This window comes from Tsukamurella sp. M9C (genome assembly GCF_020169415.1).
GTDB lineage: Bacteria > Actinomycetota > Actinomycetes > Mycobacteriales > Mycobacteriaceae > Tsukamurella.
On the sequence record NZ_JAIULG010000032.1, the window covers coordinates 1 to 54,145 of the forward strand.

At 71.9% G+C, this 54,145-nt stretch carries 49 protein-coding genes, 1 tRNA gene and 1 pseudogene; 27 read left to right on the forward strand and 24 right to left on the reverse strand.

All coding sequences use genetic code 11. From position 1 onward, the window contains the following. From LB823_RS15335 to LB823_RS15345, 3 genes are all read left to right on the forward strand, one after another. A partial coding sequence (locus LB823_RS15335) for a non-ribosomal peptide synthetase (protein WP_224648148.1) occupies window positions 1-10,753 on the forward strand: 10,753 nt, incomplete at its 5' end. Beyond that, complete coding sequence (locus LB823_RS15340; protein ID WP_224648150.1) at window positions 10,750-11,589, forward strand: ABC transporter permease; 840 nt, start codon at window positions 10,750-10,752, stop codon at window positions 11,587-11,589. The genes LB823_RS15335 and LB823_RS15340, both read left to right, overlap by 4 nt. A gap of 50 nt (window positions 11,590-11,639) precedes the next feature. Further along, window positions 11,640-11,843 carry an MbtH family protein gene (locus LB823_RS15345; protein ID WP_224648152.1) on the forward strand — a complete coding sequence of 68 codons (204 nt, stop codon included), beginning with the start codon at window positions 11,640-11,642 and terminating at the stop codon, window positions 11,841-11,843. 109 nt (window positions 11,844-11,952) lie between these two features. Here LB823_RS15345 and LB823_RS15350 read toward each other — a convergent pair whose 3' ends face one another. Together LB823_RS15350 and LB823_RS15355 are read right to left on the reverse strand one after the other, a co-directional pair. Next, on the reverse strand, window positions 11,953-13,173 hold the full coding sequence (locus LB823_RS15350; RefSeq protein WP_224648155.1) for a mannosyltransferase family protein: 1,221 nt from the start codon (window positions 13,171-13,173) through the stop codon (window positions 11,953-11,955). Window positions 13,174-13,220: 47 nt separating this feature from the next. Beyond that, complete coding sequence (locus tag LB823_RS15355; protein ID WP_224648157.1) at window positions 13,221-14,033, reverse strand: hypothetical protein; 813 nt, start codon at window positions 14,031-14,033, stop codon at window positions 13,221-13,223. A gap of 150 nt (window positions 14,034-14,183) precedes the next feature. Between LB823_RS15355 and LB823_RS15360 the strand changes: the two genes are divergently transcribed. Beyond that, window positions 14,184-15,449, forward strand: coding sequence for an aspartate kinase (locus LB823_RS15360; RefSeq protein ID WP_224648159.1), 1,266 nt, complete (start codon window positions 14,184-14,186; stop codon window positions 15,447-15,449). Window positions 15,450-15,451: 2 nt separating this feature from the next. Beyond that, a complete protein-coding gene (locus tag LB823_RS15365; RefSeq protein ID WP_224648183.1) occupies window positions 15,452-16,477 on the forward strand; it encodes an aspartate-semialdehyde dehydrogenase in 1,026 nt (341 codons plus the stop codon). A gap of 70 nt (window positions 16,478-16,547) precedes the next feature. Here the strand turns inward: LB823_RS15365 and fahA are convergent, their stop codons facing one another. Genes fahA through hppD form a run of 4 tightly spaced genes read right to left on the reverse strand, consistent with a single transcriptional unit; the run spans window position 16,548 to window position 21,043 of the window. Beyond that, entirely contained in the window at window positions 16,548-17,744 is a 1,197-nt protein-coding gene (gene fahA, locus LB823_RS15370; protein ID WP_224648185.1) for a fumarylacetoacetase, read from the reverse strand. Next, window positions 17,741-18,586: a hypothetical protein gene (locus tag LB823_RS15375; RefSeq protein ID WP_224648188.1), complete on the reverse strand. Its 846-nt coding sequence runs from the start codon at window positions 18,584-18,586 to the stop codon at window positions 17,741-17,743. The genes fahA and LB823_RS15375 overlap by 4 nt, the downstream gene beginning before the upstream one ends. Continuing rightward, on the reverse strand, window positions 18,583-19,773 hold the full coding sequence (locus tag LB823_RS15380) for a homogentisate 1,2-dioxygenase (protein WP_224648190.1): 1,191 nt from the start codon (window positions 19,771-19,773) through the stop codon (window positions 18,583-18,585). The genes LB823_RS15375 and LB823_RS15380 overlap by 4 nt, the downstream gene beginning before the upstream one ends. Window positions 19,774-19,798: 25 nt before the next feature. After that, the gene (gene hppD, locus LB823_RS15385) at window positions 19,799-21,043 is read right to left on the reverse strand and encodes a 4-hydroxyphenylpyruvate dioxygenase (protein WP_224648192.1); all 1,245 of its coding nucleotides are present in this window, start codon (window positions 21,041-21,043) and stop codon (window positions 19,799-19,801) included. A gap of 155 nt (window positions 21,044-21,198) precedes the next feature. Between hppD and LB823_RS15390 the strand changes: the two genes are divergently transcribed. Together LB823_RS15390 and LB823_RS15395 are read left to right on the forward strand one after the other, a co-directional pair. Continuing rightward, on the forward strand, window positions 21,199-21,708 hold the full coding sequence (locus LB823_RS15390; protein WP_224648194.1) for an Lrp/AsnC family transcriptional regulator: 510 nt from the start codon (window positions 21,199-21,201) through the stop codon (window positions 21,706-21,708). Between the two features lie 142 nt (window positions 21,709-21,850). Continuing rightward, window positions 21,851-23,075 (forward strand): annotated as a pseudogene (locus LB823_RS15395) (Glu/Leu/Phe/Val dehydrogenase dimerization domain-containing protein). A 36-nt stretch (window positions 23,076-23,111) separates the two neighbouring features. Here the strand turns inward: LB823_RS15395 and LB823_RS15400 are convergent. The 10 genes from LB823_RS15400 to LB823_RS15445 form a co-directional block, all read right to left on the reverse strand. Further along, window positions 23,112-24,620, reverse strand: coding sequence for a glycosyltransferase family 39 protein (locus LB823_RS15400; protein ID WP_224648196.1), 1,509 nt, complete (start codon window positions 24,618-24,620; stop codon window positions 23,112-23,114). Then, entirely contained in the window at window positions 24,613-25,281 is a 669-nt protein-coding gene (locus tag LB823_RS15405; RefSeq protein WP_224648198.1) for a TetR/AcrR family transcriptional regulator, read from the reverse strand. Before LB823_RS15405 ends, LB823_RS15400 begins: the two co-directional genes overlap by 8 nt. A 107-nt stretch (window positions 25,282-25,388) precedes the next feature. Then, a complete protein-coding gene (locus LB823_RS15410) occupies window positions 25,389-25,892 on the reverse strand; it encodes a ferritin (protein WP_224648201.1) in 504 nt (167 codons plus the stop codon). Window positions 25,893-25,955: 63 nt separating this feature from the next. Continuing rightward, the gene (locus tag LB823_RS15415) at window positions 25,956-27,425 is read right to left on the reverse strand and encodes a PepSY domain-containing protein (protein ID WP_224648203.1); all 1,470 of its coding nucleotides are present in this window, start codon (window positions 27,423-27,425) and stop codon (window positions 25,956-25,958) included. 89 nt (window positions 27,426-27,514) lie between these two features. Continuing rightward, window positions 27,515-28,159 carry a hypothetical protein gene (locus LB823_RS15420; protein WP_224648205.1) on the reverse strand — a complete coding sequence of 215 codons (645 nt, stop codon included), beginning with the start codon at window positions 28,157-28,159 and terminating at the stop codon, window positions 27,515-27,517. A gap of 51 nt (window positions 28,160-28,210) precedes the next feature. Beyond that, window positions 28,211-28,801: a phosphoribosylanthranilate isomerase gene (locus LB823_RS15425; protein ID WP_224648207.1), complete on the reverse strand. Its 591-nt coding sequence runs from the start codon at window positions 28,799-28,801 to the stop codon at window positions 28,211-28,213. A 14-nt stretch (window positions 28,802-28,815) separates the two neighbouring features. Then, window positions 28,816-29,106, reverse strand: a complete 291-nt coding sequence (locus LB823_RS15430) for a hypothetical protein (protein WP_224648210.1) — start codon at window positions 29,104-29,106, stop codon at window positions 28,816-28,818. Window positions 29,107-29,171: 65 nt separating this feature from the next. Then, window positions 29,172-30,947: a penicillin-binding transpeptidase domain-containing protein gene (locus tag LB823_RS15435; protein WP_224648212.1), complete on the reverse strand. Its 1,776-nt coding sequence runs from the start codon at window positions 30,945-30,947 to the stop codon at window positions 29,172-29,174. 72 nt (window positions 30,948-31,019) lie between these two features. Further along, the gene (locus LB823_RS15440) at window positions 31,020-31,922 is read right to left on the reverse strand and encodes a serine hydrolase (protein ID WP_224648282.1); all 903 of its coding nucleotides are present in this window, start codon (window positions 31,920-31,922) and stop codon (window positions 31,020-31,022) included. Then, window positions 31,919-32,764, reverse strand: a complete 846-nt coding sequence (locus tag LB823_RS15445; RefSeq protein WP_224648215.1) for a LysR family transcriptional regulator — start codon at window positions 32,762-32,764, stop codon at window positions 31,919-31,921. Before LB823_RS15445 ends, LB823_RS15440 begins: the two co-directional genes overlap by 4 nt. 64 nt (window positions 32,765-32,828) lie before the next feature. On the opposite strand from LB823_RS15445, the gene LB823_RS15450 reads away from it, so the two are divergent. The 7 genes from LB823_RS15450 (at window position 32,829) to LB823_RS15480 (ending at window position 40,707) form a co-directional block, all read left to right on the forward strand. Further along, window positions 32,829-34,034, forward strand: a complete 1,206-nt coding sequence (locus tag LB823_RS15450; RefSeq protein WP_224648218.1) for a CdaR family transcriptional regulator — start codon at window positions 32,829-32,831, stop codon at window positions 34,032-34,034. A 45-nt stretch (window positions 34,035-34,079) separates the two neighbouring features. Further along, entirely contained in the window at window positions 34,080-35,501 is a 1,422-nt protein-coding gene (locus LB823_RS15455) for an amidase (RefSeq protein ID WP_224648220.1), read from the forward strand. Between the two features lie 167 nt (window positions 35,502-35,668). Then, a complete protein-coding gene (locus LB823_RS15460) occupies window positions 35,669-37,171 on the forward strand; it encodes a long-chain fatty acid--CoA ligase (protein ID WP_224648222.1) in 1,503 nt (500 codons plus the stop codon). A gap of 31 nt (window positions 37,172-37,202) precedes the next feature. After that, window positions 37,203-38,906 (forward strand): alpha/beta hydrolase, encoded by a 1,704-nt coding sequence (locus LB823_RS15465; protein WP_224648224.1) that lies wholly within the window; start codon window positions 37,203-37,205, stop codon window positions 38,904-38,906. Between the two features lie 8 nt (window positions 38,907-38,914). Further along, on the forward strand, window positions 38,915-39,367 hold the full coding sequence (locus LB823_RS15470; protein WP_224648227.1) for a MaoC family dehydratase: 453 nt from the start codon (window positions 38,915-38,917) through the stop codon (window positions 39,365-39,367). Continuing rightward, on the forward strand, window positions 39,364-40,248 hold the full coding sequence (gene phaZ, locus LB823_RS15475) for a poly(3-hydroxyalkanoate) depolymerase (protein WP_224648239.1): 885 nt from the start codon (window positions 39,364-39,366) through the stop codon (window positions 40,246-40,248). Before LB823_RS15470 ends, phaZ begins: the two co-directional genes overlap by 4 nt. Before the next feature lie 39 nt (window positions 40,249-40,287). Then, window positions 40,288-40,707, forward strand: a complete 420-nt coding sequence (locus LB823_RS15480; RefSeq protein ID WP_224648241.1) for a Fur family transcriptional regulator — start codon at window positions 40,288-40,290, stop codon at window positions 40,705-40,707. Here LB823_RS15480 and LB823_RS15485 read toward each other — a convergent pair. Continuing rightward, window positions 40,683-41,171, reverse strand: coding sequence for a hypothetical protein (locus tag LB823_RS15485; protein WP_224648243.1), 489 nt, complete (start codon window positions 41,169-41,171; stop codon window positions 40,683-40,685). The two genes, LB823_RS15480 and LB823_RS15485, sit on opposite strands and share 25 nt — an antisense overlap. Before the next feature lie 99 nt (window positions 41,172-41,270). On the opposite strand from LB823_RS15485, the gene LB823_RS15490 reads away from it, so the two are divergent. The 3 genes from LB823_RS15490 to LB823_RS15500 all read left to right on the forward strand — a co-directional run bounded on the left by LB823_RS15490 (window position 41,271) and on the right by LB823_RS15500 (window position 42,431). Further along, window positions 41,271-41,696, forward strand: coding sequence for an organic hydroperoxide resistance protein (locus LB823_RS15490; RefSeq protein WP_068525953.1), 426 nt, complete (start codon window positions 41,271-41,273; stop codon window positions 41,694-41,696). Window positions 41,697-41,781: 85 nt separating this feature from the next. Continuing rightward, on the forward strand, window positions 41,782-42,078 hold the full coding sequence (locus tag LB823_RS15495; protein WP_374201336.1) for a CrcB family protein: 297 nt from the start codon (window positions 41,782-41,784) through the stop codon (window positions 42,076-42,078). After that, on the forward strand, window positions 42,075-42,431 hold the full coding sequence (locus LB823_RS15500; protein ID WP_224648245.1) for a CrcB family protein: 357 nt from the start codon (window positions 42,075-42,077) through the stop codon (window positions 42,429-42,431). Before LB823_RS15495 ends, LB823_RS15500 begins: the two co-directional genes overlap by 4 nt. Before the next feature lie 61 nt (window positions 42,432-42,492). Here LB823_RS15500 and LB823_RS15505 read toward each other — a convergent pair whose 3' ends face one another. Then, window positions 42,493-42,984 (reverse strand): hypothetical protein, encoded by a 492-nt coding sequence (locus LB823_RS15505; RefSeq protein ID WP_224648247.1) that lies wholly within the window; start codon window positions 42,982-42,984, stop codon window positions 42,493-42,495. Window positions 42,985-42,995: 11 nt separating this feature from the next. Continuing rightward, window positions 42,996-43,460, reverse strand: coding sequence for a GatB/YqeY domain-containing protein (locus tag LB823_RS15510; RefSeq protein ID WP_224648249.1), 465 nt, complete (start codon window positions 43,458-43,460; stop codon window positions 42,996-42,998). A gap of 53 nt (window positions 43,461-43,513) precedes the next feature. Here LB823_RS15510 and LB823_RS15515 point away from each other — a divergent pair, with 53 nt between their 5' ends. The 3 genes from LB823_RS15515 to LB823_RS15525 all read left to right on the forward strand — a co-directional run bounded on the left by LB823_RS15515 (window position 43,514) and on the right by LB823_RS15525 (window position 44,956). Then, on the forward strand, window positions 43,514-44,464 hold the full coding sequence (locus tag LB823_RS15515) for a metallophosphoesterase (RefSeq protein WP_224648251.1): 951 nt from the start codon (window positions 43,514-43,516) through the stop codon (window positions 44,462-44,464). A 55-nt stretch (window positions 44,465-44,519) separates the two neighbouring features. Further along, a tRNA-Pro gene (locus LB823_RS15520) sits at window positions 44,520-44,593 on the forward strand. Between the two features lie 111 nt (window positions 44,594-44,704). Further along, window positions 44,705-44,956 (forward strand): hypothetical protein, encoded by a 252-nt coding sequence (locus LB823_RS15525; RefSeq protein ID WP_224648253.1) that lies wholly within the window; start codon window positions 44,705-44,707, stop codon window positions 44,954-44,956. A gap of 77 nt (window positions 44,957-45,033) precedes the next feature. Here LB823_RS15525 and LB823_RS15530 read toward each other — a convergent pair whose 3' ends face one another. Further along, window positions 45,034-45,420 (reverse strand): hypothetical protein, encoded by a 387-nt coding sequence (locus LB823_RS15530; protein ID WP_224648255.1) that lies wholly within the window; start codon window positions 45,418-45,420, stop codon window positions 45,034-45,036. Between the two features lie 85 nt (window positions 45,421-45,505). Between LB823_RS15530 and LB823_RS15535 the strand changes: the two genes are divergently transcribed. Next, complete coding sequence (locus LB823_RS15535) at window positions 45,506-46,243, forward strand: class I SAM-dependent methyltransferase (protein ID WP_224648258.1); 738 nt, start codon at window positions 45,506-45,508, stop codon at window positions 46,241-46,243. 151 nt (window positions 46,244-46,394) lie between these two features. Here LB823_RS15535 and LB823_RS15540 read toward each other — a convergent pair whose 3' ends face one another. Beyond that, window positions 46,395-46,931, reverse strand: a complete 537-nt coding sequence (locus tag LB823_RS15540) for a hypothetical protein (protein ID WP_224648260.1) — start codon at window positions 46,929-46,931, stop codon at window positions 46,395-46,397. A gap of 121 nt (window positions 46,932-47,052) precedes the next feature. Here LB823_RS15540 and LB823_RS15545 point away from each other — a divergent pair, with 121 nt between their 5' ends. The 3 genes from LB823_RS15545 to LB823_RS15555 all read left to right on the forward strand — a co-directional run bounded on the left by LB823_RS15545 (window position 47,053) and on the right by LB823_RS15555 (window position 49,675). Then, the gene (locus tag LB823_RS15545) at window positions 47,053-47,283 is read left to right on the forward strand and encodes a hypothetical protein (protein ID WP_224648262.1); all 231 of its coding nucleotides are present in this window, start codon (window positions 47,053-47,055) and stop codon (window positions 47,281-47,283) included. Window positions 47,284-47,441: 158 nt separating this feature from the next. Further along, window positions 47,442-48,278: a hypothetical protein gene (locus tag LB823_RS15550; RefSeq protein WP_224648264.1), complete on the forward strand. Its 837-nt coding sequence runs from the start codon at window positions 47,442-47,444 to the stop codon at window positions 48,276-48,278. Between the two features lie 41 nt (window positions 48,279-48,319). Beyond that, a complete protein-coding gene (locus tag LB823_RS15555; protein ID WP_224648266.1) occupies window positions 48,320-49,675 on the forward strand; it encodes an MFS transporter in 1,356 nt (451 codons plus the stop codon). 21 nt (window positions 49,676-49,696) lie between these two features. Here LB823_RS15555 and LB823_RS15560 read toward each other — a convergent pair whose 3' ends face one another. Next, window positions 49,697-50,131, reverse strand: coding sequence for a hypothetical protein (locus tag LB823_RS15560; protein ID WP_224648268.1), 435 nt, complete (start codon window positions 50,129-50,131; stop codon window positions 49,697-49,699). After that, the gene (locus LB823_RS15565; RefSeq protein ID WP_224648270.1) at window positions 50,128-50,736 is read right to left on the reverse strand and encodes a bifunctional 2-polyprenyl-6-hydroxyphenol methylase/3-demethylubiquinol 3-O-methyltransferase UbiG; all 609 of its coding nucleotides are present in this window, start codon (window positions 50,734-50,736) and stop codon (window positions 50,128-50,130) included. The genes LB823_RS15560 and LB823_RS15565 overlap by 4 nt, the downstream gene beginning before the upstream one ends. 90 nt (window positions 50,737-50,826) lie before the next feature. Between LB823_RS15565 and LB823_RS15570 the strand changes: the two genes are divergently transcribed. From LB823_RS15570 to LB823_RS15580, 3 genes are all read left to right on the forward strand, one after another. Beyond that, on the forward strand, window positions 50,827-51,618 hold the full coding sequence (locus tag LB823_RS15570) for an acyl-CoA thioesterase domain-containing protein (RefSeq protein ID WP_224648272.1): 792 nt from the start codon (window positions 50,827-50,829) through the stop codon (window positions 51,616-51,618). Next, complete coding sequence (locus LB823_RS15575) at window positions 51,615-52,394, forward strand: crotonase/enoyl-CoA hydratase family protein (protein ID WP_224648274.1); 780 nt, start codon at window positions 51,615-51,617, stop codon at window positions 52,392-52,394. The genes LB823_RS15570 and LB823_RS15575 overlap by 4 nt, the downstream gene beginning before the upstream one ends. 117 nt (window positions 52,395-52,511) lie before the next feature. After that, on the forward strand, window positions 52,512-52,742 hold the full coding sequence (locus LB823_RS15580; protein WP_224648277.1) for a hypothetical protein: 231 nt from the start codon (window positions 52,512-52,514) through the stop codon (window positions 52,740-52,742). Here LB823_RS15580 and LB823_RS15585 read toward each other — a convergent pair whose 3' ends face one another. Further along, complete coding sequence (locus LB823_RS15585) at window positions 52,743-53,462, reverse strand: PaaX family transcriptional regulator (protein WP_224648279.1); 720 nt, start codon at window positions 53,460-53,462, stop codon at window positions 52,743-52,745. Between the last annotated feature and the right edge of the window lie 683 nt (window positions 53,463-54,145).

Sequence of the window (54,145 nt, forward strand, 5' to 3'; positions counted from 1 at the left end):
CCTCAAGCCCGCCCCGCTCGCCCCCGAGGGCTTCGTCACCGCGGAGGAGAAGTACTTCGCCTCCGCGCGCGCGGACGGCGACGCGGAGTACTGGGCGGGGGTCGTCACGACCCTTCCGGAGGCGGCGGGCCTGAGCCGCGTCGTCGCGGCACCGTCGAGCCTGAACCGACGCCGCAACGGCGTCCCCAGCGCCGAGGCGGGCGCCCGCCTCGAGGCCGCGGCGGAGCGGCTGGGCACCAACCGCACCGGCCTGGTGATCGCCGCCTTCGGCGCCTACGTGGCCGCCGTCTCGGGTCGCGAGGAGATCTCGGTCTCGGTGCCCGTGGCCGCCCGCACCACCGCCGCACTCCGGGGCTCGACCGGCATGACGGCCAACGTGCTGCCCGTGCCGGTCCGCGCGGGCGTCGGCGCCACCGTCTCCGACATCATCGACGGCACCGGCCTGGACCTGCGCAACGGCCTGCGGCACCAGCTCTACCCAGCGGCCCGGATGGAGGCGCCCACGCTGCGCGAGGGCGTGGTCGGCTCCACGTTCGGCGACACGATCAACATCATGATGTTCTCCTCGGCGATCACGCTGGGCGAGGCCGCCGGCACCCTGAACCTGCTCACCTCCGGCCCGGCCGAGGACGTGGCCGTCACCGTCTACGAGTCCGAGCAGGGCGCCCTGCGGATCGACATGGAGGCCAACCCGGCCGCCCACACCGTGGCGGACCTGGACGCGCACTTCGAGCGCTTCATGGAGTACCTCGAGCGCTTCGCCGCCGCGCCGGGCGGGACGCCCCTCTCCGCGCTCGACGTCGTCACCGATGCCGAGGCCGCCGAGTGGACCCGCTTCGCCGGCGCCGCCGCGGGCGCACCCGCTGCCGCCGGGCCGTCCGTCCCGATGCCCGCGCTGCTACGCCGCTCCGCCGCCGCGCACCCCGACCGGATCGCCGTGGTCGACGGTGACCGCAGCATCACCTACGGCGAGTTGGACCAGTACAGCGACCGCCTCGCGCGCTACCTGATGACCGTCGGCGCCGCCCCCGAAGAGCGCGTGGCGCTGCGCATCCCGCGCTCGCTCGAGTCCGTGATCGCCGTCTGGGCCGTCGCCAAGACCGGCGCCGCCTTCGTGCCGATCGACCCCAAGCTGCCCGCCGAGCGCGCCGAGCACATCGCCTCCGCCGCTGCCCCCGTCGCGACCCTCACGCCCGCGGACCTCGCGCGCGTGTGGGGACCGGGAGCGAACGCCGGTGCCAGCGAGGCCGATTGGCCCGCGATCGACCTCGCGAACCCCGCCTACCTGATCTTCACCTCCGGCTCCACGGGGCGGCCGAAGGGCGTCAGCGTGACCCACGCCGGCCTGTCGAGCCTCGCCGCCGAGCTGGTCCGCTCGCACGGCCTCGCCGACGGCTCGCGCGTGATGCACTTCGTCTCTCCCGGCTTCGACGCCTCGGTCCTCGAGCTGCTCATGGCCGTGGAGAGCGCCTCGGCGCTCGTCGTGGTGCCGCCGGACGTCTACGGCGGCGAGGAGCTGGAAGACGTTCTCGCGCAGGGCGAGGTGAACGGCGGCTTCATCACCCCCGCAGCCGTCGCCACGCTCGACCCGGCGAAGCTGCCCGCGCTGTCCTCGCTCGGCGTGGGCGGCGACACCGTGCCGCAGGCCCTCGTCGAGAAGTGGGCCGCCAAGGGGCGCACCCTGGTCAACGTCTACGGACCGACCGAGACCACCATCGCCGTCACCCTGGGCGCGCTCCAGGGCGACGAGCCCGTCCGCCTGGGCGGCCCCATCCCGGGCACCCGGCTGTACGTCCTCGACCCGTACCTCCGCCCGGCGCCCGCGGGAATCCCCGGCGAGCTGTACATCTCCGGTCCGGGCATCGCCCGGGGCTACCACGGCAACCCGCTCCTGACCGCGGAGCGGTTCGTGGCCAACCCCTTCGAGGCCGACGGTGCGCGCATGTACCGCTCCGGCGACCTCGTCCGGTGGGACTCCGACGGTGAGCTCGAGTTCCTCGGCCGAGTCGACTCGCAGGTGAAGCTGCGCGGCTTCCGCATCGAACTCGGCGAGATCGACGCCGCCGTCATGCGGGTACCGGGCGCCGAGCGCGCCGTCACCGTCGTCCACGGCGACGACACCGCCACCGCGGAGCTGGTCACCTACGTCACCGGCACCGCCGACGTGGACGCGATCACCGCGAGCATCTCCGCGGAGCTGCCGGCCTACATGGTCCCGGCGCACATCATCGCCCTCGGTGAGTTCCCGCTCACCGTCAACGGCAAGGTCGACCACAAGCAGCTGCCGCAGCCCGAGCGAGCCGCCGTGGACGCGTCCGCCGGCCGCGGACCGCAGACGGACGCCGAGAAGCTCGTCGCGGCGGCCTTCGCCGAGGTGATCCCTGGTGTGGGCGTCGACCTCAACGTCGCCACCACGCTCTTCGACCTGGGCGGCAACTCCCTCTCCGCCACCCGCATCGCGGCGCGCCTCGGCTCCGCCACCGGCACCCGCGTCAGCGTGGCGACGGTCTTCGCCAACCCCACGGTCGAGGGACTCGCCGCCGCCATCGGCGGCGCCCCCGTGCCCGCCGCGGCGATCGCCGCCGCAGCGGAGAGCGCGGCCGCCGCCACCGTCGAGCCGGAGCCCGAGTTCGCGGCACCGTCGGACCCCGAGGAGGCGGCCGAGCTGCTCCCCGCGCAGCACCAGATGTGGGTCCGCAACCGCGTGAGTCCCGATGGCTCGTACCACATCCCGGTCGCGCTGCACCTGCGCGGCGACGTGGACGTCTCGGCCATGCGCGTCGCCCTCGGCGACGTCGTGGCGCGCCACACCCCGCTGCGCACCGTGTACCGCAACGGCCCCACCGCCGGCGAGCCCGAGGTCCAGGTGCTGCCCGCCGGCCCGAACCTCGTGCCCTTCACCGAGCGCTCCGTGGCGCTCGACGAGCTGATGACGGCCGCGTCGGACTACGCCGGCGAGCCCTTCGACCTGGCCGCCGACGTGCCGATCCGCGCGCGGCTCTACCGCATCGACGGCCGGCACCAGGTGCTGGTGCTGGTGATCCACCACATCGCCGCCGACGGCTGGTCGATGATGCCGCTGGCCGGCGATCTCGCCACCGCCTACGCGTCGCGGACCAGCGGTAAGGCGCCGAAGTTCCCGCCGCTGCCGCGCACGTACACCGAGCACGCCCGCTCCTACAAGCACCGCCTCACCGGGGCGCCGCGCCAGGCGCTCGACCGGTTCTGGTCCGACGTGCTGGCGGACCCGCCGGCCGAGTCGGTGCCGCCCGCCGCGGTGCCGCGCTCCGGCGGCGTCGTCTCCGCGGCCCGCTCGATCGACACCCGCGTCGCGCCCGAGGTGTGGGCCGGTGTGGCCGGCCTCGCCCGGGCCCACACCACCACGCCGTTCATCGTGGTGCACGCGGCCCTGGCGGCGGCGATCTCGCGCCTGTCAGGGCAGAGCGACCTGGTGGTCGGTACCGCAGTCGCCGGACGCGGCGAGGCCGAACTCGACGGCCTCGTCGGCATGTTCGTGAACTCGATCGCCCTGCGCACCCGGACCACGAACGACCGCACCTTCGCGCAGCACCTGGCCGCCGTCAGCCACGGCGACCTCGACGCGCTGGACCACTCGGACCTGCCCTTCGAGTCGGTGCTCGAGCTCGTCGATCCGCCGCGCGCCGCCGGCCGGCACCCGATCTTCCAGGTGATGCTCAACCAGCGGCCCTTCGACACCCAGCACTTCCCGATGGCCGGCGTCGACGTCGAGGTCGTCCCCGTCGACGTGCCGATCGCCCGCTTCGACCTCGAGTTCACCCTCGGCGCCGACGGCACCATCGAACTGCGCTACGCCTCGGAGCTGTACCGCGCCGAGCAGGCCGAGTCGATCCTCGACGCGCTCGTCGCTGTGCTCACCGCGGTGGGCCCGAACCCGCAGACCACCATCGGCGAGCTCCCCATCATGTCGGCGGACCGGCTCGCCGAGCTCACCCCGGTGCGCGGCGTGGAGGCCGACTTCCACACCCCGCTCGGCCAGCTCATGCGCGAGGCCGCCCGCACGTACGCGAACCGTCCCGCCGTGGTCGACGGGCCGCGCACTCTCACCTACCGCGAGCTCTACGCCGACGCCCGCAAGGTGGCCGCGGCCGTGCTCGCCGCGGGCTCGCGGCCGGGCGAGGCCGTGCTCACCGACCTGCCGCGCTCGGCGGAGTCCATCACCGCCTTCTGGGGCATCACCCTGGCCGGCGCCGCGGTCGCACCCGTGGACCCGAAGTATCCGCAGGACCGCCGCGACTACATCGCGAACGACGTGCGCGCCCGCGTGGGCGTGACCGCCTCCGGATCCGGTGTGGAGGGCGTCAACTGGGTCGCGATGGACAACCTGGACGGCGACGGGTACGACCCGCAGATCGTCCCGAACCTGGACGACGCGGCGTACGTCATCTACACCTCCGGTTCCACCGGCCAGCCCAAGGGCACCGTGGTCACCCACCGCGGCCTCGGCAACTTCGCCGAGGAGCTGCACGTGCGCCTGCAGACCGGTGCCGACACCCGCGTGCTGGCCTTCGCCTCCACCGCCTTCGACGCGACGGTGCTCGAGCACCTCATGGCGATCCGCGTGGGCGCGCCGCTCGTCGTGGTGCCCCCGGGCACCACCGGCGGCCGCGAGCTGGAGAAGATTGTGGCCGATCACGGCGTGACGCACGGCTTCCTGACGCCGTCCACGCTCGCCACCGTCAACCAGGACGCAGTGCCGTCGTGGACGCACGTCCTCGCCGGCGGCGAGGCGCTGGGTCCCGGCCTGGCGAAGAAGTGGAGCGTCGGCCGCCGCCTGCACAACGGCTACGGCCCCACCGAGACCACCATCATGACCGCGATCTCCGACGCGCTGTCCGGCGACGGCCGCGTGCCGATCGGCCCGCCCGTCCGCGGCCAGGGGCTCATGGTGCTCGACGACGAGCTGCGTCCCGTGCCCGTCGGCATGCCCGGTGAGCTCTACGTGGCCGGTCCGCAGCTGGCCCGCGGGTACCACCGGCGCCCGCAGCTCACCGCGTCCCGGTTCGTCGCGAACCCGTACGGCGAGCCCGGCGCCCGCATGTACCGCACCGGCGACGTGGTGCGCTGGACCCGCAGCGACAACGGCCAGTTGATCGTCGACTTCGTGGGCCGCAACGACTTCCAGGTGAAGATCCGCGGCATCCGCATCGAGCTCGGCGAGATCGACGCGACCATCGACACGATGCCCGGCGTCGACTTCGTCTCCACCCAGGTGCGCCCCGGCCCCGACGGCGCGTCGGCCCTCGTCGCCTACGTCAAGGGCGACGTGGACCCGTCGGCGGTCCGCGCCCACGTCCGGACCCGTCTGCCCGGCTTCATGGTCCCCGCCGCGGTGATGATCATCGCCTCGGTGCCGATGGGCAGCACCGGCAAGCTCGACAACGCCGCCCTCCCGGAGCCCTACTTCGGCGGCACCGGCAACGCCGCGGCCAAGCCCACCACGCCGGGCGAGAGCCGCGTCGTCGAGGCCTTCCGCAAGGTGCTCGGCAGCGATGCCATCGGCGTCGAGGACGACTTCTTCGACCTCGGCGGCAACTCGCTGTCCGCGAACGAGCTGGTGGGCCTGCTGGGCAACGGGATCGAGGCGCGCACCGTCTTCGACCTGCGCACCCCCGCCGCCATCGCGACCGCCCTCACCGGCGATCCGGATCGGATCGCCAACGAGTCCGCGCTCGAGGACCAGGGCCTGCGTCGTGTGCAGCGCGGCGACCGCATGCCGCTGTCGTCCGCGCAGGAGCGGATGTGGCTGCAGAACAAGATCGATCCGGGCCCGACCTACAACATCGGCGCGGCCTTCCTCGCGAGCCGTCCCGTCGACAAGGCCGTCCTCGACGCCGCCCTGCGCGATCTGCTCGCGCGGCACGAGAGCCTGCGCACCCGGTACCCGTCCTCCGGTGAGGGCCCGTACCAGGAGATCCTGCCCGCCGATGCGCGCGAGGTCCGCGACTTCGCCGCCGAGTTCGGCACCGCCACCTCCAACGTCGCCGGCCAGGAATCGGCGATCGCCGAGTTCGTGGCGCGGCCCTTCGCGCTCAACCGCGACGTGCCGCTGCGCGTCATGACGGCGCCCACCGGCAAGGGCTCGATCCTCGCGATCGCGGTGCACCACATCGCCGCCGACGGCGCCTCCGTGGTGCCGCTGACCCGCGACCTCATGGCCGCGTACCTGGCCCGCAGCACCGGCGCCGAGCCGCAGTGGACCGAGCTGCCGCTGCAGTACGCGGACTACGCGGTGTGGCAGCGCGGCCAGGCGGAGAAGGACGCCGGCGCGGTGGACTACTTCGCGGAGCGCCTGGCGGGCGTGCCCGAGGAGAGCTCCTTCCCGGCCGACGGCCCGCGCCCGACGATCGGCTCGACCGACGCCGGCGAGGTCGCCATCGTGCTGCCGAAGGCCGAGCGGGACGCCCTGGCGGACTTCGCCGGCAAGCGCGGCGTCTCCATGTTCATGGTGCTGCACGCGGGCCTCGCGGCCCTCCTACACCGCGTCAATGGCGCCGACGACGTGGTCGTGGGCACGCCGGTGATCGGCCGCACCGACCGCCGTCTGCGCGACGTGGTCGGCATGTTCGTCAACACCGTGGCGCTGCGCACCACCGTGACCGGCACCGAGAGCTTCAACGCCCTCGTGGACCGGATCCGCAGCGGCGACCTCGACGACCTGGTCCACGCGACCGCGCCGTTCGAGCGGGTCATCGAGGCGCTGCAGCCCCCGCGCAGTCGGGACCGCCACCCCGTCTTCCAGGTGGTGCTGAGCCACCAGAACCTGGGCGATCCGCTCAGCGTCATCACCTCCGACGGCGGCGGCATGTTCGAGCTGGAGCCGCTGCCGCTCGCCGCGGCCACCACGACCTTCGACGCCACCTTCGAGGTGCGCGAGGTCGAGGAGGGCCTCCGGTTCAACCTGCGCTACCGCACCGACCTGTACCGGCCCGGGACGGCCGAGGGCATCGTCGGCCGCCTCGCCCGGCTGGTGACCGCCGGCGTCGCGTCGCCGGACACCCCGGTGGCCGACCTCCCGGTGCTGCTGCCGGAGGAGCAGGAGCTGTTCCAGCGCGCTTCCACCACGATCGAGCCGCACACGATGGCGGAGATCCTGGCGCGGGCCGTGCGGCAGCGGCCGGGCGCCCCCGCGCTGCGCGACGGCGACCTCCACTACACCTACTCGGAGCTGGACTCGGCCGTGTCGGCGCTCGCCAACCGGCTCGCCGGGCTCGGCGTGGGCACCGCGACCCGGGTGGCGGTGTCGATCCCGCGGTCCGCCGCCTCGGTCGTCGCCTTCTGGGCCGTCGCCCGCCTCGGCGCCGTGTACCTGCCCGTCGACCCGAACTACCCGACGGAGCGGATCGGCTACATCCTCGAGGACGCCGAACCCGCTGTGGGCCTGGCGGTCCGTGACGTCCTGGACGGTCTGCCGAAGACCGTCGACTGGGTCACGGTCGACCTCGCGTCCTCGCGGGTCCAGCACCCGCCGGCCGAGGTCGCGCCGGTGGGCGTCGACGACCCCGCGTACGTCATCTACACGTCCGGCTCCACGGGGAGGCCCAAGGGCGTCGTCGTGCCGCACCGCGGCCTCGCCGCCATGGCGGACACCCTGGTCCGCCAGCACGCCGTCGGCGCCGGCGCCCGGGTGCTCCACTTCGCCTCGCCCAGCTTCGACGCGTCGATCCTCGAACTGCTGCTCGCGACCTGGTCGCGCGCGGAGCTCGTGATCGCGCCGGTCACGCTGTACGGCGGCTCGCCGCTCGGCGACTTCCTCGCCGAGAACGAGGTCACGCACGCCTTCATCACCCCGGCGGCGCTCGCCACGATCCCCGATCGTGACCTGCCGCTGCTGGAGGCGCTCAGCGTGGGCGGCGACGTGCTGCAGACCGAGCTGGCGCGCCGCTGGTCCAACGGCCGCATCCTGATCAACGCCTACGGCCCGACCGAGGTGACGATCGCCGCGACCATGGGCGCCGTCGACCCCGACAACGTGGGCATCGGCAGCGCCGTCACCGACGCCCAGCTGATGATCTGCGACGAGCGCCTCAACCTGGTGGCGCCCGGCACCGTCGGCGAGCTCTACGTCGCGGGACCCGGTGTGGCGCTCGGCTACCTGGACCGACCGGAGCTCACCGCGTCGCGGTTCGTCGCGAACCCGTACAACGACGCGCAGGGCTACAAGCGCATGTACCGCACGGGCGATCTGGTGCGTTGGCGCGCCTCGGACTCCGGGGAGCCGGTGCTCGAGTTCGTCGGCCGCAGCGACGATCAGCTCAAGGTCCGCGGCTTCCGCGTGGAGCCGGGCGAGGTGGCCACGGCCATCGAGAGCCACCCGGACGTGCGGCAGGCCGTCGTGGTCGTCGACCGCGGCGACGGCTCGCTCGAGGCGCAGGCCGCGGCCCGCCTGGTCGCGTACTACGTGACCGAGCGTGCCGTCACCGTCGGCGACCTCCGGTCGTGGGTCGGGGATCGCCTTCCGCGGCACATGGTCCCGGCGGTCTTCCAGGAGATCGACAGCGTGCCGGTCACTGCGCACGGGAAGACCGACGTCAAGGCCCTGCCGCCCGTCGGCGCCCCGGCGTCCGGCGGGAAGGCCGACGAGGCCCCGGTCTCGCCGCTCGCGGCCGTCGTGCGGCCCGCGTCGGCCAAGCAGCGCGCGGTCTCGGCGGCCAGCCTCGAGGGCGCCGTCGCGGAGATCCTCTCCGACGTCCTCGGCGTCGCCTCCCTCGGCATGGACGACGACTTCTTCGCCGTCGGCGGCACCTCGCTGCAGGCCGCGATCGCCGTCGACCGGCTGCGCGAGCGGTTCAACGCCGAGGACGCCAGCATCCGCTGGTTCTTCGAGGACGCCAAGGTCGGCACGATCGCGGCCCGGATCGCGGGCGCCCCGGCGCCGGTCTCCACCACCGCCGTGATCACCGGCGTGGCTGCGGATTCCGATACCGCCATCACCGACCCGATCCTGCCGCTGCGCGCGGGCACGCCGGGCGTCGAGCCGCTGTACTGCGTGCACCCGGCCGTCGGGCTCGCGTGGAACTACCTCGGGCTGTCGGGCGAGCTCGACCCGAGCATCCCGATCATCGGCCTGCAGGCGCCCGGCATCTCGTACCCGATGCCGCCCGCCGACTCGATCCGGGAGCTCGCGCGCACCTACGTCCGCAACATCCGCGCGAGCCGGCCGCACGGGCCGTACAGCCTGCTCGGCTGGTCCCTCGGCGGCCTCATCGCGCACGAGATGGCCGTCGAACTGCGGGAACTGGGTGAGAAGGTCAACCTGGCCCTCATGGACGCCTACCCGCTGGGCGACTACCGCGGCCCGCGCGAAGAGATGTCGATCGCGGCGCTGCTGCGCGAGTTCGTGGGCCTCGACGTGGACGACGACGCGGAGCTGAGCACCGACGACGCCCTGGACCTGCTGGCCTCGGCCGGCGGCCCGGCGCGCGAGCTCTCACGCGGCCAGATGGAGCGGTTGCTGGCGAACTACCGGCACAACACGACGCTGGGCTACTCGCACCGCCCCCGCGAGTACGACGGCAACATGCTGGTCTTCCGCGCGACCGAGCAGACCACGGGCGGCCTCGTGCCGCAGCTGTGGCGGCCGTACGTGACGGGCCTGGTGCAGGTGCACGACATCGAGGCGACGCACAACCAGCTCGGCGCGTCGCCGGCGATCGACGAGGTCGCCCGCACCATGAACGTCTTCCTCACCGGCAACTACACCGCGGTGGTCACGTCGAAGAGCAAGATGCTCGACGACACCAAGCCGCTGGTCAGCGTCCGGGGCCTGGCCCGCAAGTACGGCCGCGGCAAGAAGGCGGTGTACGCGCTCAACGGCGTCGACCTCGACATCGCGCCCGGCAGCGTGCACGCGCTGCTCGGCCCGAACGGCGCCGGCAAGACGACCACGGTGAAGATCATCTCGACGCTCATGAAGCCCTCCGAGGGCTCCGTGACCATCGACGGTGTCGACGCCCTGGCCGATCCGCGCCGCGCCCGCTCGATCATCGGCCTCTCGGGCCAGTACTCGGCGGTCGACGAGAACCTGACCGGTCGCGAGAACCTCGAGATGTTCGCCCGCCTCTACGGTTTCGACAAGATCTCGGCGAAGGCCCGGGCGAACGAGTTGCTCAAGCAGTTCCGGCTCACCGCCGCGGCGGATCGCGCCTCGGGCACGTACTCGGGCGGCATGCGCCGGCGCCTCGACCTGGCCGGGGCGATCATCGCCCGCCCGCGCCTGGTGGTGCTCGACGAGCCGACCACCGGTCTCGACCCGCGCAGCCGCAAGGACGTGTGGGACGTGATCGCCCGGCTCAGCAAGGAGGACGGCATCTCGGTGCTGCTCACCACGCAGTACCTGGACGAGGCCGAGATCCTGGCGGACCTGGTCACGATCATCGACCAGGGCCGGATCATCCGGTCCGGCACGGTGCCGGAGCTGAAGTCGGCAGCCGCGGCGGACCTGATCCAGATCGGCCTGCGCGAGCGCGACCGCGTGACCGCCTGGCCGATCCTGGCCCGGCACGCCATCGACGGCACCGCGATCCGGGAGGCCTCCGGGCTCAGCGCGATCCGTGTGGCCGACGGCCAGCACAAGCTCGTCGCCGTGCTCAACGACCTGCGGGAGGCCGGCGTCTACGTCGAGTCGGCGATGCTGCGCGAGGCCACCCTGGACGACGTCTTCTTCGCCCTCACCGGCGAGGACGCGAACAAGACCGAGGAGAACAACGCATGACCGCGATCATCTTCCCGCGGGAGCGGGAGCCGTCGCTGGGCGGATTCCTCAGCGACTGCGCGGTGATGACCCGCCGCAACCTGACGACGCTGGTCCGGATCCCGCAGCTGCTGCTGGGCGCGACGGTGCAGCCGATCATGTTCGTGCTGCTGTTCAGCTACGTCTTCGGCTCCGCGCTCGGCGGCGAGGTGGGCGGCGACCGGTACCGCGAGTTCCTGCTCGCCGGCATCCTGGTGCAGACGGTCGCGTTCAGCTCGGGCCCCACCGCGATCGGCGTGGCCTCGGACATGAAGAACGGCATCATCGACCGGTTCAGCTCGCTGCCCATGTCGCGCCTCGCGGTCATGGTCGGGCGCACCACGTCCGACCTCGTGGTCAACGTGATCAGCGTGGCCGTGATGCTGCTGGTCGGCCTCGCGGTCGGCTGGCGCATGCGGGGCAGCTGGGTCGACGCAGCGGTGTCCCTGGCCGTGCTGTTCCTCTTCGGTTTCGCGATGTCCTGGCTGGGCGCCCTCATCGGCCTGTCCGTCTCGACGCCGGAGTCCGCGCAGGCGCTGTGCATGATCGTCATGTTCCCGATGGCCTTCATCTCGTCGGCGTTCATCGCCTCGGGCGACCTGCCGGGCCCGCTCCGCACGATCGCCTCCTGGAACCCCGTGACCTCGATGGCGCGCTCGCTGCGCGAGGCCTTCGGCAACCCCCTGAGCCCGAAGCCCGTCGTCGACGAGCCCATCAACTGGGCCGCGCAGCACGCGACCGCGTACTCGGCCCTCGTCTCCCTCGCGATGATCGTGATCATCGTGCCCCTCGCCGCCCGTGCCTACATGAAGCACTGACGGCCAACAGACCGACCGACCCACCATCCCTCCAACAAGGAGAAACGAATATGAACAACCCCTTCGACAACGAGTCCGGCGAGTTCCTCGTGCTGGTGAACGACGAGGGCCAGCATTCGCTGTGGCCCACGTTCCGCGACGCCCCGCGCGGCTGGACCGTCGCCTTCGGCGAGGGCGGCCGTTCCCGGGCGGAGTGCCTCGAGTACATCGAGTCGGCGTGGTCGGACATCCGTCCGCTCAGCCTGCGCGCCTGACCTCTTCCCCCACCGCCGCCGGCCGGGCTCTGCCCTGCCGGCCCGCGGTGTGCGCCCGGCCGTGAGGCCGGCCCGTCGCGTTCGACGGTGCGCCGTCCGCCCCGTCGTCCTACATGGCGTGCGGGTACACGCTCACCATGTGCGCGCCGTACCAGCAGGTGACGGTGATGACGCCGACGCAGGTCCACACCTGCGCCTGTTTCGAGGCCTTCGCCAGAGCGATGGCGATCGGGATCAGCAGCACGAAGGCGGGCAACAGCAGGCGCGGGCGCGACATCATGAGGCCGCCCGAGCCGAGCAACGAGATCACGACCAGGGCGCCGTACAGGGTGATCGGCCACGGCATCTTCGAGCGGACCGCGAGCACGATCAGCACGATCGACGCCGCGAGTAGCGCGACGACCGACAGGTCCGCGATGTCCGAGCCGTTGATCAGCGTGTAGTTGACGAACTGCCACGTCTGCACGCCCAGGTCGAAGGTGGTGCCCCAGCCCTCCGTCTGGATCCGGAACCAGCCGGTCAGGCTGCCGGTGTGGTGCGCCACGACCAGTAGGTACGTCAGCCAGCCCAGCGGCGTGAGCAGCACGCAGATCGCCGCCTTGACGCGTTCGGCGCCGCCGGACGAGAGGACAGCGAGGAGCGCCGCGAGCGCCACCACCCCGATCAGGACCACCGACGTGGGGCGGCAGAAGCCGGCCAGGGCCGTGCAGACCCCCGCGAGGATCCACTTGCGTTCCATCACGCCCACCAGGGCCCAGCCGGCCAGCGCGCAGTACAGCGCCTCCGTGTACGCCATCGTGAGCACGATGGACATCGGGGCCGCGGCGAACAGCACCGTCGTGAGGAGTCCTGCGCGGTCGGCGAGGTGGACGGGCACCTTCGGCATGTGCTCGACGCACAGCCGGCCCAGCCGGTAGGCCGCGACGGCGGCCACGCAGCCCAGGATCACGTTGACGGTGAGGGCGGCGCGGTAGGCGTCGAAGCCGGGCAGCTGCGCCACGGCCCGCACCAGCATCGGGAAGCCGGGGAAGAAGGCGTAGGCGGTGTCCGCGGTGTGCTCGCCCCGCGCGTCCACGAACCGCCACGGCATGTCGTTGTAGCCGTAGGTGGCCAGGCCGATCATCCACTTGCCGTCCCAGGCCGTCAGGAGATCGGCGAGGTTCTGGTTGCGGAGCTGCGCGAACCGGGCCAGCACCGCGAGGCCGATGCCGCGGATCGCGAGGTAGAGGACGACCGGCAGCCACACGTCGCGGGTGCGGTCGAGCAGGGACGACGGTGCCGTCGCGGCTCCGGAGTCGGCGAGGTCGGGGGCGGTCGGCACGGCTTGCATCGTACCGACGGTGTCGGGCACGGCGCCCCCGCGCGCGCCGACCGCCGTCACGGCGCGGCGACCCGGGTGATCGTGCAGTCGACGGTGTTCGTCCCGGACTGGGTGAACTCCTGCTCGTTGACGACGATGGTGCAGGTCACCGGGCCGGTGCCGGTGACGAGCAGTGACATCCGGTCGCCGATCGTCGCGGTGCCCTGCCACTCCCACGGCAGCGTCGACGCCTTCGGGATGGTGTTGCCCTGCACGCCGACGACGAGCACTGCGCCCGCGCCGCTGCCGGTGGCCGACAGCTTGAGGCGCACCGTCTGTCCTGTGGACGTGCCGGTGGTGGTCTTCGGGGCGGTGGTGAGGAAGCCGTCCGACTGGGTGGCGGGCTCGCTCGGTGGGACGACCGCGCCCGACGTCGGGGCGCCCGCCGTCGTCGTGGTGGCCCCCGCCGAGAAGGTGACGGGCGACGCCGTCGACGTGTCGTCGGACTTGAGGGCGAGACCGGCTCCGACGGCCGCAGCGATTGCGAGGACGGCGCCGATCGCGACCAGCGCGATGATCAGGCCCTTGTTGCCCCCGCCGCCGTTGTTCCCGCCGTTGCCGCCGCCGACGGGGCCGTTCCCGTACGGCGGGGGGCCGGCGGGGAAACCGCCCTGCGGCTGGCCCGGCTGGCCGAAGCGCTGCGTGCCCTGCGGGCCCGCGGGACCGCCCTGGGGGACGGAGTAGCCGCCCTGCTGGGGGGCCTGCGGACGGCCCGGCTGCGGGTAGCCGCCCTGCCACTGTCCGGGCTGGGCGCCGGGCTGTCCGCCCGGCTGCCCGGCGGGGCGTCCGCCGGCGTTCTGGCCGGGGTTCTGGCCGCCGTAGGGATTCATGGGGATCTCCTGTGTTCGCGTTCCCACCGATTATCCGCGATCCGGCTGAACGGTGGGTTGCGCACCGCTTGGAGCGGTGCCCTCCGGGCCCAAGAACCCAGGTCGGTAGGATCGAGGCGCACATCGAAGCCCGCAACGGAGAGGTTCCACGTGGCACTCGTCGTCCAGAAGTACGGAGGCAGCTCCGTCTCCTCCGCCGAGCGCATCCGGCGCGTGGCCGAACGGATCGTGGAGACCAAGCGCGCGGGCAACGACGTCGTCGTCGTCGTCTCCGCGATGGGTGACACCACCGATGAGCTGCTCGATCTCGCCAACCAGGTGTGCCCCGCGCCGCCCGCCCGCGAGATGGACATGCTGCTCACCTCGGGCGAGCGCATCTCCAACGCGCTCGTCGCGATGGCCATCCACTCGCTCGGTGCCGAGGCGCAGTCCTTCACGGGCTCGCAGGCCGGCGTCATCACCACCAGCAAGCACGGCGCCGCGAAGATCATCGACGTCACGCCCGGGCGCGTCCAGGCCGCCATCGACGACGGCAAGATCGTCCTCGTCGCCGGCTTCCAGGGCGTCTCGCAGGACACCAAGGACGTCACCACGCTCGGCCGCGGCGGCTCCGACACGACCGCCGTCGCCCTCGCCGCCGCGCTCAACGCCGACGTCTGCGAGATCTACACCGACGTCGACGGCATCTACACCGCCGACCCGCGCATCGTGCCCAACGCCAAGCACCTCAAGACCGTCTCCTTCGAGGAGATGCTCGAGATGGCGGCGTGCGGCGCGAAGGTGCTCATGCTCCGGTGCGTGGAGTACGCGCGCCGCTACAACGTCCCGGTCCACGTGCGCTCGTCGTACTCGACCAAGCCCGGCACCATCGTCAACGGATCTATGGAGGACATCCCCGTGGAAGAGGCAATTCTCACCGGCGTCGCCCACGACCGCAGCGAGGCGAAGATCACCGTCGTCGGCCTCGAGGACAAGCCGGGCTACGCCGCCCGCGTCTTCCGCGCGATCGCCGATGCCGAGATCAACATCGACATGGTGCTGCAGAACGTGTCCAAGGTGGACACGGGCCGCACCGACATCACGTTCACGCTGCCGCGCGAGCTCGGCCCGCTGGGCGTCGAGAAGCTCGAGGTCCTGCGCAAGGAGATCGGCTTCGACTCGGTGGTCTACGACGACCATGTCGGGAAGGTCTCGCTCGTCGGCGCCGGCATGAAGAGCCACCCCGGCGTCACCGCCACCTTCTGCGAGGCGCTGTCCACCGCCGGGATCAACATCGAGCTGATCTCCACCTCGGAGATCCGCATCTCGGTGCTCATCCGCGACACCGAGCTCGACGAGGCCGTCAAGGCGCTGCACGAGGCCTTCGGCCTGGGTGCCGACGAGGACGCCGTCGTCTACGGCGGGACGGGGCGATAGCCATGGGCGTACGCGTAGGAGTCGTCGGCGCCACCGGCCAGGTGGGCGCCGTCATGCGGCAGCTGCTGCTGGACCGGAACTTCCCGGCCGACGAGGTGCGCTTCTTCGCGTCCTCGCGGTCCGCGGGCAAGAAGCTGCCCTTCGGGGACCGCGAGATCGTCGTCGAGGACGCCGAGACCGCCGATCCGACGGGGCTCGACATCGCGCTGTTCAGCGCGGGCGCGACGATGTCGCGCGTGCAGGCGCCGCGATTCGCCGCCGCCGGCGTCACGGTGATCGACAACTCGAGCGCCTTCCGCAAGGACCCGGACGTGCCGCTGGTGGTCTCGGAGGTGAACCCGGAGCAGGTCCGCGACCTGAAGAAGGGCATCATCGCCAACCCCAACTGCACCACGATGGCCGCGATGCCGGTGCTCAAGGTGCTGCACGACGAGGCGGGCCTGCAGCGGCTCATCGTCTCGTCGTACCAGGCCGTCTCCGGCTCCGGCCTGGCCGGCGTGGAGGAGCTCGTCTCCCAGGTCCGCGCCGTGGAGCCCGAGGCCGAGAAGCTGGTGCACGACGGCTCGGCCGTGGAGTTCCCCGCGCCGAACAAGTACGTCGCGCCGATCGCCTTCAACGTGCTGCCGCTCGCCGGCGCGCTCGTGGACGACGGCTCGGGTGAGACGGACGAGGATCAGAAGCTGCGCAACGAGTCGCGCAAGATCCTCGGCCTGCCCGAGCTGCTGGTGAGCGGCACGTGCGTGCGCGTGCCGGTGCTCACCGGCCACTCGCTGTCGATCAACGCCGAGTTCGCGAAGCCGCTGTCGGTGGCGCGGGCGCAGGAGCTGCTCGGTTCTGCTGCTGGGGTCCGGCTGGTCGACGTGCCGACGCCGCTCGCCGCCGCGGGCGCCGATGACTCGCTCGTCGGCCGTATCCGCCAGGATCCGGGCGTGCCCGAGGGCCGCGGCCTGGCACTGTTCATCAGCGGCGACAACCTGCGCAAGGGCGCCGCGCTGAACACGGTGCAGATCGCGGAGCTGCTGGTCTAGCAGCTCTTCTCGACGGAACGGACCGAACGGCCCACGGAGGAATCCGTGGGCCGTTCGTCGTTCCCCCGGGTCAGGCGGGCGTCGGGGCGATCCGCCCCGTCACCTCGCCGAGGTCGATGCGGCCGCCGCCCGGTGCCGGCGCGGTGGCGCGGAGGGTGACGACGTCGCCGTCCGCCAGGAAGGTGCGCTCGGAGCCGTCGGCCAGGCGCAGCGGCTCGGCGCCGTTCCACGTGAGCTCGATGAGCGAGCCGCGCTGGTCGCGCTCGGGGCCGGAGACGGTGCCGGAGGCGAACAGGTCGCCGGTGCGCAGCCGCGCGCCGTTCGACGTCATGTGCGCCAGCATCTGCGCGGGCGACCAGTACATCGGCGCGTAGGGCGGGCGTGAGACGATCTCGCCGTTGAGCTCGACCACGAGATCGATGTCCAGGCCCCAGTCCTCGGCGTCGCGGAGGTGGGGGAGCGGCTCGGGCGACTGCGGGGGCGTCGCGATGCGCGCGGCCGCCAAAGCCTCCAGCGGCACGATCCACGGCGAGATCGAGGTCGCGAAGCTCTTGCCGAGGAAGGGGCCGAGGGGCACGTACTCCCAGGCCTGGATGTCGCGGGCCGACCAGTCGTTGACGATGCAGACGCCGAAGACGTGCTCGGCGAAACCCCCGGTGCCGACGGGCTTCCCGGCGTCGCTGCCCGTGCCGACGACGAAGCCGAGCTCCGCCTCGATGTCCAGGCGCACGGACGGGCCGAAGACGGGGGCCTCGTCCGACGGTGCCTTCCGCTGTCCTGCCGGCCGCACGATCGGCGTTCCCGAGGCGACGACGGTGCCCGCGCGCCCGTGGTAGCCGACGGGCAGGTGCTTCCAGTTCGGCAGCAGCGCAGCGGAGTCCGGGCGGAACAGGCGGCCCAGGTTGGTGGCGTGGTGCTCGCTGGCGTAGAAGTCCACGTAGTCGGCGACCTCGAAGGGCAGCTGCAGCGTCGCCTCCGTGAGCGGGCACAGAGCGGCGGTGCCCTCGGCCGCTCGCGCGGGATCGGTGAGCAGTGCGACGATCTCGGCGCGCACCCGGCGCCAGTCGGCGCGGCCGCGGGCGAGGAAGCCGTTCAACGACGGCGCCGCGAAGACCGGATCGCCGAGCGCCGCAGCGAGATCGAGAACGTGGTCGCCGATGCGCACGCCCACGCGGGGTGCGCCGCCGGCGGGACGGAAGACGCCGTAGGGCAGGTTCTCGACGCCGAAGCCGGAGCCGGCGGGCACGGGTGCCCAGGTGGTGGTCACGATCTCTGTCCTTCGGTCGGGTATGCGGGGGCGAGGCCGAACGCGGCGGCCTCGGCGGGCGGGGTCGCGGTGCTGCACGAGCCGTAGGCGCGCAGGAGCCGACGGGCCTCCGCGGTCCCGGCGGGTGAGAGGCTCACCGCCTCGGCGGCGAGCGCCGGGCCGTCCGTGCTCGCGAGAGCGGCGGTCACGGCTCCGGGCTCGCCGCCGGCCGCGGCGCGCGCGGCGGCCAGCACCAGGTTGAGGAATCCGTGGTGGGTGAAACCGGTCGCCGGATCCCGGTGCCGCACCGCGTGATGCAGGCCGGCCGTCGCCTTGACCGGGACGTCGCCTGCGGCCGCCGTGACGAGCGCGGCTGCGACCTCGTCGGGGTGGGGGAACAGGGCGGCGCGGACTCCGCCGCACCGGATCTTCAGCCCCGCGCCGCGTCCCGCGAGGACTGTGGCGAGGCGCGGGGTGTCCGCGCGGTCGGGCGACTCGACGAAGACCGGCGTGCCCAGGGCCATCGCGGCCGGGAGCGCCGCGTCCAGATCAGAGGGCTCGCACGCGATCTCCACGAGGGCGAGCCGCAGGCGCGGGTCGGCGTCGACCTTCGCCGCAGCGGCCGCGAGTGCTGTATCGGAAATGCCTGCGGAGGCGATGAGGCCCAGCGCGATCCGATCGTCGTCGGCGAGCCCGGTGCGCAGCTCGTCGATCCGATCGACGGGGCAGAGGAACCGGTGGGTGAGCATCGGGTCGCCGCCGGCGAGGTCGTGTCGGTGTCGGACGAGCGCCTCGCGCATCGGCAGCGCCGTCGGCGGGAACAGGCCCGCGTCGTCCACGAGCGCCGCCAGGAGCGGGCTCATCGTGACCAACTGCGGTAGTACACACCGTCGTCCACGGCCCGCGCGCCCTCGCCCAGCTGCAGCGGGGCGAAGGTGTCGACCATGACGGCGAGCTCGTCGAACCGCTCCATGCCGATGCTGCCCTCCATCGCGCCCGGCTGCGGGCCGTGCGCGTGGCCGCCGGGATGCAGCGAGATCGAGCCCGGGCCGATGCCGGTGCCCTTGCGCGCCTCGTAGTCGCCCGCGACGTAGAACATCACCTCGTCGGAATCCACGTTCGAGTGGTAGTACGGCACCGGGATCGACAGGGGGTGGTAGTCGACCTTGCGCGGCACGAAGTTGCAGACAACGAAGCCCGGCCCCTCGAACACCTGGTGCACGGGCGGCGGCTGGTGCACCCTGCCCGTGATCGGCTCGAAGTCCGCGACGTTGAAGGTGTAGGGGTACAGGCAGCCGTCCCATCCGACGACATCGAAGGGGTGCGTCGGCAGCACGTAGCGCGTTCCCGTCGCGCCTGCGGCGCCGCGGTGCTTGACCAGAAGCTCCACGTCGACACCCTCGCGCAGCAGGGGCTCCGACGGGCCGTGCAGGTCCCGCTCGCAGTACGGTGCGTGCTCCAGCAGCTGGCCGTACCGCGAGAGGTACCGCTTCGGCGGGGCGATGTGCCCGCCGCCCCCGCCGCACGCCTCGATCACGTAGGCGCGCACCGTCGTCCCCGCGGCGGGAACCCAGCGGTGGGTGGTCGCGCGGGGCATCAGGACGTAGTCGCCGGTGCGGAATTCGAGGGCGCCGAACACGGTCTCGACGACGCCGGAACCCTCCTCGACGTACACGCACTCGTCGCCGATCGCGTTGCGGTACAGCGGCGACGGATTCGAGGCGACCACGTAGGAGATCCGCACGTCCGCGTTGCCCAGCACCAGGCGCCGCCCGGTGACCGGGTCCGCTGAGGCTGCGCCGTCGAACAGGTCGTGCAGGCGCAGGTGCCGCGGCAGCAGCGGCGCGTTGGGCGTCAGGCTCAGGTCGCCGGGCTCCCACGGCTCGGCAGAGGTGATCGCCGACGGGATTCCGCGGTGGTAGAGCAGGGACGAGTCGGACGAGAAGCCCTCCTCGCCGACCAGCTCCTCGTAGTGGAGCTCCCCACTGTCGCGCCGGAACTGGGTGTGGCGCTTGGGCGGGATCGTCCCGACGCTGCGGTAGTAGGCCATGGGAGTCCTCCTGGATCCGGTCTCGTCAGAGGTTGCCGCGCCGGTCCTGCTCGCGCTCGATGGCCTCGAACAGGGCCTTGAAGTTCCCCTTGCCGAAGCCGAGCGAGCCGTGGCGCTCGATGATCTCGAAGAACACGGTGGGCCGGTCGCCCAGCGGCTTGGTGAAGATCTGCAGCAGGTAGCCGTCCTCGTCGCGGTCGACCAGGATGCCCCGCGAGCGCAGCTCCTCGACGGGGACGCGGACCTGACCGATCCGCGCCCGCAGCTCCGGATCGTCGTAGTAGGCGTCGGGGGTGTTCAGGAACTCCACGCCCTCGGCGCGCAGCGCGTCCACGGCGGCGAGGATGTCGTTCGTCGCGACGGCGAGGTGCTGCGCGCCGGGGCCGCCGTAGTACTCGAGGTACTCGTCGATCTGCGAGCGCTTCGCGGCGATCGCCGGCTCGTTGAGCGGGAACTTCACGCGGTGGTTGCCGTTCGCGACGACCTTGGACATGAGGGCGGAGTAGTCGGTGGCGATGTCGTCGCCGATGAACTCCGCCATGTTGGTGAAGCCCATGACGCGGTTGTAGAAGCCGACCCAGTCGTCCATCCGGCCGAGCTCGACGTTGCCGACGATGTGATCGAGGGCCTGGAAGATGCGCTTGGGCGCACCGTCGCGCTTTCGGAAGGTGCTGGTGGCGGGCACGTAGCCCGGGAGGTAGGGCCCGTCGTACCGGGCACCGTCGACGACGCGTTGCACCAGGGTGTGCCGGGTCTCGCCGTACGTCGCGATGGCGCCGATACGCACGGTGCCGTGCTCGTCGGTCACGTCGTGGGGCTCCGCGAGCACGGTCGCGCCGGAGGCCCGGGCGTGCGCGATGCACCGGTCCACATCGGGCACCTCGAGCGCGATGTCGACGACGCCGTCGCCGTGCCGGGCGTGGTGCTGGACGAGCGGGCTGTCCGGGCTGACGGCGCCCTGGACGACGAACCGGATCGACCCCGACCGCAGCACGAACGACTTGTGGTCGCGAGCACCCTGCTCCGGTCCCCGGTAGGCGACCAGCTCCATGCCCCAGACGGACTGGTAGTAGTGCGCGGTCTGGGTCGCGTTGCCCACGACGAAGACGATCGCGTCCCAGCCGTTGACCGGGAAGGCGTCCCGCGTGGCGTCGTAGGAGACGAGCCCGACGAGCTGGTGCAACTGCTCGGCGCCGAGGCCGGCGAGCTTCTCCTCGTCGGTCAGGGTCTGCTCGAGGGAGGTCTGCTCGGGCGCGGTCTTCGTCGTCATGGTCGTCTCACCTTCCGGGCCGGATGTAACGTGCATCACTACCATCGGCCCGTGCGGAGCCGGTGACAACAGCGACAGCTCCGGCTGCCCAAACTGCCCCGAACAGCCGCCTCCGCGGCGGAAGAGGTAGGCAGATCGACTAGGAAGACCGTGCCATGCTGGAACCCGTGAAACTGGACGACGTCGACTTCGCGCTCCTCGACTCGCTGCACCGCGACCCGCAGATCGGGGTGCTCGAGACCTCGCGCCGCGTCGGGGTCGCCCGCGCGACGGTCCAGGCGCGGCTGAAGAAGCTGGAGGGCGCGGGCGTCATCGCGGGCTATCAGCCGCACCTCGACGTCGCGGCCGCCGGCTTCGGCGTGCAGTGCTTCGTCCAGCTCGAGACGGCGCAGGGCGAGCTCAGCGCCGTCGCCGAGGCGCTCGCCGCCATCCCGAACGTCCTCGAGGCCTTCGCGACCACCGGCGGGAGCGACGTGCTGTGCCGGGTGGCGGCCGAATCGCATGCGGGCCTGCAGGAGACCCTGCTCCGGATCGGGCGTTCCCCGCTGGTCGCACGGTCGATCAGCATCGTCGTGCTGTCCGAGATCGTTCCCTTCCGGGCGATGCCGCTGCTGCGGACGCTGGACGCACGGCCGGTGTCCCGCTCGCCGCGGTACCGCGGCTGAGCAGATTGCACAGCTCCACATCGCGGAGCTTCGCATTCGGTGCGCACTCTGTGTGATCGCCCGGCGGATCGTTGCCCGCGGGGCGCTGTGGGTTCCACAGTGATGCCGTTCACATCGGCATCCCGCAGTCCACAGGAGCGACATGAAGCAGCTGCTCACCCGGTTCGAAGCGAAGGCGCCCGAGGTGGTCTTCGAATGGCACGATTCCGAGACCTCCGCCCGCGGCTGGGCCGTGATCAACTCCTTGCGCGGCGGCGCGGCCGGCGGCGGTACCCGCATGCGCCGGGGCCTCGACCGCCGCGAGGTCGAATCGCTCGCCAAGACGATGGAGGTCAAGTTCACCGTCGCCGGGCCGGCGATCGGCGGCGCCAAGTCGGGCATCGACTTCGACCCCACGGACCCGCGGAAGGACGAGGTGCTGCGGCGCTGGTTCAAGGCGGTCTCGCCGCTGCTCAAGGCCTACTACGGCACCGGCGGCGACCTCAACGTCGACGAGAAGTCCGAGGTCGTCCCGATCACGGAGAGCCACGGCCTGTGGCACCCGCAGGAGGGCGTGGTGAACGGCCACTTCGCCGCGGACGGCCGCGATCGCGTGCAGCGGGTCGGCCAGCTCCGGCTGGGCGTCGCGAAGATCGTCGAGGACCCGCGGTTCGCGCCGGACCACGGGCGCCGGTACAGCGTCTCCGACCTCATCACGGGCTGGGGCGTCGCGGAATCGGTGCGGCACTTCTACCGGGTGTACGGCGGCTCGCTCGCGGGCAAGCGGGTGATCGTGCAGGGCTGGGGCAACGTCGGCGCGGCCGCGGCCTTCTACGCCGCGCAGGCAGGGGCGCTCGTCGTCGGGATCCTGGACCGCGACGGCGGCCTCGTCCGGCGCGAGGGGATCAGCGCCGACGAGGTGACCGACCTGTTCCTGGCGAAGCGGGGCAATCAGCTGGTCGCGGACGAACTGCTCTCGTTCGACGAGGCCGCGGAACGGATCTGGTCCATCGGCGCCGAGGTGTTCCTGCCCTGCGCCGCCTCGCGCCTCGTCACGCGCGACCAGGTCGACGCGATGATCGGTGCCGGTCTCGAGGTGGTCGCCTCGGGGGCCAATGTCCCCTTCGCCGACCCCGAGATCTTCTACGGCCCGGTGTACGAGCACGCGGACCGGCAGGTCGCCGTGATTCCCGACTTCATCGCCAACTGCGGCATGGCGCGCGTTCGCGATGCTCATGGAGGGCGAGGTCGAGGTGTCCGACGAGGCGATCTTCGGCGACGTCTCGCGCACGATCGGCACCGCCATCGAGCGCTGCCGCGCGCGCTCCGCGGGCTCGACGCTGGTGGCGGCCACAGCATTCGAGATCGCGCTGGACCAGCTCGTCTGACGAGACCGGACCGGGCCCAGGGCCCGGTCCGGCGTCTCACATGCGGCGCAGCTCCGGCCACAGCGTGGACCACGGCGCCCGCGGGTGGCAGAGCCGGATGTCCACGCCGGTCGAGGCGGTCGGCATGCCGATCCGGTGATCGAACCGACGGAGGGTACGCGCCCGGTCGCACATGTCGTCCTGCAGCTCGGCCTCGGAGCTGATGACGCGGAGCACCGTCGTCGTCGAATCCGCGGGCGCACCGAAGTATCCGAAGCCGCGGTTCGGGCTGTAGACGGGAGGCAGGCCGTTCCCGTAGTACTGCAGAGCAGACGCCTGCCAGTAGGAACTGGCGACGATCGCCTGCGGCCGTTCGTCTTCCGGGAGCCCCGCGATCGACTCCTCGACCGCCCGCGTCAGCTCGGGCCAGCCGAACTGACCGTAGACGGAGATCTGCATGCCCGCCTCCATCAGCGACTTCGGTTCCGCGATATCGGATTCGGGGGTGAAGGGCAGGCTCACGACGATGGACGCGACCGCGAGGAGCGACAGCGGCGCCGTCAGTGCCGCCTTCAGTTTCGGCTTCGGCAGCGCCTCGAACGCGACGGCGCCGGCGGTGATGATCACCGGCAGCATCCCGCCCGGGTAGTACGGGCGGCCCGCGGTGATGATGAAGACGATCACCAGCAGGACGAACGCGGGCGCCAGGAAGCGGTAGGGCCGCAGGCCTTCCGACCGCATCAGGGCGTACAGGCCGTAGAGCAGGAGGAGCGCTCCGAGCACGCCCGCGGTGAGCAGCATGATCGGGACGAAGCCGATGCGGCCGCCCGCGTACTGGCTCTCCTCGGCGACCTGGTCGGTGAGCTGGAGGTACGGCCAGCCCCGGTCTGCCTGCCACAGCAGCGCGGGGATCATCGTGACCACGGTGAAGGCCCCGCCCAGCCACAGCGCCGGCCGACGCACGAGATCCCGTGGGCCCCAGATCGAGGCGGCCACGATGGCGCAGACCCAGAACACGGGGATCAGCCACTTGACCTGCATGTCGATCGCGGTCACCACGCCCGCCGCGAACAGCAGCCAGTCCTGCCGGGTGCGCACCCAGCGCACCAGCAGCCAGGTGATCGCCACCCACAGCGGGGTGTCGATCGCGTTGGTGGCCAGCAGCGAGGACTGCAGCAGGAGGAAGGTCGACGTGGCGTACGCGCCGGCCGTCAGTGCCTGCGCGAACCGCCCGCCGCCGAGCTCGCGGGCGATCAACGCCGACACCAGGATCCCCGCGAGCGTGATGAGGACCGACGGCAGCCGGAACAGCACCAGGGAGTCGCCGGGCATCGCGTCGCCGAGGAGTGCCAGCAGGGGCAGGATCGGCCCCTGATCGGCATAGCTCACCGACAGGTGGTGTCCGGCGGCGATGAAGTACAGCTCGTCGCCGAACAGGTGGTACTTGCTCGCGCCGAACGCGGCGGCGATCCCGCTCAGCAGCAGGATGGGCACGAGGGCGACCCACGCGACGGGCGCGGGCGCGGTGTCGAGGCGGTCGGCGGGGGCGGACGTGGTCTCAGTCATCGGTGTCCTCCGACGGTGCGAGGGGAGAGGGCTCGTGCGGCGAGGGCTGCACCGCGGCGAGGAAGACGCGGACCATCTGCTCCGCGTGGGTGTCGAGGTCGAGGTCCGGATCGCGGGCGGCGCGGCCCGCGGCACCGTCGATCGCGTCGCGGATGAGACGGGCCATGATCATCGGATCGAAGTCGGAGGAGAACTCGCCGGAATCCTGGCCGCCCAGCAGGATCTCGGCGAGCGGCGCGAGCATCTCCTTCTCGCCGTCGCTCGGGCCGAACACGGGTGTGCCGTCCGGGTTGCGCAGGTTCAGGACCACCTCGACCATCGCGCCCAGGAACCGGCGCTCCGACTCGATGTATTCGAGGTTGGTCGCGATGTAGGTGCGCAGGATGTCGGTCGCTGTGTGCTGTTCGGCGAGTCTGGGGCCCATGAACTCGGCGCCGGCCACGAACAGGTGGATGACCACCTGTCGCATGAGGTCGTCCTTGCCGTCGAAGTGGTAGGAGATCACGCCCTTCGAGATGCCTGCCTGGCGCGCGATCCGGGCCAGGGTGGCGCGGCCGTAGCCCTCGTCGGCGAGGACCTCGACCGCCGCCGCGATGATCTGCCGGCGGCGGGCCTCCTCGATGAACGACCTCTGGCCGCTCGATTCATTTTCTGGCCGCATGGTCAGAAATTAGCACGACCGGCCACAGGAAGGGAAGGGTTGCGAACGAAAAACGGGGCCCTCCGTGATGGAGGACCCCGTTTCCCGGGCTGCAATAGGTGGCTTGATCAGGCCTCGGTGGTGCGCGTCGGGCGCGAACCCAGCTCCTCGTCGAGGCGCAGGAGGCCGGGGCCGTCACCGTCGATCAGCTTGAGGCGACCGACGATCTCACTGACCGTGGCCTCCTCCTCGACCTGCTCGTTGACGAACCACTGGATGAGGCTCTTGGAGTCGATGTCCTCGTTCGCGGCCCGGTACAGGTCGCGGATCGAGTCCGACACGCGACGCTCGTGCTCGAGCGCGACGTTGAAGACGTCGAGGACGGTCTGCACGTCCACCTTCGGGGCTGCCGAGGCGCCGATCTTCGGGTGGTTGTCGCGGTCCGAGAGGTGATCGATCCACTTGTTGGCGTGGACGATCTCCTCGTCGGCCTGGTGGCGCAGCCATGCCGCGATGCCCGGGAGGTCCCGGATCTCCATCTCGATGGCCAGCTGGCGGTACACCAGCGAGGCCTCGAACTCCAGGGTGATCTGGTCGTTGAACTTCTCTTCGAGTGCATCCGTGAGCTTCATGAGAGCAACTCTAGAACCGTTCCAGCCACCGCGCAACGCAGGCAAGGCGACCCTTTCTGCAGGTCAGGGGCTGTTTCTTAGGTTAGCCCTACCCCTCTTAGCCACGCCTATCGCAAGATCGAGGACCACGAACGCCAGCAGCGAAACGCCGAACACTGGCAGGAACCACCCGAGGAACGCGATGCCCAGAATCGCCGGAATCGCGTGCGACGGTTCGACCTTCCGGATCGCGCCCCGCGCCGGCGGCTTCGGGAGCCCGCCGCGTTTCGGCCGTCGCTGCCACCACATGAGGTAGCCGCGCACGATCACGGTGACGAGAAGCGCTGCGAACGCAACCAATGCGATCTGGTTGAGCAGACCGAACTGCCAGCCCATGTGGGTGTTGATGAGCAGCTCCGTCGCCTTCGCCAGCAGCGGCCACGACGCGAAGGCGAGCACGGTGATCACCTGCCCCGTGTTCGGATCGACGGTGGCGGAGTCGATACCCATCCGCCACGGCTGCCGGGTCTGGGCCACCGTGATCGCGACGGTCGGATCGGTCGGGATGGAGACCTGGACGGCACCGTCGACCCCGCGGGCGGCGGCCTCCGTGACGGCCCGGTCCAGGACCGCGATGTTGCGGGCCCTGGTCTGTTCCGCGACCTCCGGCGCGACCGGAGCGGTGGCGGCGGGCATCTCGTGATCGGCGTGCGCGCCGCCCCCGCCCCCCGCTCCGCCCGGCGTCAGCGACGTGGACAGGGCGGGCTTGGTCCAGCCCAGCTCCGTCCGCAACTGGCCGATGTTCTCGCCCGCGTACTTCGACCAGGTCAAGCCCGTCGCGGAGAAGAACAGCAGCCCGAGGAGCAGCCAGGTGCCGATGGAGGCGTGCCGGCTCATCCGGCCGCCCCGGCCCTTGGCCTTTCGGTCGTAGGCCAGCATCCGCCGCGGGTTCCCCCGACGGTGCCGCCACCACAGGTAGAAGCCGCCGAGCGCGACGACCCACAGCCACGACGCCGCGAGCTCGCTGTAGAAGCGACCCACGTCGCCGAGGTGCAGGTCGACGTGCAGCCGGTCGATCCAGAATCGGATCGGCAGCGCCTCGACGGAGCCGTAGACGGGCAGCGCGCCCTGGACCTGCGCCGACGCGGGGTCGACGTAGACGGCGAGCTGGCGGCCGTCGGCCGTGAGCGCCGGATCGTCGAACAGCACGCGGGTGGTGAGCCCGGGGCCGTCGCCGGTCCGCACCGCCGCGACCGGCAGGCCGGGACGGGAGGCCTGCGCCGCGGCGACCTGCTCGGCCAGCGGCCGGGCGGGGCCGTCCGTCCGCGCCTCGAGCTGGTCGGCGTAGACGAACTTCTCGACGGTGGGCGCGGCGGCGTACAGGCCGCCGCTGATCGCCGCGATGAGCAGGAACGGGCCGACGAGCAGGCCCGCGTAGAAGTGCAGCCGCAGGATCGCGGCGCGCCACCCGGGCCGCGCCCGGGCGGGCGGGGCGGCGGGTGGAGTGGGTTCGGTCGGCGGCGCGTTCTCGGCCGCCGAATCGGTCACTGACATGAGGACACCTCACGGGGTAGTGCGCGTATGCGCGGGGAGCCCGGGCGGCGCAGGGCCGATCCGGGCGGGTGATGACGGGGTGTGGGGTGTCAGGCGGGCGGCGCGCGCAACGCCCCGTGCCGCGCGAGCACGGGGAGCGGGACGGCGCGGAAGGTCCAGACCCGGGCGACGACGGTGCCGGTCCGGGTCCGCCACGTCGGGGTCAGGGGCGCGAGCGTCGCGAGCGCGACGCGCAGCGCGTGCTCGGCACCGGCGATCACGGTGCCCGCGACGACCGCCGCCACGATGTGCGCGGCGGCCATGGTCGGGCTCAGCGCGAGATGGCCCATCGTCAGCCCGAGCGCGAGGTGGCCCGCGCCCTGGCCGAGCAGCAGCAGCGCGGCGGCCGCCCGCGTCCCGGCCGTGCGCGGCCGTGCGGCGAGCACGCCGAGCAGCGCGCACACGGCCGCGAGCAGCAGCACCGCGGTCGTCGGGATCGACGGTGCCGCGGCGGGAGCGGCGGTCATCTCCATCGCCGGCATCGAGTGCATCGCGTGCCCGCCCATGGCGTGGCCGGGCATCGTCGACATGGCATGCCCGGACATGGCCGACATGGCGTGCCCCGGCATCGCGTGGCCCTGCATCGCAGAACCGCCGCGCATGGCGAACGCGTGCGCGGTCAGGCTCGCCGCGAAGGAGACCGCGCCCACGGCGACGCCACGGAGTGTGGCTTCGGGGCGGGCGGGGCGGAACACAGCCGGAATACTACTCCCCGTAGGGGACGGGTTCGGAGCGGGAACCGCAGGTCAGGACCGGGCGGCGGCGACGAATGCGCGGATCAGCGCGGGATCCTTCACCCCGGGCGCCGACTCGACACCGCTGGAGACGTCGACGCCCGACGGCCCGAAGGCGGCGATCAGCGCGGCCACGTTGTCCGGCCGGAGGCCGCCGGCGAGCAGCCAGTCGACGGTGGGCGGGACCGGCAGGTCCGCGGGGGCGAAGGTCGCGCCGGACCCGGGCACCGTCGCATCGATGAGGAGGCGCTCGTCGCCGGCGTGGCCCGAGGCGGTGAACCGGGCGGCGGAGATCGCGCGGATGGTGCGGAAACCCGCGTCGGCGGCCCGGGCGAAGTGGTCGCCGGGCTCGTCGCCGTGCAGCTGGATCGTGGCGACGCCGGCCTCGCGGGCGAGGCGCAGCACCTCGTCGATCGGCTGGCCGCGGAAGACTCCGACGGTCTCGACGCCGTCCGGGACCCGCGCGATCAGCGCCGCGGCGTCCGCGGGCCCGATCAACCGGACACTGCCGGGGGCGAAGACGAAACCCACCGCGTCGGCGCCCGCCTCGACCGCGGCGTCCACGGTCTCCGGCGTCCGCAGCCCACACACCTTGACGAACACGGGCCGATACTAGGTCACGGCATACCGGGGATGGCGCCGGGAGCAGCGGGCGCGGTCGGCACGGCCGCCGGGGGAGCGGTGGGCACGGGCATCGTGCACGGCGGGAACGTCGGGTTGTACGGCGGCGTGCACAGCTGCATGGCGCAGTTCTTGCCGTTCCAGAAGGGTGCCTGCCCCTGCGGACACGGTTCGAGCGCGTTCGCGGCGCCGACGGCGATCGGGGAGACGAAGGTCGCCGAGACCAGGCCGAACGCGGCGAGACCGGTGGCCAGCGCCCGGCGGCCGTGCATGCGTCGGTGTGCCATGAGAACCCCTTCTTCGTGAATGCGAGTTTCAGAATAACAATTCGCGCTGCGATCGCACAGCCGATTCAGGGAAGGTCACCGCCCGCCCCGCGGAGGAAGGCGCCGCTCACGGCGACGGCGGGCGCGGAGCTCTCGCCGGAGACCACGAGGGTCGCGAAGGCGAGGTCGCCGACGATGCCGGCGAACCAGCCGTGCGCGTGAGTGTTGTCGCCGAACTCGGCGGTGCCGGTCTTGCCTCCGAGCCCCTCAATGTCGCGCAGCGCCGTCGCGGTGCCGGACGTGACGGTCTCCCGCATCGCGGTGCGCAGCGCCTCCGCGACGCCGGGGTCGATCGGCTGGGGCTGCGTGTTCGCCGGCGCCGGCTCACCGTCGAACAGCGAGGGCCGGACCATGCTGCGCGCCGCGAGCGAGGCCTCGACGACCGCCAGGCCGAAGGGCGACGCGGTGACCCGGCCCTGCCCGATCGACTCCTCCACGCGCTCGGCGGGGGTGCGGGCGGCGGGGACCGATCCGGTCACCGTCGTGATCCCGGGGATCGTGAAGTCCACGCCCAGCCCGAACCGCTTGGCGGTGTCGGTGAGGGCGGTGTCCCCGAGCCTGGTGCCCAGGCCGGCCATCGTCGTGTTGCAGGACTTCGCGAAGGCCGTGTGCAGGGGCACGGTGCCGAGCGCGAACTCGTTCTCGTTGGGAATCGTGCGGTCGCCGAAGGTGGCTCGGCCCGGGCAGGCGAGCTGCGCGTCGGGCGTGGTGATCCGCGCGTCCAGCGCGGCGGCGGTGGTGATGGTCTTGAAAGTCGAGCCGGGCGCGTACAGGCCGGTCAGGGCGACGGGGCCCTGTTTGTCGGCCGCGGCGTTCTGCGCGACCGCCAGGATGCCGCCGGTGGACGGGCGGATCGCGACGAGCATCGTCGCGCGCTTCTCCCCGGCGACGGCGGCGTTCGCCGCGCGTTGCAGCCCGGCGTCCAGCGTGGTCCGGACTGGCTGCACCTGCGCGGCGGGGAACGAGTCGACGAGGCGCAGGGGCTTGCCGTCGCCGTCCACGACGGTGACCGAGGAGCCCGCTGCGGCGTCGACGGCGCTGCGCCACTTCTCCTCCAGGCCCGCGACGACGGGCGAACGCAGCACCGGCGCCGCGGTGAGCAGGCGCCCCTCCTCGCGCACCGTCACCCCGTCGATCCCGCTGAGCTTCCCGACCTTCTTCGCGTCGGCGGCGCGCAGCGAGATGACCGCGGTGGGGGAGTCCTTGCCCTCCACCGTCTTCCGCAGGCCGGCGGCGGTCACCGTCGGGTCGGCAGCGGCGAGCCGGGTCGCGAGGGCGTCCGCCGCGGAGGCCGCCTTCGCCGGGTCCAGGTTCACGACGGTGACCGTCTGCCAGGTCAGGAACGGCACGTTCTTGCGGTCCACGACCGGTGTGCTGTAAGGCTTCTCGTCGGCGTACAGCAGGCGTGCGCCCTCGGACGTCGCGTCGGGATGCACGACGGTGGGCCGCCAGGTGACCTTGCCGCCCCCGGCCGCGACCTTGGTGGTGAACCGCACGCCGTGCTTGCGGGGGAGCGCCCACGACCACGTGAGCGTCCGGTCCTCCCCGTCCTTGCCCGCCGTGACCGTGGGTTTCGCATCCCCCATGCCGTCGAACGTGGCCTGCAGCGCGGTCGTGGCGGACTCGGGGTCGGAGGTGAGGCCGGCGGCCTGAGCGGCGTCCCGCCCCGAGAGTGCGGTCGCGAACTTGGTCACCACGTCGTCCTCGGAGCAGGCGACGAGGGACGCCGCGAGGGCGGCGATCGTGAGGATCGCCGCGCCGCCGCGGGCGGGGCGGGCGGGCCGGTGCAGGGTGGAGCGCATGCGCCCCAGTCAACCCGCGCGGGGCGATACCCGCCAAAGAGCGAATCCGGCGCCGGCGATAGCGATCCGCTATCAGTGCAGGTCGAGTGGTACGCGAAGCGCGTCGACGGCGATCGCCGCGACCGTCCCGATGGCCGCGTCGACGCGCGGCAGGCTCGGATCGTTGCGCGCCGCGTGCGTGAACACCGCCACTGCGACGGGGTGCTCGCCCGGGTACGCGACCACCGCCACCTCGTTGCGGAGCGCGCCGAGGGTCCCCGTCTTGCCCGCGATCGACGGTGCGGAGCCGAAGCCCGAGGCGACGCGGTGCCGGAAGACCTGCCCGGCGAGCGCCGAACGGGCGAAGGCGCACTGCTCCGCGGACGCCGCGGTGTCCGACCAGATGGCGGCGAGCAGCGCGGTCATGTCCGCGGCCGTGGTCGCGCTGCCGAAGGTCGGGTCGTAGGCGCGCACGGGTCGCGCGAGGTCGTCGTCCGCGAGCGCCGCGAAGGCCTCGGCGACGGTGCGCGTATCGGTCTCCGCCATCATCGCGGCCTGGATCTCGGCGTCGCCACCCACGATCCGCGTGCTGTGCAGCCCCAGGTCGCGGGCGGTCCGCTGCACCGCGTCCAGCCCCACCAGGCCCATCACCACGCCCGCCGCCGCGTTGTCGGAGACGGCGACCATCGAGCGCAACAGGTCGCGGACGCTCAGCTCGACGGGATCCGAGAGCGTCGCGATCCCCGTCGGCCCGGGCGTCGCGGCCGCGGGGTCGACGACGACCCGCGCGCGAGGGTCGAGCCGGCCGGCGTCGACGGCGCGCGCCGCCGCGACCAGCAGCACCACCTTGTAGACCGACGCCGGGACGACCGGCAGCTCGCCGCCCACCGACAGCACGGACGCCGGGCCGGGCGGGCGGCCCACGACGCGCGCGTGCAACCACCCGTTGCACCCGGCGTCGGCGAAGACGGCGTCGATCCGCTCGGCCGCCGTCATCGCGCCAGCCGCCACAGCACCGACTCCAGTCGCGCCGCGTCCGGGTGGTCGCGGCGGCCGAGGACCTTGACCCGCAACGGGAAGTCCGTCGCCGGGCGCCGTGCGGTCCCGGCCGGGACGTCCTCGCCGGCGGCGACGGGCGTGAAGGCCAGGCCCGCGGCCACGGCGGCGTGCGCGGCGGCCTCGGTCTCGGTGATGAGCACGGTCGACGTGATGCCCCGCGCCGTGAGGCGGTCCAGCAGCAGGTCGGCCGCGGGCGGGTTCGCCGCCCGCGGCGGCAGGGCCACCGCGAGCGCCGACAGGTCGCGCAGGCGCGGTGACCGGAATCCCTCGGGCACCAGGAAGTCCCGCGGCAGCGCGATCACGGGCCCCGACGGTGCGCCGTCCCCGAGCACGGGGTGCTCGACCACGGCGACGTCCAGCAGGTCCTCGGCGACGGCCCGCGCGAGCTGCGGGGACGCGCCGGTCGAGAGGGTGAGCGGCGCACCGTCGATCGCGGGGGAGAGCGCGGCGGCGCAGGCCGCGGCCACCGCCGAGCCGAGCGCATCGCAGAGGGCGACCCGGCGCTCCCCGGTCCCGGCGCCGAGCCGCGCCGCCTCCGCCACGAACCGGTCGGCGTCGCGGACCATCACCCGGGCCCGCGGCAGCAACTCGCGGCCGGCGGGCGTGAGGTCGGCGCCCCGTCGACTCCGGTCGATGAGAGTGACCCCCAGGGTCTCCTCGAGCCGGCGCAGGCCCGCCGAGACCGGCGGCTGCGTGATCCCGAGCCGATCGGCGGCGCGGCCGAAGTGCTGCTCCTCGGCGACCGCGACGAAGAAGCGCAGGTGCCGGATGAGGTCCATGCGCCGGAGTCTAGCCAGCCCAATCGCGCCCGCGGGGCGCCGGGAAGCAGCACAATCGACAGGCGTGAGTGATGCCGTGGACGCCGAGATCGCGCAGATCCGGGACGCCCTGACGGCGCGGATGGGCGAGATCACGATCTCCGTCGTCGCGTCGATCCGCCGCCAGATCCCCTTCTACGCCGACGCGGGCGCCGTCTCGGAGGAGATGGTGACCGAGGCGGTGCGGGACAACCTGACCTACATGGTGCGGGCGCTCACCGACACCTCCTTCGACACCGCCCCGGCCGCGGCGACCGGTCGGACCCGCGCCGAGATCGGGGTGCCGCTGGCCGCCGTCATGCACGCCTACCGGATCGGAGTGCACCGCGTCTGGCAGGAGGTGCACGCGATCGCGGAGGCGCGGCCCGCGCTGAGCCGGCAGGCGCTGCTCTCCGCGACGCAGCACATGTGGGAGGCGCAGGACCAGTTCGTCGACGCCATGGCCGGCGCGCACCGCGACCGGACCACGGAGCAGGCGCTCGACGACGCCGCCGAGCGCGCCGCGCTCGCGGAATACCTTCTGCAGGGGCGCATCCCGAGCGATCAGAGCCTGTGGGAGATCGCCACGATCCTCCGCATCCCGACGACGGGCCCGTACCTCGCGGTCGCCGCGGCCACCGTCGAGGTGGGCCGGGCGCCGCTGCCGGGCATCGCCGATCGGCTGCGCGCGATCGACGCCTACTCCGCGTGGCGGCTGCTGCCGGACCAGCAGATCGGGATCATCCACGCCCCGACGCCGGCGGTGCGCACCGCGGTGATCGACCTGCTGCGCCGGGTGGCCGTCGCCCGCGTCGGCGTGAGCGCGCCCTTCGGCGACCTGCGCGACACCCCGCAGGGGCTGACGTTCGCACGTCGCGAGCTCGTCGGGCCGGGCAGTGGGGTCTCGGTGTTCGACGGTTCCGTGCTCGGCACGGCCGCGATCGCGGCGCCCGAGACCACCGTCGAACTGGCGCGGGGCGTGCTCCGCGGCCTGTACGACCTGCCCGACGACGACCGCGAACCGCTGTTCGCCACGTTCCGCGCGTGGGTCGCGCACGACGGGAACGTCAAGGACGCCGCGGGCGCACTGTTCGTGCACCCCAACACCGTCCGGCATCGTCTGCGGCGGGTGGAACAGCTGACGGGCCGCTCGGTGGGTTCGCCCCGCGAGGTCGCGGAACTGTGCCTCGCGTTCGAGGTCGACGCCCGTGTCCGTTTCCAGGTGGGTTCCGCGCGCGATGTGACAGCCTGAGGCCGCGGCACGGTGACGTGCGCCACAGCGACTCGGAGGAGCCCCATGCCCGACACGGACGATCTCGCCCACCTCGACCTGACCGACGTGGCGGAGCTGCTCCGCGCGGGACGCATCACCTCCACCGCGGTGACCGAGGCGCTCCTGGCCCGGATCCAGGCCCTCGATCCGGCCCTGCACAGCTACGCGCACGTGGGTCGGGAGGCGGCGCTCGAGGCTGCCGCGCGGGCGGACGCCGAACTCGCGCGCGGCCGGTGGCGCGGGCCGCTGCACGGCGTCCCGGTCGCGGTGAAGGACCTGTTCTACACCACCGACGCCCCGACAGCGTCGGGCAGCACGGTGCACGCGGGCCATCGCTCCGACCACGACGCCACCGTCGTCGCGCGGTTGCGCGCGGCGGGCGCCGTGATCCTGGGCAAGCTCACGATGACCGAGGGCGCCTACACGAGTCACCACCCCGACCTGCCGACGCCGGTGAATCCGTGGGACGCGGACACCTGGTCCGGCGCCTCGTCCAGCGGCTCGGGCGTGGCGCCCGTCGCCGGGCTGTGCTTCGGCGCGCTGGGGACCGACACCGGCGGATCGATCCGCCTGCCGTCGAGCGCGAACGGCACCACCGGACTCAAGCCCACCTGGGGGCGGGTGAGCCGCTACGGCAGCACGGCGCTGGCCGCGAGCATGGACCACATCGGGCCGATGGCGCGCAGCGCACGGGACTGCGCCGCGATCCTCGGCGTCATCGCCGGCCAGGACGTCCACGACCCGACGGCCTCGCTGCTCCCCGTCCCCGACTACCTGCGCGACATCGCGCTGCGCCGCGCCCCGCGGTTCGGGGTCGACCCCCGGCTCAACGAGACCTTCGACGCGCACACCCGCGCCATGCTCGACGGCGTCATCGAGACGGTGCGCGATCTCGGCTTCCTGGTGGTCGAGGTCGAGACCCCCGACTTCCCCGATGCGGCGCAGCACTGGGCCCCGCTGTGCGCCGTGGAGACCGCGTACGAGCACCGTGCGACCTTCCCCGGCAGGGATGCCGAGTACGGCCCCGACCTGCGCGACCTGATCACCCTGGGCCAGGGCATCGGCGGCGTCGAGTACCAGGGGATGCTGGAGTGGCGGCGCGACTTCATCGGCCGGTGCCGCAGGCTGTTCGCCACCGTCGACCTGTTGCTGCTGCCCGGTACGGGCATCGCCTCGCCGACCCTGTCGCAGATGGCGAACCTGGGCAGCGATGAGGAGCTCCTTGCGGGATTGCTCGTGCCGACTGCACCCCTGGACATCGCCGGTTTGCCGTCGTTGACCTTGCCCGGCGGCTTCACCGACCGGGGCACGCCCCTCGGCTTCCAGTTCGTGGGCGGGGAGTTCGCCGAGCAGCTGGTCCTGCAGGCAGGACACGCCTACCAGGGCGTCACCGACTTCCACCTGCGCCGACCGCCGCTCGCCGTCGGCGGGCCCGCTCAGGGATAGCGAATCGCAAAGTCGGGGTGCGGTTGGACTGCAGTTCCAAGCTGTGGTGATTGTGTTTCGTGACACCCCAGCGGGCGGAACGGTGTTTGCGTCACCATCGACGCGACAGGGTGTTCCGGGTCACTCTGTAAAGGACGAATCCGACACCCGCCCACGAAGGACCTCCGATGACGAACCTCGCCGAGAACCTCACCGACGCCGCCGCTTCACACGCCGACACCGTCGCCCTGAAGTGCGATGATCTCCAGTTCACCTACGCGGAGTTCGACGACGCCGCCGCGCGTTTCGCCACCTACCTCGCCGAGCAGGGCATCGCGCCCGGTGACCGGGTGGGCATCATGCTCCCGAACACCCCGGCCTTCGCGATCGTCTTCTACGGCATCATGCGGCGCGGCGCGATCGCGGTGCCGATGAACCCGCTGCTCAAGGCCGCCGAGGTCGAGTACTACCTGGCGAACACGGCCGCCAAGGCGCTGTTCGCCACCCCGGTCTTCGCCGACGATGCCGAGGCCGGCGCGAAGGCCGCCGGTGCGGCGTGCCACTTCGGCGACGACGCCGCGCTCGCCACCCTCCTCGCGAAGTACGAGCCGACGGCGGCCGTCGAGCCCCGCGAACCGTCGGACACCGCGGTCATCCTGCACACCTCCGGTACCACCGGCAAGCCCAAGGGCGCCGAGCTGACGCACCAGGGGCTCGGCATGAACTGCGAGATCGCCGGCCGCACGCTGCTGCACCTGAACACCGACGACGTGGTGATGGGCTGCCTGCCCCTGTTCCACGTCTTCGGCCTCACCTGCGGCCTCAACGCCGCGGTCCGCTTCGCCTCGACGCTCACCCTGATCCCGCGTTTCGACCCGCGCAAGGCGATCGAGGTCATCGGGCGCGATCGCGTGACCGTCTTCCTCGGCGTGCCCACGATGTACGCCGCGATGGTCGCCGCGTTGCAGCCGGGCGACGACGTCTCCTCGCTCCGGGCCTGCGGCTCGGGCGGCGCCGCGCTGCCGCTGCAGGTGATCGCGGACTTCGAGAAGGCCTTCAACGCGATCATCATGGAGGGCTACGGCCTGTCCGAGACCTCGCCCGTCGCGTGCTTCAACCACCCCGACAAGCCTCGCAAGCCCGGCACCATCGGCACCCCGATCGAGGGCGTCTTCATGCGCGTCGTCGACGACGCCGGCAAGGAGGTGCCGCAGGGCGAGCGCGGCGAGGTCCAGGTGCGCGGCCACAACATCATGAAGGGCTACTGGAACCTCCCCGAGGCCACCGCCGCCTCGATCGACGCCGACGGCTGGTTCTCCACCGGCGATATCGGCATCGTCGACGAGGAGGGCTATTTCTCGATCGTCGACCGCAAGAAGGAGATGATCATCCGCGGCGGGCTCAACGTCTACCCGCGCGAGCTCGAAGAGGTGCTCTACAGCCACCCCGAGATCGCGGAGGCCGCGGTCGTCGGCATCCCGCACTCCTCGCTCGGAGAGGAGGTGGGCGCCGCCGTCGCGCTCAAGGCCGGCAGCACCCTCACCGCCGAGGCGGTCCGCGACTTCGTCAAGGAGCGCGTCGCCTCCTACAAGTACCCGCGCCACGTCTGGGTGCTGGCGGAGCTGCCCAAGGGCGCCACCGGCAAGGTCCAGAAGCGCGACATCAGCATCCCGTCCGAGTACTCCGCCTGAAACCGAACCTCCAGAGAGTCGAGGCACTGCCATGACCACACCTGATACCGATCGCACACCCGAGGACGAGTTCGGCGCTCCGCTCGACATGCTGCTCGTCAACTCGACGAAGTCCTTCGCCTCCCGCATGCTGCCCAACGCCACCTGGGCCCGGATGGCGCAGTCCCTGGCCGGCAAGCCGGTCACCGTCGCCGAGCGCGGCGCGGGGCTCGTCAAGGAGCTCGGCCTCATCGCCGCGGGCAAGAGCCAGCGCGCTCCGAAGAAGGGCGACTTCCGCTTCTCCGACCCGGCGTGGAAGGAGAATCCGCTGCTGCGTCGCGTCGAGCAGGCCTACCTCGCCGCGTCGGACACCGCCGACCAGCTCTACGAGGACGCCGAGCTCGACTGGAAGGACGCCGAGAAGATGCGGTTCGTCCTCGACAACGCGATCGAGGGCCTCTCTCCGACCAACAGCCCCCTGCTCAACCCGCTGGGGTGGAAGGCGCTCATCGACACCGGCGGCCTCTCCGCGCTGCGTGGCGCGAAGAACTTCGCCCGCGACATGGCGAGCACGCCGCGCATCCCGTCGATGATCGACCCCGACGCCTACACGGTGGGCGAGACGCTGGCGACCACGAAGGGCACCGTCGTCCTGCGCACCCGGATGTTCGAGCTGATCCACTACGCCCCGCAGACCAAGCAGGTGCGCGAGGTGCCGATCCTGCTGGTGCCGCCGGTGATCAACAAGTTCTACATCATGGACATCGCGCCCGGCCGCAGCCTCATCGAGTACTACGTCAAGGGCGGCCAGCAGGTCTTCGCGGTCTCCTGGCGCAATCCGTCGGCGCGGCACCGTGATTGGGGCTTCGACGACTACGGCCAGTCCATCGTCAAGGCGCTGGACGCGCTCGAGGTGATCACCGGCGCCGACAAGGCGAACATCTTCGCGACGTGCTCCGGCGGCATCCTCACCTCGATGATGATCTCCCACCTGTTCGCGACGGGCCACGGCGACCGGATCGCCGGGCTCACCCTCGGCGTGACCGTTCTCGACCAGAGCCACGCCGGCCTCGGCTCGGCCCTGGCCAGCGAGCGCGGCGCCGAGGCGGCCATCCGCACCTCCGCGGGCAAGGGCTACCTCGACGGTGCCGCCATGGCCGAGATGTTCGCCTGGCTCCGCCCGACGGACCTCGTGTGGCGGTACTGGGTGAACAACTACATCCAGGGCCGCTCTCCCGCGCCCTTCGACGTGCTGTTCTGGAACGCCGACACCACCCGGATGGCGGCGAACCTGCACAAGGACATGGTCACCATGGGCCTGCACAACACCCTGGTGACGCCCGGCGAGCAGATGATGATGGGCACCCCCGTCGACCTGTCGAAGGTCGAGTGCGACGCCTACGTGCTGGGCGGCATCTCGGACCACATCTGCCCCTGGCAGGCCACCGAGCGCAGCGCGGCGCTACTGGGCAGCAAGGACAACACCTACGTGCTGTCGACCGCCGGCCACATCGCCGCGCTGGTCAACCCGCCCGGCAACCCGAAGTCGTCCTTCCGCACCGGCCCGGTGCTGCAGGAGCAGACCCCCGAGGAGTGGTTCGAGGCCGCCGAGAAGCAGGCCGGCTCGTGGTGGCCGCACCACCTGGCCTGGCTGAACGAGCGCAGCGGCGCCGAGATCGACGCGCCCAGCCAGCTGGGTGCCCCCGGCTACGAGCCGCTGGCGCCCGCGCCCGGCACCTTCGTGCACGAGAAGTGAGGACATCCATGACCACCACGATCTCCACCCCCCAGGATCTGCTCGGCCTCGTCGGGCAGCCGCTCGGCACCACCGAGTGGATGACCATCGATCAGGACCGGGTCAACCTCTTCGCCGACGCCACGGGTGATCACCAGTGGATCCACGTCGACCCGGAGAAGGCCGCCGCCGGGCCGTACGGGCGCACCATCGCCCACGGCTACCTCACGCTCTCGCTGGCGCCGCTGTTCATCGCCGAGGCGCTGGTGATCGAGAAGGTCCAGGCCGGCGTCAACTACGGTCTCAACAAGGTGCGGTTCCCCGCGCCGGTCCCCGTCGGCGCGCGGGTCCGTGCCGCCGTGGAACTGGCCGGGGCGCAGGAGAAGCCGGCCGGGATCGAGGCCGTCATCCGCTTGACCTACGAGGTCGACGGTGCCGACCGGCCGGCGTGCATCGCCGAGACGGTGGTGTTGTACCGATGAGCGACGACACGACCACCACAGAAGTCGAGCTGCCCGACGAGCTGATCGCCACCGGCGGCCAGCGGATCCGGGTGCGCTACCGGCCCGGCGTGGGCGTTCCGTTGGTGCTGTGCAACGGGATCGGCGCGAGCCTCGAGGTGCTGGACCCGTTCGTCGACGCGCTCGACCCGCAGCGCCCCGTGCTGCGCTTCGACGTTCCCGGCACGGGTGAATCGCCCACGTCGATCCTGCCGTACGGCTTCCCGTACCTCGCGTGGGTGCTCGGCCGGGTGCTGGACGAGCTGGACATCGGCGTCGTCGACGTCCTGGGCCTGTCGTGGGGCGGCGCGCTGGCACAGCAGTTCGCGTTCCAGAACCCCATGCGCTGCCGTCGCCTGATCCTGGTGTCCACGGGCACCGGCGCGATCATGGTGCCGGGCAATCCGCTGGTCCTGGCCAGGATGGTCACTCCCCGCCGCTTCAAGGACCCGGAGTACGGGGCGCAGATCGCGGGCGAACTCTACGGGGGCAGCGTGCGCGAGGACGGCCAGGAAGTGGCCGACCTGTTCATCCGGCAGCTGCACGCGGGCTCGAAGATGGGCTACCTGCACCAGTTGCTGGCGGGAGCGGTGTGGACGTCGATCTTCGCGCTGCCGGCGATCCGGCAGAAGACTCTGCTCGTTTTCGGCGAGGACGACCCGATCATCCCCATGATCAACGGGAAGATCTTCAAGAAGCTGATGCCGCGTGCCACGCTGCACGCGCACGACGGCGGCCACGTCGACCTCGTCGCGCGGGCGGACCAGCTGGCTCCGGTGATCGAGGACTTCCTGGGAACGCCCCATCTGGGGAAACGGCAGTGGCGCGGCCGGGTGGCCGGTCTGCTCACACCCGGCGACTGACCCTGGAATCATTCCAAAATCGGGCGTACTCTAGTTCGCATGACTGAGGTGGACACCGCCGAGGACCGACTGCGGGGCGTGGGGCTGCGGATCACCGCGCCCCGCGTCGCCGCGCTCGGCTTCCTCGACGGGCACCCGCACGCCACGGCCGACGACGTGGCCGAGTACCTGCGCGGCAGGCTCGGCACCGTCGCCACGCAGACCGTCTACGACGTGCTGCGGGTGTGCGCCGAGAAGGGCCTGCTCCGCCGCATCGAGCCCGCGGGTTCCGCCGTCCGGTACGAGGCCCGCGTCGCCGACAACCACCATCACCTGGTGTGCCGGTCGTGCGCGAAGATCGTCGACATCGACTGCGCCGTCGGTGCGGCGCCCTGCCTCACGGCCGACGACGACCACGGCTTCGTCATCGACGAGGCCGAGGTCACCTTCTGGGGCTACTGCCCCGATTGCGCCCCCTGAACGATCGGATCGAGCTCCTCCGTCGAGAGCAGGAGCAGCGCCGGCCGCGCGCCCGGCCGTTCGACGAGGCCGACCGTCACCGCCCGGCCGTCCGAGTGCCACAGCCGGGAGCGGTAGCCGGGAGCGGTGTCGAAGCGCGGATCGCGCGCCCAGCCGGCCAGGCCGGCTGCGACGGTGTCTGCGGCGACCTCCCACGTCGTGCCCGCCGCGAGCGTGTATCCCTCGGCGGTGCTCGGCTTCCCGTACTCCTCCCGCACGCGCGCGTGCAGATCGGCTAGGGCGGCGTGCGCGCCGTCGATGGTGGCGGTGTCGAGGAGGCCCTGCTCGGCCCCCGGGGGCAGGCTGAGACGCAGCGGCTCCGGCGACGCGTTCGAGCAGCCCGCGACGAGCGCGAGCGTCGCGATCACGAGGGCGATCGCGGCGCGAACGCGCACGCGGGGCGCCGCGGCGGGGCGGTACGGCATGGAACGAGACTATCGACCGAAGGCCGGTCGCGAATCGGACTAGTGTCGGGAGGGAGCCCCGCCCGGACCGGGCGGGCACAACGCGAAGGAGCGCCGGATATGAGCTTGGACGTCGTCTACACCATCTCCTCGACCGCCACCGGTGGCGGTCGCGACGGGCACGTGAAGTCGGCCACCGGCCGCATCGACCTGGACACGCGTCCCCCGAAGGAGATGGGCGGCAACGGCGAGGGGACCAACCCGGAGGAGCTGTTCTCCGCCGGTTACGCGGCGTGCTTCCTGGGCGCGATCCGCGCCGTGGGCCGCAACGAGAAGGTCGCCGTCCCGGACGACACCACCGTCGACGTCACCGTCGGTTTCGGCAAGACCGAGTCCGGCTTCGGCATCAACGCCGCCATCAAGGCCACGCTGCCCGGTCTCGCTCAGGCGGACGCCGAGGCCCTCGTCGCCAAGGCGCACCAGCTGTGCCCGTACTCGAACGCGACGCGCGGCAACATCGACGTCGACCTGACCACCGCGGTCTGATCGGCGCCTGAGCACACTACTGCGGCCCGCCGCCCTGGGACTGGTCTTCCTGGGCGGCGCGGCCGGTACGTTCGTTCGCGCCGAAGTGGGGCACTGGCTGCCGCACAGCCCCTTCGCCTGGTCCACCTTCACGGTGAACATGCTCGGCGCGTTCCTCCTCGGCGGCATCGTCGAGGCCCTCTCCCGTCGGCCCGACGACGAGCGGCACCGTCGCATCCGGCTGCTGCTCGGCACCGGCTTCTGCGGGGGCCTGACCACCTACAGCGCGTTCGCGCTGGACATCCACGATGCGCCCCCGGCCGTCGGCGCCCTGTACGCCGGCGCGACGGTGCTCGTCGGCCTCGTCGCGGCCCTCGCCGGGGCGGCGGTGATGCGTCGATGACGACACTCCTGATCGCCGTCGGCGGAGGCCTCGGGGCCGTCCTGCGCTACCTCGTCGACGGTGCGCTGCGCGCCCGCCTCTCCTTCTGGGCAACCGCGGCGATCAACGTCTCGGGCTCGTTCGTGCTCGGACTGCTCGCGGGGGCCGTCGCTGGGGGAGGGCTCGGCGGGACGGCGCTGGCGGTGCTGGGCACGGGCGTGTGCGGCGGCTACACGACCTTCAGTACCGCCACCGTCGAGACCCTGACGCTCCTGCGGGACAAGCACTACCGCGACGGTGCGCTGTACGGGCTGGTGACGCTCGGCGCGAGCGTCGTCGCGGTGTGGGGCGGCTACGCCCTCGGCGCGCTCTGACCTTCGGCGCGACTCTGCGATGGGCGTCCGGCGTGTCGCCCCCGACACGCACCGAGGATCGTCACGCGCCGTTGCGCTCGACCGCGTACCGGTACACCGGCCGGGTGAGCGCCAGCGATATCAGCATCAGGAACATCACGATGAGGGCGCCCCACATGGGCAGGCCCGCCAGGGGTGCGCCGTTGTGGTCGACGCCGAAGCGGCTCACCGGATCGCTGTAGTCGCGTTCGTTGCCGAGCAGCACCGACGCGGCGGCGAGGAGGAAGCCCACGAACACTGCGAGGCCGTAGAGCACCGTCGCCCAGCGTTGTCCGAACAGCGCGAAGAGGCCGGTGAAGGCCATGGCCGCGACCACCACGAGCCCGGCGATCGCGATGACCAGGATGGTGATCGTGCGCACGCCCAGCGGCGACGAGGGGAAGTTCCCCGGGTAGCCCGTGGTGCCGAGCAGCGCCGAGCACTGGATGATCGCGGTGACGTACAGGGCGATGGCCCCCGCGCCCGCGGCGAGAGAGACGAGGACCCACAGCCACATCGCGCCGGGCCGGCGCACGCTCGCCACCGTCAGGCCAGCCGGGCCTTGACGGCGGACGAGAGCCGCTTGCCGTCGGCGGCGCCCGCGGCCTTCGCGTTGGCGACCTTCATGACCTGGCCCATCTGGCGCACCGTCGGCGCCTCGCCGAGCTCCGCGGTCACCTCGGCGATCGCGGCGTCGACGAGGGCGTTCAGCTCGTCGTCGCCGAGCTGCTTCGGCAGGTAGCGGGACATGACCTCGGCCTCGGCGCGCTCCTTGGCGGCCAGCTCGGCGCGGTCGTTCGCGTCGAAGATCTCGGCGGCCTCGCCGCGCTTCTTCACCTCGCGCGCGACCACCTTGAGGAACTCCTCGTCGGTCAGCGCGTGCGCCGTGCCGGAGGTCTCCTCGTTCTGGATCGCCGAGAGCAGCATGCGCAGCGTGCCGGTGACCAGGACGTCCTTGGCCTTCATTGCGGTCTTGAGGTCGTCGCGGATAGCGGCCTTCACTTCTGACATGACGTCCAAGTTACGCGGTGTGCGAGGGTGCGGCAGCTGAGTATCCTGGGGGAATGGCAGTTCATCCTCTTCTCAAGGCCGGCGCCGGGCTGGCGGGCGCGGGTGTCGCGTCCCTCGCCTACGCGGGAGTCTTCGAGCGCAACGCCTTCACGCTGCGTGAGCACACGCTGCCGATCCTGCCGCCGGGCACGCCCACGCTGCGGATCCTGCACATCTCGGACCTGCACATGACGCCCGGCCAGCGGCTCAAGCAGGCCTGGGTGCACGAGCTCGCCGCGCTCGAGCCGGACCTGGTGGTGAACACGGGCGACAACCTCTCGCACCCGCGCGCGGTTCCGTCGGTGGTGCAGACCTTGAACCCGCTGCTGGGCCGCCCGGGCCTGTTCGTCTTCGGCTCCAACGACTACTTCGGGCCCACGCCGAAGAACCCGGCGAAGTACTTCGACAAGGATCACGAGCGCAAGCACGGCGAGCCCCTGCCCTGGCAGGACCTGCGGGCCGCGTTCGCCGAGCGCGGCTGGCTGGACGCGACGCACCAGCGGCGGCGGCTCGAGGCCGGCGGGGTCACAATCCAGGTGGCGGGTGTCGACGATCCGCACATCGAGCGGGACCGGTACGAGACCATCGCCGGGCGCGCCGACGAGTCCGTCGACCTGCGGCTCGCGCTCACCCACTCGCCGGAGCCGCGCGTGCTGGACCGGTTCGCCGACGACGGCTACGACCTTGCGCTCGCCGGCCACACGCACGGCGGGCAGCTGTGCCTGCCGGTGTACGGCGCCCTGATCACCAACTGCGGCCTCGACCGGTCGCGGGTGAAGGGCGCCTCCGCGTGGGGCGCGCACATGAAGCTGCACGTGAGCGCCGGGCTCGGCACGTCGCCGTGGGCGCCGTTCCGCACCTTCTGCCGCCCGGAGGCCTCGCTGCTCACCCTCGTCGGCGCGCCGGTGCGCGACCGGGAGGTGGAGCTCGGCCCCGTCATCGCCCCCGAGGCGGTGCAGGCCTGACCTGCGGATTTCCTGCCCGACGGTGGCTGTAGTAATCTATTGCAGGTTGTCACCACGGGGTGTGGCGCAGCTTGGTAGCGCGCTTCGTTCGGGACGAAGAGGTCGTGGGTTCGAATCCCGCCACCCCGACTCGTTGGTTGAGACGACAGCAGGGCCCCTGATCAGTGGAAACACTGGCCAGGGGCCTTACTTGTTCCTCGATGGCCCGGGCGTCGGGTCGAGTCGATGCAGGGGAAGAGCATGAACGCTGAACCAGAGCCCTTCCTGCGGATCAAGCTCACAGCTGACGGAGACGCACCCTTCACTGTCATGTTCGAACCGAGCGGGATGACGTACGACCTCGGCGGCGGGCAGTTCATGCTGGCCGACGTCGTGAATCCTTATGGCAATGAACTCGAGATAGATCATTGGCAGGGCGGGGTCTCCGTCTGGGCACCCGGCGCGGTGGTCACCCGCGACGCCGAGGGCGCGGAACTCCACCGGCTCAATTAGCGGAGGGATCGTCGTTCTTGGACGGTGGTCTGCAGTGTGTGGCAGCTCTTCCTGATCCGGCTGAGATCAGCGTCTGTTCAGGCGTGCCGTTGCGCGAGCAGGCAATCGACGCGGCGCCGAAGAATCCTGTACTCGGTGTCCAATCGTCCTGGCTGAGTTGGACGCTCGACTGCATTGCCGCCGACGACGACCTCCTTCGTGTCGAACTGTGCGCGGGTGAAGTCGACCTCCTCGCCGCTCGGGAGCAGATTCCACCAGTGATAGTCCACTCGTTCGCCATGGATATGGACCTCACCGCGCACGAGGCGTCCACCGAAATGGTCGTGTACGACGAGGGCGGAAGTGCCGCATTGGCCGCGTGCGACATTCGTCGTCGACCACTGGCGGACATCCTCCGGAGCGCAGGTATCCGGGCCCCACGACGCGCGAAGCGCCTGGTGCAGATCATCCAGAGTCGGCGTCATGGGAGGAGCGTAGCGAGGAGGTCGGACATGCTGATCGACTTTCGGTCCCAGTGCCGCCCGCATCCTGCGTCGGTACCGTCGAAGCATGGGGACTTCGACGCCACCGCCCGGATCGGGTACCGCCGCAGCGTACGACCCGATAGCCGAGGCGTACGCGCAGGAGAACGCGACGAGCCTCCTCAATGAGTACTACAACCGGCCGGCGATCCGAGCGTTGCTCGGCGACGTCGCGGGTAAGCGCGTCCTCGATGCGGGGTGTGGATCCGGTCCGACCCTCGTCGACCTCGTCGAGGGTGGCGCGTCGGCGGTCGGCACCGATGGGAGCGCGGCCCTGATCGACATCGCCCGCGAGCGCGTCGGCGGCGACGTGGAGCTGCACGTCGCAGACCTGGCCCAGCCTCTGCCCTTCGGCGACGCGGTCTTCGACGACGTGGTCTGCTCGCTCGCCCTGCACTACCTCGAGGACTGGAACGCCCCGCTCGCCGAGTTCCGCCGCGTGCTCAAGCCCGGTGGCCGAGTCATCCTCTCCGTGGAGCACCCGTTCGTCATGTTGTTCACCCAACTCCAGGCCGGTCACACGCCGAACTACTTCGACACCCGGCCGCGCACGGAGTCCGAGATGGCAGGGATCACCGGTGAGCTCACCTTCTGGGACCGATCGCTCGCCACGATGTTCCGGACGTTCGTCGAGAGCGGATTCCGCGTCACCCACATGGATGAACCCGGCCCCGCGCCCGAGGCGCTGGAGCGGTTCCCCGACTTCTTCGCGGACAAGGACGATCCGCGGTTCCTGGCGTTCCTGTTCGTCGTACTGGAGGCGTGACCTCGCTGTTGCGCAGGCTCGCCGCCACCGGCGAGCGCAGGCTGTCATCACGGTGTGGCGCAGCTCGGTAGCGCACCGAGCGCGGTGATCACCCGCACCGCCGAGGGCACGGAGATCCTCCGACTGAGCTGGCGGCGGGACCGTCGTCGGGCTACTGCGCGTTGGGGCAGAGAGTCTCGTGCAGTGCTTGTTGTGTCGAGGGAGACGATGTCGCGGTGAACCGGCAGGTCGCTCGTCCATTGACGTAGAGCGCGTACAGGGGCTCGTCGCCGATGAGCCGGTTGGTGACTCGCACCTGCTCCTTGGTCGTGTCGCTCTTCGTTCGGTGCAGGACTTCCCGGTTCTGCTCACAGAGCAGCACGCGGTGCTTACCGACGGCGCCCGGCTGGAGCGTCGGGAGGAGCTGGTCCCAGTTCGTCTCGTCGAACTGCATCCGCCACGACGTCGTGAACTCCTCTTGCGACTTCCAGTCGGCGTCGCCCGCGTAGGCGGGCGAGGTCATCCGCTGCCAGTCCTTCTCGACCAGTCGGCTGAACGCGCCGTTCAATTCCTCGTACGAAGGGTTCTGCACGTCGCCGAGTGACGCGCAACTGGGGAGCCCTTCGTCATCTCCGCTGATGAGGCTGCAACCCGCAGCTACCAGTGCAAGGGCGGCCACAATCAGTGCGGCCGACGATCGACGTCGCATGGTGGGAGTCTATCCAGTTCCGTGAGCTGTGCATTCGGCGCCGGTGCCTGGAAGTGTTCGCCGGGTCGGCCCGCTGTGAAACCTCCTCGACCAGGCACGACGACCGTGACACCATCGCTGTATGGCTGATGACCACACGCTGCTGAGATCCATCTCGCAGGCGAACCCGAGGGGCGCCGGCCAGGGCGACCTGCCGGCGCTGCTGCGTCGGTTCGCCGACACCGTCGAGGCGCTGGGCACCGTCGAGGTGGAGGACCTCGTGATGCACGACGAGATCACCGAGGACGGGAGCTGGCTCAGCTTCACGCTCTACTACTCGAAGCCGCGGCTCGCGGCGGTACCCAACGACTGACGCCGCGTGAATCCACCGCCGGCGGACGGATCCATCGGTGTGTCTGTTTCGTGAAGACGGTTGACGCGGATACCCCCATGGGGTATAAAACCAAGTACCCTCAGGGGGTACCCGCACGACGGTGGATCCGCCGCGCACGCACACCGAAGGAGCACGTCATGGACCACAGCGCACACGCCGCCGCACCGTTCCCGCAAGGGCTGCAGGCCGCGGAGCAGGGCTACCGCATCACCCCGGCGCTGACGATCCTCGACGCCGGCCGCACCCGCGTCGAGTTCGCGATCCTCGGCCCCGACGACGCGCCGGTCACCGCCTTCGACGTGCAGCACGATCGGAAGCTGCACTTCATCGCCGTCCAGCGCGACACCAGTGGATTCCAGCACGTGCACCCCGTCATGGACGCGGCCGGCACCTGGTCGGTCGAGCTGGACCTGACGCCGGGCGTGTGGCGCCTCTTCGCCGACATCGCCCCGACGACGCTCGGCGCGGGCATCGTCCTCGGCGCCGACGTCGCCGTCCCCGGCGACTATCGGCCTCGCGACCTCCTCGAGCGCCGCACCGTCTCGACGGTCGACGACTACGTCGTCACGCTCGACGGTGCGCTCCTGCCGGGCGAGGGGGCCGAGCTGCGCGCTCGTATCACCCGCGGCGGGATCCCCGTCACGGATCTGCAGCCGTACCTCGCGGCCTACGGCCACCTCGTCGCGCTCCGCGCCGGCGACCTCGCCTTCCTGCACGTCCATCCCGAGGGCGACCCGTCGGACCCCGCCACCCCCGCCGGTCCGGACATCCGGTTCCACGCGATGGCCCCGTCGGCGGGCACGTACCGGCTGTTCCTCGACTTCCAGCACGCCGGCACCGTCCGGACCGCGGACTTCACGCTCGTCGCCGGCGAGCCCGCCCCGTCCGCGGCGTCGGAGGCGCCGGTCGACGGCGCGGAGCCCGTCGCGCACGGCGGCCCGCACAGCAGCCATCACGCCGCGCACCACCACTGACCCGCATCCACCACGTCGGCACCGAACTCAGGAGAGATACCGTGGGTCCCTTCGCGAACCGCGACTTCCGGCTGCTGTTCAGCGCGCAGATCGTCGCCCTGCTCGGCACCGGCCTGACCACCGTCGCGTTGGGCCTGCTCGCCTACGAGATCGCGGGCTCCTCGGCCGCCGTCGTGCTCGGCACCGCACTCACGATCAAGATGGTGCTGTACGTGGTCATCGCGCCGCTCGCCGCGGCGTACGTCGACCGGCTCCCGCGGCGGGCGTTCCTGGTGGCGCTCGACGTCGTGCGCGCTGGCATCGTCCTCGCCCTGCCCTTCGTCACCGAGGTCTGGCAGATCTACGTGCTCATCGGCACGCTGCAGGCGGCGTCGGCGGCGTTCACGCCCACCTTCCAGGCCGTCATCCCGGACATCATCACCGACGAGCGCGATTACACCACGGCGCTGTCCGCGTCCCAGGTCGCCTACACGATGGAGAGCCTGGTCAGCCCCGTCCTCGCCGCGCTCGCGCTCCTGCTCATCGACTTCGACGTCCTGTTCCTCGGTACCGCAGTCGGATTCGTCGTCTCCGCATTCCTCGTCCTCAGGGCGACGGTGCCCGACGCGCGCCGCGCGCCCGCGGGCGGCCCCGCCGACCGGATCCTCTCCGGCGTCAGGCTGTTCGCGCGCACCCCGAGCCTGCGGGGCGTCTTCGCCGTGAACTTCGCGGTGGCCGCCGCCGGCTCGATCGTGGTGGTCAACACCGTCAACTACGTCCGCGATCGACTGGGCGGCAGCGAGTCCCAGGTCGCGTGGATGCTCGCCGCATCCGGCGGCGGCACCCTGCTCGTGGCGCTGGCCGTCCCGCGCCTGCTGGACCGGTTCTCGGAGCGGTCCGTGATGCTCACGGGCGCAGTGCTACTCACCGTCGCGGCGGTCGGCGCCGTCGCGATGGCCGCCGCCGACACCCCGTCGTGGGCGCTCACCGCGGCGGTGTGGTTCGCGAGCGGCGCCGGCTCCGCCATGGCGATCACCCCCACCGGCAAGGTGCTCCGCGCCGCGGCGGCGCCCAGCGACGTGGCCGCCGTCTTCGCCGCCCAGTTCTCCCTCTCGCACCTCGCCTGGCTCATCTCCTACCCGATCGCCGGCTGGGGCGCGAACCGTTTCGGGCTCGTCCCGGCCTGGGCGCTCCTCGCCGGAATCGCCGCCGCCGGAGCGATCCTCGCGCCCGCTCTGTGGCGCCGCGGTCCCGTCGCGCTCCCCGCGGGCGCGACCGTCGCGGCACCGTCGGGCACGGGGTACCGCACGCCGGAGCGCGAGCCCGACCTGGTGCCCGGCAGCCCCGCCTGGCGGCACGCCGCCGCCGCGGGAGGCACGCTCACCGAATGCCAGTGCACCCGCGGGCAGGCCGCCTGACCGCCGCTCACCCGGCGGCGGTCACCAGGCCGCGACGAAACCCGCGAGAAGCACGGCGAAGGCTCCGATCTCGGCGACGATGAGCGCCACCATGAAACCCCGCACCCCGGGCGCGGGCGGCGCGAGCTGGTTCTCCGTGTCCCGACGCGCGCCGTGCCAGCAGTAGCTGGCGATCGCCGCGACGAAGAAGAACACCAGGATCGCGGCCGCGGTCAGGTCCACCCACTGCGGCCACGCGCTGAGCTCCACGAAGACCGCCGCCAGTGCGATGGCGAAGGAGTACAGCAGCGCGGCGCGGTGGGCGATGTCCACGTAGACGTGTGCGTGGTGCTCCGGGGAGGTCATGATCCCGTGGTACTTCCACACCCCGAGGGCCAGCGCCCACAGGAAGACGAGGCCGGAGGCGAGCAGCGTCAGCCGGGTGTCGAGGCCCAGCGCTGTGGCGTCGATCGTCATGCGTGCGCGCGGCCGAGGACCAGGGGCGACGTCGGGATCGGCACCCACGCGGGCGCCAGCATCCGGTCCTCCACCGTGGTCACCGCGAAACCCGCCCCGCTGATCAGCCCGACGGCGTCGCGGTGCGCATGGCAGTTCCCGAACAGCCGCGGCCAGACGGTGGCGTCCGCCGCCTTCTGCAGTCCCTCCAGCATCCCGCCCCGCGCGGCGACGTGCTCGAGGAAGCGGAGCTCGCCGTCGGGCCGGAGGAATCCGCGGACCTGCCGGACCGCGCCCTCGGGGTCGGGCAGCGAACACAGCACCAGGCTGAACACCACGGCGTCGAAGGGCTCCGCGGCGACGTACTCGTCGAGCCGCTCGGGCCGCACCTCGACGCGCTCATCCGCCACCGCAGACGCCTCCGAGCGCAGGGCGTCCTCGGGCTCCAGCGCGACCACCGTCGTGACCTCCGGCGGGTACAGCGCGAAGTTCGTGCCGGTGCCCGCGCCCACCTCCAGGACCCGGCCCGACAGCCCGGCCAGGTTGCGTCGCCGCAGCTCGGTCAGCAGCGGCGGCTCGTTGCGCACCAGCCGCGGCCACATCTTCACGAAGAACGAATCGCCCATGCTCCATCAGTACCCCATGGCCGCCGCCGCGGCGGCGTTCCGGTGGATGCGAGTACAGGGCGCGCGGCGTCGCCTGGTAAACCCAATGGAATGACCACCCCGGAGGTACCCGCGCAGTTCGCCCGCAGCGGCGGCGGCTTCGATTCGCTGCCCGCCGCGGAGGGCCGCTGGGCGCCCGGCACCCTGTCGGGGCCGGCGATCGCCGGCCTGCTCGCGCAGGTCCTCGATACCGAGTTCGGCGAGGGCCTCGTCGGAACCCGCTGGCACTGCGACATGTTCCGCATGGTCCGCTCCGGCCACCTCGACGTGCGCACCCGCCTGGTCCGCTCGGGCCGCCGCATCCGCGTCGCGGAGGCGGAGATCATCCAGAACGACAAGACCGTCGTCCGCGCCGCCGTCACCTTCTACCACCGGGCCCCGCAGCCCGACGGTGCCGTCTGGTCCGATCCGCACGTCCCCGCCCCGCCGCCGCCCGGCGGCCCACGCCTCGCGATGGCCGGCGGCAGCGGCGACTACGTCTCGTCGGACACCCCGGAGCATTGGGCCACCGCCGAGCGCAAGCGCGTCTGGACCCGCGGATGGCGCGTCCTGGACGGCGAGGAGACGACGCCCTTCGCCCGCGCCGCGATGGTCTCCGACTGCACCAACCTGGTGACCGGCATGGGCACCGGCGGCGTCGAGACCATCAACGGCGACGTCTCCATGGCCATCGCCCGCGCGCCCCGCGGCGACGAGATCGGGCTGGAGGCAGATCAGTTCGTCATCGTCGACGGCATCAGCATCTCCTCGGCCAGCATGTTCGACCGCGACGGCCGGTTCGGCGTCTGCACCGTCACCGGCATCGCCACCGGCTCCGCCGTCCACGGGCCCACGTCGTCATGAGCGTCGTCGTCAGCCGGCGCGGACCGGTCACCGTCGTCGAGATCGACCGGCCCGATGTGCGCAACGCCGTCGACCGCGCCACCGCCGAGGCCCTCGCCGACGCCTTCCGCGCCTTCGACGCCGACCCGGACGCCGCCGTCGCCGTGCTGCACGGGCGCGGCGGGACCTTCTGCGCGGGAGCCGATCTCAAGGCCGTCGCCGCCGGCACCCCGAACCGCGTAGAGCCCGACGGCGACGCGCCGATGGGCGTCTCGCGGATGCGGCTGAGCAAGCCCGTCATCGCGGCGATCGAGGGGCATGCCGTGGCCGGCGGCCTCGAACTCGCCATCTGGGCGGACCTCCGCGTCGCCGCGACCGACGCGGTCCTCGGCGTCTTCTGCCGCCGCTGGGGCGTGCCCCTCATCGACGGCGGCACCGTGCGCCTGCCGCGGCTCATCGGCGCGAGCCGCGCGATGGACCTCATCCTCACCGGGCGGCCCGTCGACGCGGCCGAGGCCGAGGCGATCGGCCTGGTCAACCGCACCGTCGAACCCGGGACGGCCCTGGAGGCCGCCGTCGAGCTGGGGCTGCAGCTCGCCGGATTCCCGCAGACCTGCCTGCGCAACGATCGCCTCTCGATGCTCGACGGGGAGGCGGAGTCCGAGGCCGAGGCGCTCGGGATCGAGTACCGGTACGGGCTCGCTTCCCTCGCCGACGGCGCCGTCGCGGGCGCCACCCGGTTCTCCGACGGTGCGGGGCGGCACGGCGCGTTCCGCGACGAAGGACCTGTGCGATAGCGACGATTCGTCGGGTAACGGACACGCAACGGTCACCTGCAATTCGTCACACCGGTCACAGCAGCCACCTACTGTGCAGGTGAACGGCCCGCTCGGGGCCGCGCAGAAGGGAACATCATGGGGCTCGCCGGCGTCCGCAGCGAACTCGACGATCTCACCACTCAGCTCACGACCATCGCCGCGTCCATCGGCCGGACCGGCGACGACCTCCAGATCGACGCCCGCAGCCTGCACGAGACCGGCTCGTGCGACGCGGTCAACTCCATCGCCCGCCGCCTCGACGACCAGGGGCTGCAGCTGCGCCGCCTGCAGGCGCGGATCACGAAGGTGGTCGACTCGCTCGCCTGATCAGCCCCGGCCGATCCGCATCGCGGCCAGCCATGCGCGGAAGTCCGCGTAGGCGGCGGTGAGCTCGTCCGCCGGCCAGTCCGCCGGCCGCAGCTCCGGCGGGAGCAGCGGATCCCGGTAGAGGTGCCGCACCACCGAGACCATCGTCAGGAAGCGCGCCTGCCCGTCGTCGCCGGCGTCGGCGATCGCGCCCAGCAGCGCGTGTCCGTGCCGGGACCATTCCGGCAGGTCCCACAGCGTGCGCGCCAGGTCGACGGGGTCGTCGTCCGGCCGCGCGGTGAAGCGCGCGGTCACCTGGCGCACCGTCGTCGGGAGCATGCGGTCGAGGTTCGCGGGCCGCATCCACACGCCCTCGCGCAGCTCCGCGAGGCGCAGCCGGGTCATCTCGGTGCGCAGCTCGGCGCGGTCGCCGGCGCTGCGCCCGCTGGTGGTGACGATCGCCGTCTCCCAGGTGCCGTCCCAGGGCAGCATCACGGGGGAGTCGGTGCGCGCCTGGCGCCGGGCGAGACGGTCCGACAGCGCGTAGCGCCCGCCGTCGCGGACCAGATCACCGGCGGACACCATGCGCGACATCGCCGCTCGCGTCGTGGATTCGGAGACCCCGAACAGCCGCATCGCGGCCACGATCTCGCGACCCTCCAGCTCCGGCGGATGCGCGCCCAGCAGCAGGCTCAGCACGGCCGAGCGCGCCGAGACCGTGGTGGTGAGGGGCGTGGACATCGGCGTCGACGCTACACCGCGAGTGCGTGGTCGCCGGGTCAGCGGTGTGCGAGCCGGCGCCGTCGGTGGCCCTGCGGAACTGCAGGGGCGGGCGACGGTGCTGCGTGGTCGTGACTCTCGGATTCTGTCCGGTTCGGACAAGTGCGGTGCACGGGCGGCCGCGCCTCGGGTGCGTGCGGCTCGGCGGGCGATGTGCGGCGCCCGCCCTGGTCAGAGCGGTCGATCCGTCGGCGGTCTCCGGCGCGCGGCGGCGCATAGTGCACCGGCCACCGTGCCGTCGATGCAGGCTCCGTCGTCCCCCGCGCGGCGCCGAAAGGAGGCTCCGGCGTTCGCTCCCCTACGGAACGTCGTGCGTGAGGTGGGGGACCAGTCGTCCCCCGCGCGGCACCGATTCCCGCACGAGAAGCCAGCTCTCCCACGCCTAACGCCGATTCCCCCATGCCGGGCCGTGGGGGTTCAGTCGTCCCCCGCGCGGCGCCGATTCCCTCACGTGGCGCCAGCTCTCCCACGCTGAACGCCGATTCCCCGTGGCGTGCCGCGCGCCCTCAGCCGTCCCCCGCGCGGTGCCGCGCTGCTCGTCCGAATGTTCCAGACGTGAGACCTGGGCCGTGTCCGAATCGGACAGAATCCGAGAGCGGCGTGAGCGCCGAAGGCAAGGGCGCGGCCCCACGCCCCATGCCCCC

Excerpts from the sequence above, each read along its gene's own strand:
- LB823_RS15545 (WP_224648262.1), top strand. The coding sequence starts at position 47,053 with ATGGCTGATGACCACACGCTGCTGAGATCCATCTCGCAGGCGAACCCG.
- LB823_RS15400 (WP_224648196.1), bottom strand. The coding sequence starts at position 24,620 with ATGACTGAGACCACGTCCGCCCCCGCCGACCGCCTCGACACCGCGCCC.
- LB823_RS15365 (WP_224648183.1), top strand. The coding sequence starts at position 15,452 with ATGGGCGTACGCGTAGGAGTCGTCGGCGCCACCGGCCAGGTGGGCGCC.
- LB823_RS15535 (WP_224648258.1), top strand. The coding sequence starts at position 45,506 with ATGGGGACTTCGACGCCACCGCCCGGATCGGGTACCGCCGCAGCGTAC.
- LB823_RS15375 (WP_224648188.1), bottom strand. The coding sequence starts at position 18,586 with ATGAGCCCGCTCCTGGCGGCGCTCGTGGACGACGCGGGCCTGTTCCCG.
- LB823_RS15560 (WP_224648268.1), bottom strand. The coding sequence starts at position 50,131 with ATGACGATCGACGCCACAGCGCTGGGCCTCGACACCCGGCTGACGCTG.
- LB823_RS15455 (WP_224648220.1), top strand. The coding sequence starts at position 34,080 with ATGCCCGACACGGACGATCTCGCCCACCTCGACCTGACCGACGTGGCG.
- LB823_RS15540 (WP_224648260.1), bottom strand. The coding sequence starts at position 46,931 with ATGCGACGTCGATCGTCGGCCGCACTGATTGTGGCCGCCCTTGCACTG.
- LB823_RS15415 (WP_224648203.1), bottom strand. The coding sequence starts at position 27,425 with ATGTCAGTGACCGATTCGGCGGCCGAGAACGCGCCGCCGACCGAACCC.
- LB823_RS15490 (WP_068525953.1), top strand. The coding sequence starts at position 41,271 with ATGAGCTTGGACGTCGTCTACACCATCTCCTCGACCGCCACCGGTGGC.
- LB823_RS15500 (WP_224648245.1), top strand. The coding sequence starts at position 42,075 with ATGACGACACTCCTGATCGCCGTCGGCGGAGGCCTCGGGGCCGTCCTG.
- LB823_RS15445 (WP_224648215.1), bottom strand. The coding sequence starts at position 32,764 with ATGGACCTCATCCGGCACCTGCGCTTCTTCGTCGCGGTCGCCGAGGAG.
- LB823_RS15405 (WP_224648198.1), bottom strand. The coding sequence starts at position 25,281 with ATGCGGCCAGAAAATGAATCGAGCGGCCAGAGGTCGTTCATCGAGGAG.
- LB823_RS15435 (WP_224648212.1), bottom strand. The coding sequence starts at position 30,947 with ATGCGCTCCACCCTGCACCGGCCCGCCCGCCCCGCCCGCGGCGGCGCG.
- LB823_RS15390 (WP_224648194.1), top strand. The coding sequence starts at position 21,199 with ATGCTGGAACCCGTGAAACTGGACGACGTCGACTTCGCGCTCCTCGAC.
- LB823_RS15355 (WP_224648157.1), bottom strand. The coding sequence starts at position 14,033 with ATGAATCCCTACGGCGGCCAGAACCCCGGCCAGAACGCCGGCGGACGC.
- LB823_RS15565 (WP_224648270.1), bottom strand. The coding sequence starts at position 50,736 with ATGGGCGATTCGTTCTTCGTGAAGATGTGGCCGCGGCTGGTGCGCAAC.
- LB823_RS15515 (WP_224648251.1), top strand. The coding sequence starts at position 43,514 with ATGGCAGTTCATCCTCTTCTCAAGGCCGGCGCCGGGCTGGCGGGCGCG.
- LB823_RS15410 (WP_224648201.1), bottom strand. The coding sequence starts at position 25,892 with ATGAAGCTCACGGATGCACTCGAAGAGAAGTTCAACGACCAGATCACC.
- LB823_RS15465 (WP_224648224.1), top strand. The coding sequence starts at position 37,203 with ATGACCACACCTGATACCGATCGCACACCCGAGGACGAGTTCGGCGCT.
- LB823_RS15580 (WP_224648277.1), top strand. The coding sequence starts at position 52,512 with ATGGGGCTCGCCGGCGTCCGCAGCGAACTCGACGATCTCACCACTCAG.
- LB823_RS15550 (WP_224648264.1), top strand. The coding sequence starts at position 47,442 with ATGGACCACAGCGCACACGCCGCCGCACCGTTCCCGCAAGGGCTGCAG.
- LB823_RS15350 (WP_224648155.1), bottom strand. The coding sequence starts at position 13,173 with ATGCAAGCCGTGCCGACCGCCCCCGACCTCGCCGACTCCGGAGCCGCG.
- LB823_RS15440 (WP_224648282.1), bottom strand. The coding sequence starts at position 31,922 with ATGACGGCGGCCGAGCGGATCGACGCCGTCTTCGCCGACGCCGGGTGC.
- LB823_RS15570 (WP_224648272.1), top strand. The coding sequence starts at position 50,827 with ATGACCACCCCGGAGGTACCCGCGCAGTTCGCCCGCAGCGGCGGCGGC.
- LB823_RS15585 (WP_224648279.1), bottom strand. The coding sequence starts at position 53,462 with ATGTCCACGCCCCTCACCACCACGGTCTCGGCGCGCTCGGCCGTGCTG.
- LB823_RS15575 (WP_224648274.1), top strand. The coding sequence starts at position 51,615 with ATGAGCGTCGTCGTCAGCCGGCGCGGACCGGTCACCGTCGTCGAGATC.
- LB823_RS15530 (WP_224648255.1), bottom strand. The coding sequence starts at position 45,420 with ATGACGCCGACTCTGGATGATCTGCACCAGGCGCTTCGCGCGTCGTGG.
- LB823_RS15480 (WP_224648241.1), top strand. The coding sequence starts at position 40,288 with ATGACTGAGGTGGACACCGCCGAGGACCGACTGCGGGGCGTGGGGCTG.
- LB823_RS15380 (WP_224648190.1), bottom strand. The coding sequence starts at position 19,773 with ATGGCCTACTACCGCAGCGTCGGGACGATCCCGCCCAAGCGCCACACC.
- LB823_RS15470 (WP_224648227.1), top strand. The coding sequence starts at position 38,915 with ATGACCACCACGATCTCCACCCCCCAGGATCTGCTCGGCCTCGTCGGG.
- phaZ (WP_224648239.1), top strand. The coding sequence starts at position 39,364 with ATGAGCGACGACACGACCACCACAGAAGTCGAGCTGCCCGACGAGCTG.
- LB823_RS15345 (WP_224648152.1), top strand. The coding sequence starts at position 11,640 with ATGAACAACCCCTTCGACAACGAGTCCGGCGAGTTCCTCGTGCTGGTG.
- LB823_RS15340 (WP_224648150.1), top strand. The coding sequence starts at position 10,750 with ATGACCGCGATCATCTTCCCGCGGGAGCGGGAGCCGTCGCTGGGCGGA.
- LB823_RS15430 (WP_224648210.1), bottom strand. The coding sequence starts at position 29,106 with ATGGCACACCGACGCATGCACGGCCGCCGGGCGCTGGCCACCGGTCTC.
- LB823_RS15510 (WP_224648249.1), bottom strand. The coding sequence starts at position 43,460 with ATGTCAGAAGTGAAGGCCGCTATCCGCGACGACCTCAAGACCGCAATG.
- hppD (WP_224648192.1), bottom strand. The coding sequence starts at position 21,043 with ATGACGACGAAGACCGCGCCCGAGCAGACCTCCCTCGAGCAGACCCTG.
- LB823_RS15525 (WP_224648253.1), top strand. The coding sequence starts at position 44,705 with ATGAACGCTGAACCAGAGCCCTTCCTGCGGATCAAGCTCACAGCTGAC.
- LB823_RS15485 (WP_224648243.1), bottom strand. The coding sequence starts at position 41,171 with ATGCCGTACCGCCCCGCCGCGGCGCCCCGCGTGCGCGTTCGCGCCGCG.
- LB823_RS15460 (WP_224648222.1), top strand. The coding sequence starts at position 35,669 with ATGACGAACCTCGCCGAGAACCTCACCGACGCCGCCGCTTCACACGCC.